The organism is Shewanella morhuae, from assembly GCF_003028295.1.
Lineage (GTDB): Bacteria > Pseudomonadota > Gammaproteobacteria > Enterobacterales > Shewanellaceae > Shewanella > Shewanella morhuae.
This window is the reverse complement of sequence record NZ_PYSG01000002.1, coordinates 1-57,671: the sequence shown is the minus strand read 5'-3', so window position 1 is coordinate 57,671 and position 57,671 is coordinate 1. Positions and strand designations below refer to the sequence as shown.

Sequence of the window (57,671 nt, the reverse complement as noted above, 5' to 3'; positions counted from 1 at the left end):
AGTAATAGCGTATCACCACGCTCGTTGGCGCAGATAAACCCTGTGATAACCAGTCGCTCATTTGGGTGCGTTGCCAATAACGCTTGTACTTTAGCACGGGATTCTTGCAGCCGAATTTGCGGTACTGCGGCTTCATCGGCAATTAAAATGGAACAGGCATCCACATGGCTTGCGGCCACACCAGATTCGCGCAGCAGCGCCGCCATCAAACGAGCCGACCAACGCTCGCCAAAACTGACCACGTAATTCACTTGGTATTCGTTATGCTGTTCAAGTGATAACAAAGTCACTAATTGCGATCTATCGGTACTTAAACGCTCGCGTAAATCGCGGGCCTGCTCACTGGATAACAGTTGTTCAATCAAACCTTGTTGGTAGCTAATTAAGACCTGTAATTCTTCTTGCCATAATTGCCCAGCATCACGCAGCGATAGTAATTTATACAGGAAATTGGTGCTTTTACCCGCAGCAGATACCACCACTAAATCATCACTATGACCGTGGGTTAATAGAATATGGGCGACTCGGCGATAACAATCGGCATCCGCTAAACTGGAGCCACCAAATTTGTGTAAGTGACAACGTGCCATCTAGTATTCCTCTACTGACAAGCCGCAGCTGCGGCAAGTCCTGCTTGAATATCTGCAACTAAATCGGCGGCATCTTCAATCCCCACCGACAGACGCAATAGGGTCTCTTTTATGCCCGCTTCAAAACGCGCCTGCGGCTCCATTGCTCTATGGGTCATAGTTGCAGGCACTGCCACTAAACTTTCAACGCCACCTAGGCTTTCTGCCACGCTAAATAACCTGAGCGCACCTAAAAAAGCTACGACTTCGGCCTCGCCGCCCTTGAGCTCAAAACTCAGCATAGCGCCAAAGCCTTTTTGCTGCTTAGCGGCAACGGCATGACCGGGATGATCCGCAAGACCAGGATAATAGACTTTGCTCACCACAGGGCTTTGGGTTAACACGGCTACAATACGCTGGGCATTGGCTTGATGCTCACGAATACGTACCGCTAAAGTACGCAGACCGCGCAGGGTTAAGTAACTGTCAAAAGCCGACCCAGTTAAGCCTAGCGTGTTCGACCACCAATGTAAGTTTTCGCCGATTTGTGCATCTTTGGCGATCACAGCGCCACCAACCACATCACTGTGACCATTGATATATTTAGTGGTGGAGTGGATAACAATATCCGCGCCTAACAATAGGGGTTGTTGCAATATCGGCGATAAAAAAGTGTTATCGACCACCACCAGCGCACCAATCTCATGGCTCACTTTAGCAATGGCCTCAATATCGACCACGCGCAATAATGGGTTCGATGGGGTTTCGAGCCACACCATTTTTGGTTTTTGTGCTATCGCAATCGCTAACGCTTGGCTGTCGGTTTGGTCAACCACAATTAGCTTAAATTGGCCTTTCTTTGCTAAGTTGATAAATAAACGGTAAGAGCCGCCGTAGCAATCGTGGGGCACAACTAATAAGTCATCAGGCCCAAGTAAGGTAGTGACTAAAGTGATGGCCGCCATGCCCGTGCAAGTCACTATGCCAGTGGCCCCCTTTTCTAATTGCGCTAACGCATCGCCTAAAATGCAGCGAGTAGGATTGCCTGAACGACTGTAATCAAATTCGCGGGGATTTTTATGACCATCAAAGGCGTAATTAGTCGACAAATAAATCGGTGGCACTACTGCGCCATATTGGGTATCAGTTTCGATACCCTGACGCACTGCCAGTGTGGCTAATTGATGCTCTGCCATGGATGGGCTCCTAAATTCGGTAGACAGATAGAGATGTCTGGACGTCTAAATGTACCTAAGCCCAGCGCTATCGTCAATAGGAGTTAAGACGTTTAGACGTCTAAACATAAAGAAATCTATTTGCATCATAAAGAAATAGTCGCAATAATTTGACTGTTGTTGGTAAGAGTTTAAAATCTGCCCCGAATTTAGCGTTATAACAGGTGAGTCAATGACTGAATGGAATGGGGAATACATCAGCCCCTATGCTGAACATGGCAAGAAGAATGAACAAGTAAAAAAAATTACTGTGTCTATTCCGCTCAAAGTGCTTAAGGTCCTTACGGACGAACGAACTCGTCGTCAGGTCAATAATTTGCGTCACGCCACCAACAGCGAGTTGTTGTGTGAAGCATTTTTGCACGCCTATACTGGCCAGCCATTGCCGAATGATGAAGATCTGTCAAAAGACAGTCCTGATAGTATTCCTTCTGAAGCCAAGTTGTTGATGGATCAAATGGGAATCGAGTGGGAAGATATGGAATAGCGATTCATCGCATCAAATATCACAGTGCTCATCAATAGGGATCGTTAACGATCCCTTTTTGTTTATATCCAAATACCCTCAACACACAATGCACATTTTGAGATTGTTTGAGTATTAGGAATACTTATGTTTTCAATGATTGACCCGCAAACACTCGCCTTAGCCTCGCTAGCTGTGTTTCTTGGTGCTTTAACTCAGAGCCTGATTGGATTTGGTCTTGCGGTTGTCGCCAGTCCACTACTGTATATTATCAATCCACAGCTTGTACCTGGTCCCGTGATTGCAATGGGGTTCACAATCTCCCTACTGACCTTAATGCGCGAGCGTGGCCACTTAGAATTCAATGGCTTGCAATATGCTCTTATCGGCCGAGTGCCTGGTGGTTTTATCGGCGCAAGCCTGTTGTTGTTTGCGCCACAATCCATATTAGGTTTATCTATCGCTGCCATTGTGGCCGTAGCGGTTATTCTTAGCCTGTACAAATTTAGCCTACCAGTGAATAAAAAAACGCTTTTCGGTGCGGGGATCGTCTCAGGGATTTTCGGTAATATCGCCGCCATCGGTGGCCCACCGATGGCGATACTGTTAGCAGGTAAAGATGCCTCACAGTTTCGTGCTGCACTATCTGCCTTTTTTATTTTTAGCTCTGCCATTGCCATGGGGATTCTGGCGATTACTGGCTTATTAGAAATAAAGCACCTGTGGTTGTCGTTAATGTTGCTACCTTCGGTGATTTTAGGTTATTTAGTCGCGGGGCGATTAGTGGGCCGAGTCGATAAAGATAAGACTAAAATGGCGACTTTGATTCTTTGCAGTATCAGTGCCTTAGTATTAACGGTGAAATCCGTTATTGAGCTATTAGCCTAATAAGTTGTCCTTTACGGGTAAAATACCTTTGCATTCTGGTAATAGAAAAGCACTGATATTATCAGTGCTTTTCTTTATCTATCAATATCTAAAGCCAGTTCACGCTCAACTTAAATAGCTTTGTCCTGCATATACAATAAAATGTCTTAAGGCGAGCACGCCCGTTAAGCTAGCACACGCCACCATAATCATTGCCCCCTTAGTGTGACGCGTCGCAGCTGGTAACAGCATAAACAGCAGCGGAATACCAAAGCCAATTCCAACAACCCCTACCCAGAACACGCTAGCCCATAAACCAGAACTTAACGATGCCAACGCCGCAGCCGCCGCGCCACCTTTAAAGTACAAGGCGCAAAACAACATGAACAGTAGCAGGATTTCAATCGCCATTACGGGCAACTCTAAACCGTGCATCTTCACTAAGGTTTTATCGTGGCTATCGGTTTTAAACATCACTAACGCCAATAACGCATTGGCCGCCGCTCCCGCCGATAAACCTGATACTAAAAATAGCGCCGGTAATACCGCTGTATTGAGCATTGGATAAGCATTCATCGCCGATATTAAGAAACCAGTGTAAGCGCCAACGCCAATGGCGAGGACAAACAGCAGCACTTCAATCAGTTTTCTAAATGGCATAAGTAACTTAGCGACAGGAGTGAGGAAACCCAAACCCCATTTGGGTAAGTCATCCCGCAGCACTAACACCGCATAGGCGAACGCTAAGGGCGAATAAGCCAGTAGCGCGAGTACACCAATAGCCATCACAGATTGGAAGTTATAGTGAATTAAAATCAGCCAGAAATGGAATGGTTTAGTTAAATCAAACACTAAGCAAGCCAAACCTAAGCTAATTGCTACTGGTCCAATAATGGCAGCCGCTTTGAGAATACCGCTTTCAGCACCAGTGCTGAGTTCATTATTCGCCCAGCGTAAACTAATGCCAATCAATAAACTGCCGGCGGATAACCCCGCCATAAATAAGTAGACGGCAATGACCCAGTGCCAAGTGACGGGATCATATTGCGCCATATCGCCCCAAGTATTGTTCATAATCCAATCCCCCCTCTTTTGGTAGGAACGCGATATACCCTAGGCTTAGTGCCTAAGTGGGTTTTATCTTGATAGGTTATTTTAGTGTTGAGCATGATGGCGACTTCACTGTGTGGATCATTAGCATCGCCAAACACTAAGGCATCGGTTGGACATACCGTTACGCAGGCGGGTTCTTCGCCACGCGCTAAGCGGGTGTCTTTACAGAAGTTGCACTTATCTGCCGCTTTGGTTTCTGGGTTCATAAAGCGTACTTTATAAGGACACGCAGCCACGCAGTACATACAGCCGACACACTTATCGGTGTGGATAGAAATAATACCGTCTTCACCCACATAAGCCGCGCCCGTTGGGCACACCTTTACGCAAGGTGCATCTTCACATTGCTGGCAAGATACTCTGTGGTATTTAAAATGCAGATTAGGCATTTCTCCAAACGGCCCTTCAACACGCACCTGTAGACGGGTTACGCCTTCGGGTACACCATTTTCACTGCGGCACGCCACGTTACAAGCTTGGCAGCCAATGCACTTATTCTCGTCGTGCACCATTACATATCGTTTATTCATTTAAGCCTCCGATTAGCGCTTTGCCAGCGTGACGCCCGTGGTGTGCACTGTCATACCGCACACGGGAGCTGTAACATGGGGAAGTAAATTACCGCAGTGGATACCTTTGCCTGTCGCTCTAACCAACTCTTTGTTTTTAGAACCAAAGCCCATATAAGCAAACACGGTATCTTGGCGAATACCCGGTGTGACTAAGGCATGACCTTCTTCAGTGCCCACACTACTGGTAAGCCGGATTGGGTCGCCATTGCTGATCCCTAACTTGCCCGCTGTAACAGGGTGAACCCATACGGCATTATCCGACATCAAGCTTGCCAACATAGGCACATTGTGGGTTGCGCCATTGGTATGCACCGCCACTTTGCCTTGGATAAAGTACAACTCATCTGCTTTTTTGAGTGTCACTTCGCGAAACTTAATCACCCCGCGCCCCGGCGCCATCGCTTCAACTTTGGCAGAACTCAGTTCAATTTTACCGCTGGGCGTTTTAAAGCTGAGTACGCTGGCGTAAGTACCATCATCGTCCATCGGCCGCGCGCTTGGATAAGCCTTAGTAAAATCAGCCACCATTTTGGCATCGCGTAGCATTAGCGGTTTACCAAAGCTCACAAAACCTTCGTCTTTAATGCGTCGCAGTAGATCTGTATCGCGGTTAACCTGCAGCATTTGCAGTGTCTCCATGTTTTCCCATGGATAAAACTCGCCAAGACCCATCGCCACGCCAATATCCTTAAAAATCTGCCAAGATGGCTTAGTGTCACCTAAGGTTTCAACAACCCGTTGACGCACATAATAAGCAGGGTTTTTACCGGATTTATCGGCAATTTCTTCGTCACGTTCAAGATAGGTCGATTCGGGTAAAATCACGTCGGCATAAGCGGCGGTTTCACTAATATACACATCGCACACCGCCACAAAGTCGAGCTTTTTCAAGGTTTCAACCACCCGAGCTCTGTCGGTCAGCGTCTGCATTGGGTTAGTGCGTGACATCACCCAGCCGTGCAATTGATAAGGCACAGCGCTTAATGTCGCATCGAGAATGGTTTGATACACGCCGCCTGAGGTCCACATCATGGCGTATTGCTCTTCCACCTGATCGATACGCTTAGCTTGGGGTTTAGGCATATCTTTTATGCCGGGTTTACCAAGTACGGGGGCTACATCTTCGCCAGCGAGTTTGTTGTAATCCGCCGGTTTTTGGCCGATATAAATCCCGCCTTTACATTCAAGATTACCAATCAAGACGTTAGCGGCGTACAAAGCGCGGCGCATCTCAAACTCTTCAGTGGTAAAGGTGGCTCTATGGCCAAAATCCACCACGGCATGGGGCGCCTTAGCGGCATATTCGTGGGCAATGCGGCGAATATCTTTAGCTGGCACATCAGAAATCGTTTCAGCCCATTCAGGCGTATAGGCTTTAACCTCAACAGCAAAGGCTTCAAAGCCTTCAACATAGCGTTCAACAAACGCCTTGTTATAAAGGTTATCTTCAATTAATACATGGCATAACGCCAAGGCAACGGCCACATCAGTACCGGGACGAATGGCGTACCACTCATCAGCCTTATCAGCCACAATTGAGAATCTTGGTTCAAACACCACCAGCTTGGCACCTTTGTCCATTTGCGCCGCCATCATGCCGCGGGTTTCGGACATATTGATGCCTTCGTACAGGTTATGGCCGAAGTTAATGATGTATTTTGAATTACTTAAATCGCGCTTAACTTTAGTACCAAAGATGGCCTTAGCGGCAATTTCATAACCACCGGGGCAAGTCGAGGCATGGGTAAAAGTATTGGGGCTACCAAAAGCGGTCGCGAGGTGAAACAAATGCTTTTCTTGTGAGCCAGATTTAGACGAGAACGCCACAGCCTCTGGGCCATGTTGTTTTTTGATTTTATTTAAATTATCCGCAATTAAACGGTAGGCTTCATCCCAACTAATCTCGGCCCATTTACCTTCGCCACGCTCGCCAACCCGTTTTAACGGTTTAACAATACGCTGCGGATCGTACAATAAACTATGGCCTGCGCCGCCACGGGCACACACTTTACCGCCAAAAGCTTTAGCGGCTTTATTACCACTAATAAAAACATTTTTACCCTCAATCACCCGCGCCGAAATCGGGCAACGGGTCGAACACATTTCACAGATACTGGTAATATCTTTGCCCATACCCTTTAGCTGCTTATTCTCTAATGCGGCTAAGCTACCGGGCAGCAAACTGGCTAACGCGCACGTTGCACCGCTTGCCCCCGCTCCCTTTAAAAAGGTCCGCCTATTAAGTCCAATCATAGTTACCTCCATCACACTCATTCCACTCGTATCGCAGATTAGCGATGACGCAATACGCTTCGCTGGCTGATTTTTTACTTTTTTATTTCAATATTTTTATATCTTTGATATTACAAATTTAATCCACTGCGGATTTTCACAGTTATTGTTATTCCAAAAGAGGTAGGCGGATATTGTGGTAAACCACATCAACAAGTTGACTGTGATCTGTCGCAACTAAAATTAAAAAAAAGGCTAAAAATACGTGAATAGGATCAACGGCAGGAAACACAGACTTTCGGGTGGTGACAGAGGAATATTATTAATATCAATAAATTGCTTTATTTTAGATATATTTGAATAAGTAAAACATATTAAAATACATCAAAAAATAACTTAAAAGAGTACAGCTAAGTCGTTAATCGCCTATAGCGCTTTAAGCCAGCACTAGCCAAAAAAAATAAAGCAACAACGACTCAGATAAGGAAAAAACAAGCAAAAAAATACCACCTAGTAAAACTAGGCGGTATTACAAAATCAAACGGCCATTGAAATACATTAACAATACAACGACGAACAGTAGATTAATCCATTAACTCGATATCGAGGCAATTAAGTAGGCGAATCGCTTCGTCGCGGCTAAATTTCGCGCCCTTAATTTTATTGTTAAAAATATCGATATCGTAATGGGAAGCCTCACTAAAATCGGCTTCAAGTAATTGGCTACGACCGAACAGACTATGACTAAAATCCGTGTAGGTGAAATTAGCTTGGTTGAAACTGCCCTCGCGAAAATCCACATCATGGGCCTTGCATTCTTCAATGATGATTTCATCTAATGACAAACCTAAAAAGGAGCAGTCATTCAAGATGCATTGTTTAAAAGAAAATGGCGCAGCAAAGGCTAAACGCGACCATGCGGCGCGGGTCCAATCTATACCAACTAATTTACACTCTTCAAACTCTACCCCACTAAACTGACACTGAGGCACTTTAACTAAACTCAAGTTACAGCGCACAAAGCGGCAATCGATAAACTTACACTTACGAAAAATACTCTCGCTAAAATGACAATCTTGAAAGCAGCAATCTTCAAACTCTATTCCTTGCCACTCCTGTGCTATTTCGGACAAACCATTAAAGTGTTTTGATAAAAAATCATTTCCCTTAAAAGCCGTATTGGGCTCTACAACTGGCGCCATACCAACCTATCCTATTGATATTATTTATTTTAGAGATTAAATCTACAATGGCTTTAAGTGTGACTATCTGCGCGCCAACATACAACTGCTTTATACTATTAAGTCACTTTACCCAATGGAATGTTTAACGATATAGCCTAATTCTCTTGTAAAACGCACACATCCACATAAATAGCCGTGGCAAATTTGGTCAAAAAAGGTAAAATGCTGCCACTTTTTAGCGGCAGTCTAAAACAAGGTTATCTCGGATTAATGGTGAGCATTTTCGAGCAAAATACTACGGCAATCGCCCCCTGCGAACCACGCTCAATGTGGTGCCAACCTTGCTTTGCGTTTATTCTTCCTCAAGCATTATCTCCTGCAGATACCATTCAAATGCCGCTCACTAATAAGATTATTACTGCTGAAAATTTAACATCAAATCCCGCAAACTGGCTGAGCGCTTTACGCCCTAAGCCAAGCGCGAATAATAAAGCGGTTGCAATGAATCAGGCTGTTGCTAACGCCACTGCCCATCTGCAAACCGATACTTATAAAAACCTAATCCCTACACTCTCTACCCTAAGGAATACTCGTCATGAGTCTTGCTGATTCCGTATTAGCCATCAATAACGATTTGCCTATCCGCACCGACAGCCCAGTCCACAGCGGCAAGGTTCGTAGCGTTTACTGGCTCACCGATGCTGACAGTCGCCGCTTAATTACTACTAAGGGTTACAACGTCCCTGAAGATACTCCGCTCGCCATCATGGTGATCAGCGACCGTATCTCGGCCTTCGACTGTATCTTCCACGGTGAAGGCGGCCTCAAAGGTATTCCCGGTAAAGGCGCGGCATTAAACGCGATTTCTAATCATTGGTTTAAACTGTTCGCCGAAAACGGCCTAGCCGACAGCCATATTTTGGATATCCCACACCCGTTCGTATGGATAGTACAAAAAGCCCGTCCAATTAAAGTTGAAGCCATTTGTCGCCAGTACATCACCGGCTCAATGTGGCGCGCTTATTCAAAAGGTGAGCGAGTATTCTGTGGCATTACACTGCCAGAAGGCTTAGAGAAAGATCAAAAGCTACCAGAGCTGTTAATCACCCCATCGACTAAGGGCATTTTAACCGGCATCCCAGGCGTGCCCGCCCAAGATGACGTGAACATCAGCCGAGCCGACATCGAAGCCAATTACCAAGCCTTTGGCTTTGAAAAGCTTGCTGATATTGACCTGTACGAGAAGCTGTTAAAAGACGGCTTTAAGGTAATATCTAAAGCGCTGGCCGACATTGATCAAGTGTTTGTCGACACTAAATTTGAGTTCGGCTATGTCACCGACAAAGACGGTAATTCAAAACTTATCTATATGGATGAAGTCGGTACTCCAGACTCATCACGCATTTGGGACGGCGCCGCCTACCGCGATGGCAAGATTTTAGAAAACTCTAAAGAGGGGTTCCGCCAGTTCCTGCTGAATCATTTCCCCGATCCTGATGTATTGCTAAATAAAGACAGAATGCCAGAGCGTGAAGCCCTCGCTCGTGATAATGACCTGCCATTAGAGGCCATGATGCAAGTGTCACGCACTTACACCGGCGTTGCCGAGAAAGTGACTGGCGCCCCAATCCCACTGCCAGCGAATCCAAAGGCAGATATCATTAAGATACTCAAAGATGAGTATGATCTGATTGTTTAATAGAGAGTTGTAATCAAATCTGAGGTTTTGGGTGGTTTACCCATAGCTGAATAGTAGAAAAGGCGCTTAGGCGCCTTTTTATTTAATTTATTCATTAACTTAACCAATACATCGCTGATAATTAAGCACTGTCATTCCAGTGACACGCCATAAACTCATCCATGAGGGCTCGACGACGGCATCCATGCCGTCAACGGTCACTTCCATGCCAATGCTTAATCCCGCCAACCCATCTAGCAATCTGTATGCCTTTTCACAAGCATACACTTTGTAAATTTAACAATGTGTGGCTCGTTAAACACCAAAGAACTAAATTTAAGACCCAAAAATAGAATATAAGTTTCTTTATTACTTTTCACTACTAATTGTTAGTTGTAATTTCATAATTGTTTCTTTTAGATTTTCATTCTCTGAAGTAAGGATTTCAGCCTCTGTCTTGAGTCTGCGAATTGTTATATCCTTTTTATCAACCCCACCTTTTATGTCCAGTAAGACTTCAAGTTCATCTTTATATGGCATGATAGGTTGATATAATTGATAAAAAGCTCTTCCTAAAGCTCCTCTAAATAATTCAAGCTTAGGAGGGTGAGCACCACACAAAATAATATGAGGAGTTGCAATCCCTGGATATGGGTCTATAAATACAACTTTAGAAATTCCTAATTGATAAGCTTTCTTAGCACAGAGCTCACATGGGCTAGCAGTTGTAAATAAAATACCTCCTTTAACTCCTTGCCCGCCATTCTTAGATATCTGTAAAAAAGCATTTTCTTCCGCATGCAAAGAACGTGTGTGTACTTGATTTTTCTTCTGTTCAACTTGATTCTGAAGGTCTTTAAAACAAAAAGATAGATTACGTCCATCGAGATGACTATATCTACGAATTAAGTTAAATTTTTCATGAAGAACATCTCTAAATTCAATATTATTCTTTTCATATTTACTATAAGCGGCCTCATCGAATCCATTTAATAAATCCTCAGCACTTCTCAATAAGCATGGAACCTGACCTTCTGCCGTATTATTCCACCCAACGGCTTTAACTGAATATCTTTCATCGGTAACAACAGCACCAACTTGACGAGAAATACATCCCGAGTTCTGCTTGACACTATATGCTATCTGCATACAGCTTTCTGTTGATGTTGGCATGACTAAACCAGGATGTAGCATTAAAGCCACATACCAAGCCAACTGAGCCCTTAACTCACTATGCCCAAATTGGTTTTCACGAGGATTATTTATGTGTATATCCGCAAGCTCAATACACTTTTGAATATTCTGAGAAATATATTTATTGTAACCAGACAACTTTTCAGGATACTCTTTACTGTCCAACTCTTTAATTTGACTTGATGTAAACTTATGACTTTCCATTAAATATTTCAAACGATTATCGTTATCAGTATTTACTGACATAAGATAAAATCCAGAATACCTATCTCTAAGATAAACGGCTTCATATGGATTACGAATAGCGTCAACTACTATATTACATGGTTTAGCATTCATACTACATACATATCGAGCTGATTTTATTATCCTATTTATCATAGTTGGGAAAGAAAATATGAAGTTTTGATTAAACTCCTTAATGTTAGCTGCTCCTGAAGACCTAATATTATCTCCTACGACTTGATATATTTTAGTATACCCACCAGATTGTATCCCTAACAATCTGGATTTCAATTCATTCGAAAAGCCTGGCAACCATTTAAAAAACATATCATAACATTCTAACTTACCTGCATTTAAGTTCTCAACTGTATTTACATCCTTCTTAAAATACGAATTAACTCTATCACTAGACTTGATGTATTCACTTTTGAAGTCAGCAAGATGCTCAGAAACCAAACTTAATTCAACACTTAAAATATCACTAACCAACATGCAGAATGACGAGAAATTCAACCTTAATATATAACTCGTTATAATTGTTCTAACTTGAAGCCATTCAAATGGCTTTCTGTTCTTTTCAATATATTTCTTTACAATCCTATATTTCCTCTGCTCATTACCGACAAAATGAGACTGTCCAGGATCGGGTAGATCTAAGCTTTCAGCAGATAGAATTTTGGCAGAAGTTGAACAACCTGAACCAGTTCTGCCAGTCAAACCAATAATGAGAAAGTCACTAATTTCCTCAAAAATTTTATCTATTGCTAATGACTCTTTTTTTCTTGTCATATTTATCCCATATTCAATTTATTAAAAACATTTTTAATAACTGGCTGAAATTAACTTATCAAGAACATTAGAGACTACTGATTAGTTTTTCATCCCTGAATGGTGCACTCTAATTTTGATTCATTCTAGTACACCAAGCATTTCCTAAGTGCTTATACATTATCTTATGCTGAATAGAGCATTCAATATACTATGTCGCATTTTCAACCAAAAAAGTAAAAATAAAATTTAAGCGGCAAAGATGGGACATGCATAACGGTCTTGGAATCACGGCCAACACCGCGGTGTCAGAAGTTCGCCTCCCCTCGGAGTTGCCGCAGGGCATTTGCGTTCGTTGCGTGATCGAGGCATGGTAGTTCTCGAGCCTCCATGCACTTCACGATATTCAGGCATTCTGCCTATCAGATGCCGAGATAGCGTCAGTCGAATCAGGGACGAGCGTCTGATGCGATAGCATAAGAGCGCGCTAATTGCCGAAGGGGCTTTCAACTCCGTTGGGGCGTCATGGCTGATTGTTTATAAATAGGAAGGAGGATAGGACGAGCAGTCCTATCCTCCTTGGTCGACTCTTTATTAAAAATCAGGGGTGAAACCCCACGACTTTGATTCACCTCGGCCGTAAGGCCGTAATGACAGACAAAGAAGAACATCCATAGCTCTCATGGGATTGCGGCCAACACCGCGACGACAGAAGTTCACCTCCCTCGGAGTTGCCGCCAGGGGCTGATATTTATGAAGCGAACCTTCTGGAGGAGAAGCATGGTGTTTAGTACAAAGTGGTACAGTGAGATTTTGTTGGTATGTTGCAACTAAAAGACATTAACTGAATTTAGAGGTATTTTCATGGAAAAAATGTTATTGCTAATTTTATTGATAATATCTGGTTGTTCACATCATAATGTTACAGATGATGAAGTTATAAAACATTATTACGATAATTCAGTTCTGTATAATGAGCTAGCAAAGCAATCGTGTTCTCAATTTGAGGATCTTGCTAGTGGAGAAATCGTAGAGATTACCAGCAACGATAAGAAATACCCAATTATAGCTAATAATTTAAAACAACTAGAAAGAGATTCTATTTATATTGACCGGAGAGATGGGGAATGTAGTTTACAACTCATTTATTTTGGTGAGGGTGCTTTTAATGCAGTCAACGTATTTTATTTAAATTTCAACCTAAAAAACCCCAAGTTATATGATGATAAAACTGATAAAGCTAGCGTGAGAGATAAGATGGAACGCTATTATTTTGATATGCCACTGTCAAATGGTTGGTACTTCTCCTATGAAACTTACTAATTAATCTACTCTAAATCCCTTAGATGTAATTAATTTAAGCATCTAGTATTAAAATCAGTTGACTCTTAGTTCCACCTAAAACGCCTGATGAATCTCATTGGGCATTTTGTATTTTAAAATAAGCGAAATCAACTAAAATTTACAATAAAATAAAATAAAATAAAATAAAAAAGGCGTGACACTTTAAGTGTCACGCCTTAATAATTAGCACTTGAACTATAAATATTACAAACTACTAATTAGAAACGATATTCAACACCGATACTGGCTTGATTAAAGTCGGTATCTGTTTTTCCGCCATTGGCGACATTATCAACATTAATATCTGCATCATACCAAGTGTACTCAGCATTAATTAAAAATCGATCTGTGACTTTAAATGCCACACCGGCACCGGCGAATACACCTTCGCCATCGTCATTACCAGAAAAACCGACGACGTCATAATCTGTCGAATACCATAACTGACCACCTTTAGCATATAGCTCTACTCGGTCAGCAATCGGAAGCATAACTTTAATAGCTGCCGTATAACCATCGGTTTCGGCATTTGCTACACCATTACCATAGTCACCAAAGTTAATGTAACTACCTTCAAGGGCAAGATATTTATTAAACTTATAACCAACAAGCCCCTGCATTACATCACTATTATCATCAAAATCATCATCGCCATCGACTTTTAAATAACCGTAGTTAGCGCCGACATAGATTCCGTTTTCTGCGGCATCACTGTTGCTCATGTTATCAGCATGAGAATATGCACTAAAAGAGGCTAAAGAAATCACAGCTGCTAAAGTTAAAATGTTATTTTTCATAAAGAACTCCTAGTTAATTATTTAAATACGCTAGATACAATACAAGAGTAATGCCAAACTTAATTAACTAATGTTTACAAACAAGAACAGTCAAACAAAAAACATTTTAAACCAACCAATTAGAGTAAAAAATATCTAATGTAAATTAAATAGGAAACACTTACCAAGACCTATGTTAGTCTCATATTCATATAACTCTATCGCGACTAAACGCTGTCTAAATGTATTTATTGCCTATGTATTTGTAACTATTTCCGAGGAAAAATAAAAACACAACAAATAAGCTACATTTAACGATATTATTTATCATTTATATTAATAAAATGAAATAATATAAATGATAAATAGGCATAACTCTTTATTTAACTGACGAGCAAGCTATGTCCAGTTGTCAAACCTTCAACAAAAGATTAAATCTTCACGCAAACAAACAATGCATTACCGGATACACAATCCCACGGCACAATTTTTTCATAATCATGTTCAAAAATATGTACGTCAAAATAAGGGGCTAACAATTGCTGTAACTCAGTAAAACTGGTGGCGACCATGGTATGTTGATCTTGCCATAGTTCTATCTCTTGCAAACCTGCATCTGGTGTATCAAATAGTGGTAAAGCGTCTGCTAGACTAGCCATAAACGGTTGGCGACTTTTGGCAATATTCAATTTTAAAAGCTGTTGCTCGCCTTCACCGCCATAATGCCAGCCTGACTCAAAAGCAAAGTGATGAGCTTCAAACTCGGTAAAATGCTTAACCGAAGTGGTGTTATCGATTTTGTGTTTATCAACGCTGTTAAAACAGAATAAACCACCGTCGTTGAGCGCACTGTGTACACTGGCAATACAACTTTTAAGGCGCTCAATACTTTGGCTGTAATGGATAGAATATAAAAAACAGGTAATCAGGTCGACGCGCTGTTCAAGGTGAAAAGCGGTCATATCGTGGAGGTTAAACTGTGCTTCAGGACAACGGCGCATCGCCATATCAAGCATAGGCTGATTGATATCTAAACCACTACATTGGTAACCAAAGTCGATAAAATTTCGTACATGCGGACCCGTGCCACAGGCTAAATCAAGGTGCTGAAGACCATTATTACCTAAGAATTGTTGTAAACGATGAATGCTAGCACTTTGCTGTTGATAGTTGATATCACTGCACATTAAATCGTAATAAGCGGATAAATCGGTATAGAGCGCGTTAGAAGACATAGTAGCGGAACATTCACGGGGCAATTTTAGGTGGCGCATGATATATCAGTTCGACCACATCAGAAACAACCAATTGCCCATCTACGGTTACTGCACAAGTCACGGTGATAGAATAAATCTTAACTTAAGCGCCCCGCTACAGTAGAGCTAACGCATTTTACGTTAGCGCATGAAAGTTGAGTTCAGCAAAAGTACTCAGATGCTCAAGTTGCGGTTTAGCAAAGTAGTAACCTTGAAAATATTCAATCCCTATGGCAGCGAGATAATTAAGTTCAGCTTCAATCTCAATGCCTTCAGCTAATACTGTGGTGTTCTGCTCAAGGCACATGCGTAAAATATCATCGACGACTAGCTGTTTAGCGGGTTCTAAATGAATGTCGCGGATCAAATTCATATCCAATTTTAATACGTGCGGACGTAAGGCTTCCAGCCAACTGATATCTGCATAACCACTGCCAAAATCATCAATAGCCGTAATAAACCCACGCTTGGCATAACTTTCAAAAATACGGATTAATTTATTAAGGTCAACGATTTGCTCGCCTTCAATCACTTCAAACATTATTTTTCGGATATCAAAGCCATAGATATCAGCAGCTTCAATGGTCGCGCGGATACAAGTTTCAGGGTTATAGACCGCATTGGGCAAAAAATTGATACTGAGCATCTTATCGAGCCCCAGCCTTGAAGCCGTTTCTATCGCTTTAACGCGGCAAGCCTGATCAAAATAATATTTATTTTCGTCATTAATTCGTTCAAATACCCATGCAGCACCCTGCCCATCAGGGCCTCTAACAAGGGCTTCATAGCCACTAATCTGCTGACTCGGCCAATGAATAATTGGCTGGAATGCCATTCTAATTTCAAATCCTAGCGACTGGCCACTTAAGCAATCCATGCAAGTTTGTTGTTTTATACGTGCGGGAAAATCCATAAACGGTCTCCTGAATATGGCAGCTAGAGTTAGTGGAGATAAATTGTTAATTTTGCCAATCCTATACTCCACTATTGCAATATAACTGATGCAATATAACTGACAAATAAAAACATCTACAAATCAAGCTTGAAAACTAAGTCAATAAGATAGGGCAAAACCTACGTGGTTCGCCCATATCAATAACTGCTATTTATTTGTTATTTCAGCTTATAAATCACTTCAACTCTATCTTCAATGCTCACTTGACCGTATTGATAACTCTCAGTCGTCCCCATGGCTTCAGCTTTAGCATTCATACGCAACATGACAGGTTGCACAGGACGTTGATCGTAATAACGGATCTGCCAAATTTTACCAAGACTTTCCCCAAAGCCTTTAGCCAAAGACTCAGCTTTTTGTTTAGCATCAACAATCGCAGCTTGGCGAGCCTTGGCAACATATTCAGCTTCTTTACTCGACTTTAGAGCAATATTATTTACCCGATTCATACCCTCTTCTAAGGCCGAGTCTAAAATAGTATTCAGTCGACTTAAATCTGTTATTGTCACGGTAATTTGGCGACTGGCAGTGTAACCCGACAGTTCAGGCGCTTTATCCTGCACATATACGTATTGTGGTTGTAGATTTAAGTTGGCACTTTGAATTTGATCTTTAGTCACACCCGCTGCAGTAAGCCGAGCGATAAACTTCGCCACGGCGGCATCAGAATTATCTTTAGCGGCTTTAGCGGTTTTTTCAGTAACCGCCACTTCTACCGTCAAATCGGCCATATCGGGTTCGACTTGTATTTGACTGACGCCCAGCGTTTCAATATGTGGGAAATCAACCTCAGCCGCCAGTACAGCGGGAGCTATCAGCATGCTAGAAAATAAACTACCGGCCACGAATATTGCTAAAAAGGATTGTTTCATCACTGACTCCAAAAATAATATCTAAAATCCCAGCGTTAACATGGGATAGCGAAAACAAGAAACCGGATACCAACCTTCACCGTTAATCCTGATACTTCCCTATAAACGCAGGGCAAAATCAAAAGGGTTAATGTTTATAACAAATATTGATAAAAAACATTTATATTTTTTAGTGCGCCCCAACGCTGCGATGCTGCACTAGCGCTTATTCTTATATCCATAAACAAAATAGGGCTAAAGACGACTTCATATACTCGCCTTTCAACTGTACACTTTTCAGCCAAATTTACTGTACCTTTTAATCACTTCAGGTATAATCCGCCAACTTTTTTAAGGTTGCTTTAAACCTCAGCGAGAAACCATGACAGTTCAAACTTTTAAACCCAAGCAAACAACCACGCTTGATATCCCAGTAAAAACATTAGAAGCTGCCAGCACTAATGCTGTTGCTACTGGAAATCGCATTGGTTTCATATCTTTGGGTTGCCCAAAAAACCTCGTGGATTCTGAGCGAATTCTGACTCAATTACGCATCGACGGCTACGAAGTGACTAATACTTATGACAATGCCGATCTGGTTATCGTCAATACCTGCGGCTTTATTGATGCTGCGGTTGAAGAGTCCCTTGATGCGATACGTGAAGCCCTAGAAGAAAACGGCAAAGTGATTGTAACTGGCTGTCTTGGCGCTAAAGAAAACCAAATCCGTGAAGTGCATCCAGATGTATTAGAAATCACTGGACCACACAGCTACGAAGCCGTGTTAAAGCATGTTCATAAGTATGTGCCTAAGCCAGAACACAATCCTTTCACCTCATTAATCCCACAAACAGGGGTTAAGTTAACGCCTAAGCATTACGCTTATTTGAAGATTTCAGAAGGTTGCGACAACCGTTGCACTTTCTGCATTATTCCTTCACTGCGTGGTGACTTAGATAGCCGCCCAGCGGGCAGCATCTTAGATGAAGCCAAACGTTTAGTGGAATCTGGCGTACAAGAAATTCTCGTTGTGAGCCAAGACACTTCGGCCTACGGCAAAGACAAAGGTGGTCGTACCGATTTTTGGAACGGTATGCCCGTTAAACAAGACATTACTAGCCTAGCTCGCCACCTTGGAAAAATGGGCGCTTGGGTGCGTTTGCATTATATCTATCCATACCCTTGGGTTGACGATTTGATCCCGCTGATGGCGGAAGGTTTAATCCTGCCGTATTTGGATATTCCAATGCAGCATGCAAGCCCACGTATCCTGAAGATGATGAAGCGTCCAGGCCGTGTTGACCGTCAGTTAGAAGCGATTCAACGCTGGCGCGAAATCTGCCCAGACTTAGTGATCCGCTCAACGTTCATTGTTGGCTTTCCAGGTGAAACTGAAGAAGATTTCCAAATCCTACTCGATTTCTTAAAAGAAGCACGTCTGGATCGCGTTGGTTGCTTTAAGTATTCAGAAGTCGATGGCGCTGTCGCAAACACCATCGCCGAGCTTATCAGCGAAGAAGTGAAAGAAGACAGATACCACAGATTTATGGAAGTCCAAGCTGAAATCAGCGCCGAGCGTTTAGCCCGTTTCATTGGCCGTACCTTAGACATTCTGATTGACGATGTAGACGAAGAAGGCGCCATTGGTCGCAGCTTTGCCGACGCACCAGAAATCGACGGCATGGTGTTTATCAATGGTGAAACTGAGCTTGAGGCCGGCATGTTAGTGCGTGCGCGCATTACTCACTCAGATGAGCACGATCTGTGGGCTGAAGTAGTAGACGCTGATACCCAAGACTAAACCAGTCTTAATATAAGACATGCGATTACTAAAAAAGCGAACCACAGGTTCGCTTTTTGTTTTTTATCATTCAATACAGTTTACGCACTAGCGTTACGGATGCCTTTAATCAGTTTCTAGATCTGCATTTATATCAGCGCCTAATCCTCTGATTTGAACCCTATGATTTGATTCCTTAGACTTGAAGTATTAGACATCAAGCATCTGGCCCTAGCATTTTATTCGCATCGACCCAAAGCATGAACTCTTCTGCGGTCACCAACTCAAGCTCTAATGCCGCTTGGCGCAATGTTTTGTGCTCAACATGGGCTTTTTTGGCTATCTTAGCGGCTTTTTCATAACCAATGTGTTGATTGAGCGCCGTAACTAACATCAGCGAATTTTCCACATGCTGAGCAATCTGCGGCTCATTCGCCACTATGCCGACCACGCAATGTTCGTTAAATGACTGGCAGGCATCGCCCAATAAGCGCCCCGATTGCAGCACATTAGCAATAATCATCGGCTTAAACACGTTGAGCTCAAACTGACCATTACTGCCGCCAATACCGACGGCAACGTCGTTACCCATAATTTGCGCGCACACCATAGTCATGGCCTCGACCTGAGTCGGGTTGACTTTGCCCGGCATAATGGATGAACCCGGTTCATTTTCAGGCAGTAATAACTCACCGATGCCGCAGCGCGGGCCAGAACCTAACATCCTAATATCATTTGCAATCTTCATTAAGCTGACCGCCGCCACTTTATAGGCCGCCGACAGCGCAACTAATTCATCGTGGGCGGCAAGCGCGGCAAACTTATTTGGCGCAGTCGCTAACGGTAAACCTGTGAGTTTTGCGATATTGCCAGCCACCTTAACCGCGTAATCCTTATGCGTGTTAAGCCCAGTACCCACAGCAGTCGCGCCTAAGGCTAACTCGGCTACGCGCTTAAGACTGTGCTTAATAGCTTCGATAGCATGACTTAACTGCGCCGCGTAACCCGAAAACTCTTGGCCTAAAGTTAACGGTGTTGCATCCATAAAATGTGTACGGCCGATTTTAACGATAGATGCAAACTCATCAGCCTTATCCTGCAAGCTCTGCTGCAATAACGTCATGCAAGGCAAAACAAGTTCAACGGCTTGGCGATAAGCTGCAATATGCATAGCAGTAGGAAAAGTATCATTAGAGGATTGTGAGCGGTTAACATCGTCATTGGGGTGTAAGTATTTGACCGCATCGCTGAGTTGCCCGCCGCTGAGCACATGACCGCGATAGGCAATCACTTCATTGACGTTCATATTGGTTTGCGTGCCGGAGCCCGTTTGCCAAATCACTAAGGGAAATTGTGTATCCAGCTCACCAGCAATTAACTCATCACACACTTTAGCAATTAATTGCGCTTTATCCGCAGTTAAGGTGCCCAACTGTTGATTAGTGATAGCGGCGGCTTTTTTCAAGTAACCAAACGCATGGATTACTTCAATCGGCATAGATGCGCTAGCACCAATACGAAAATGCTGCCGTGAACGCTCGGTCTGCGCCCCCCAGTAGCAATCTGCAGGGACTTTTACCTCGCCCATAGTGTCGTGCTCGATTCGATATTGCGCTGACATGCATCTCTCCTTTACGAAAAACCTCTGTGATTAACCATACTCGCTCAAGGCAAAAGTACCAGTTCATTCCAAACTAATGAGCCCGAAGAAAGACGACTATCAAGCATAAGGCTGATTTAAGTGTAAAGACGGAAGTTGAGATTGGCGAAATAGCATAAACGGGCAGAATTAGCGGGGTATAGAACAATGAGTTAAACCGATAAAAAAACAGACTAACAAAAACTCAAACCTAGAAAGTCAAAAGGGGCATCGCCCTTGTGCTGATGCCCCTTTCGGTTACTCATTTTAAATGCCTTGTCTTTACGGTTGTATGACCCTTTGCCCTTTTTCGCTCTCTCGGTTCGAGTCCGAAACAGAGGGCTAGTCACCAATGCTTTTAAGGCATTGTCGGCAATTTTGCCTCGTCCACTATCGTGTTCTATGGTCACGACCACCGTATTTTGCTTGTTCATTGCACCTCCAAAGATGACGTAGAACGGTTGAAATAATAAGCCACTTGGTTAACTAGGCCACTATAGCCCAATATGGGGATATGTATAGAGCCCCAACCCCCAACCTAAAAATATCGTACGCGACTTAACATTCCCGCCATCGTTCTCCTTGATGCTATCTCTGCGACAATATGTCGCACCTACAATCCTAAGGGGTTGATTATAATGCCGTACAATGAATCCTAATCAATGAAAGGTCATCACATGGCTGTATATTTCTCGCGTTTATCCCATCCCTTTAAAACGTCAATACTGTATTCATCTGTCGCGATGGCGATGGGGTTAGTATCTATGCCGCACGCGATGGCTGACGCTAGCGAATTAGCTAATATTGAACGCTTAACAGTCCATGGCCAAACGATCGCAAACCGTAATGCACTCGGTTCAGCTGAAAATTTACTCAAAGGGCAAGGGGTAGATTTCTCTGAAGCGGGAGGTGTATCAGCCTTGCCTATTCTCAATGGCATGATGGGCGATCGTATCAAAGTGCTCGTTGATGGCGCAGACATCACCGCTTCTTGTGCAAACCAAATGAATCCACCGCTTTCTTATATCTCAGCCAATCAAATCACCATAGCGGAAGTGATTGCGGGCGTATCACCCGTTAGTGCCGGTGGCGACAATATTGCAGGCGTGATTAAGGTTAGTAGCCTGAATCCTAAGTTTGGTGAAAGCGAGACGATTAAGTGGAATAGCGGCGATATTTCAACAGGATATCGCAGCGTGAGTGACGCCTTGTTACTCGGTGCCCAAGCGACAGTGGCCAGCAAAAATGTCAGCCTTAGTTACCAAGGCGCCTATGAAGATGCCAACAGTTATAAAGATGGCAATGGCGACAAAGTGTTAGACACGCTGTACCGCGCCCAAAACCATGCGCTGACCGCAGCATGGCGTGATGATACGCAAGAGTTAGCCATCAAACTGACACACCAATATATTCCATTTCAAGGTTTTCCTAACCAATACATGGATATGACAGATAATAAGAGTTACGGTGCCCTCGCCCGCTATCAACTCAAACTCGACGATGACGGTGAGTTCAGTGCCCAACTCAACTGGCATGGTGTGAAGCACGAAATGGGCTTTTTCACCCCAGAAAAAATCGGCAAAATGCCAATGAACACTGAGGGTGACGACTACAGCTATCAATTGCACTGGCGCTTGCCAATGGGTGATAACAGCACGTTATTAGTCGGCCAAGAATTCTATCTTTATCAACTGAATGATGTTTGGCCTGCGGTGCCGGGCACTATGATGGCACCTAATGACTATATCAATATCAACGATGGTGAACGCCGCCGCGCTGCTATTTATGGCGAATGGCAGCAAGATATGAGTACAAACTGGTGGTTATCGGCGGGCATTCGCTACGAGTATGTCACCACCAACACCGGAGAGGTCCAAGCCTATAGCCAAACGCCGATGATGGGCATGCCTAATATGGATGCCGCAGCGGCGCAGGCCTTTAATGCGATGGACAGAAAACGTGATGACAATCTTATTGATGCCACCTTGCTGGCCCGCTACCAATTATCGACTAATCAACAACTCGAGTTCGGCTTAGCTCGTAAAAATCGTACACCCAATTTGTACGAACGCTACAGTTGGGGTCTTGGTGCTATGGCGACCAAGATGATCGGTTGGTATGGCGATGGTAATGGTTATGTGGGTAATGCAGATCTTAAGCCTGAAACAGCCCATACACTAAGCGCGGCCTATAAATATAATGGCGATCGTTGGCAAGCCTCTACCACGGCTTGGTATACCACCGTCACCGATTATGTTGATGCAGAAGTGATCGGCAGCTTTAATAGCAATACACCAACAGATAAACGTAATCTGCTTAAGTTTACCAACCTCGATGCCAATCTTTATGGCGCTAAGTTCAACGCACTTTATCTATTTGCTGAAACGAGCGGCGGCAAATGGCAAGTTGCAGGCAACGTAAATGTGACCCGCGGTGAACGAGATAAAGGCAATGAGCCTTTATACCAAATAAAACCCTTGCAAACTGAGCTGGCACTGCAACATCAGTTAGGTCAATGGGAAAATCGCCTTTCATGGCAATGGGTGGCGAATAAAGATCGTATCGATGACCGCCGCCTCGAAAATGAAACTGACAGCTACTCATTGATCAATTTGAACAGCAGTATGAAATGGCAAGATTTTAGCGTCAGCTTCGCGGTCAATAACCTGCTCAACAGCGACTATGAGTTACCACTGGGCGGTATCAGTATTGCCGAGTTTAAGGTAGATAACAGCAATGGCTTTAACCAAATTGCAGGGGCTGGCCGCTCATTCGAGCTCAGCGCAAGCTATGCGTTTTAAGCTAACTGATTAATCCTTAAGCCACAAAAAAGGGCAAGCAGATGAAATAACTCATCGCTTGCCCTTTTTTATGCGCTAAACGCATTCACAATCAGTCGCTAAAATTAGCTAAACGCTATCTAAAACAATACCCATTAGTTACCCGCGATTTTCATCTCAGATAACAAAATACCACCGGTACGAATCGATGAGCGCAGATCAAAATCCTTACTCACGGCTTGCACACCGCGGAACATCTCTTTCAAGTTGCCCGCTATGGTGATCTCTTCAACTGGATATTGGATCTCACCATTTTCGACGTAAAAACCTGCAGCGCCGCGAGAATAATCGCCCGTCACCATATTAACGCCTTGGCCCATAACTTCGGTCACAATCAAGCCTGTGCCCATGTTTTTTACCAATTCGTCAAAGGTTTGGCCCGTATGGGCGAGTGTCCAGTTATAGATCCCACCCGCATGGCCTGTATTAGTTAAACCTAACTTACGCGCCGAATAGCTAGTCAGCAAATAGGTTTCTAACATACCACGGTCGATAATACGTCTGTCTTGAGTCGCCACGCCTTCGCTATCGTAGTTCGCACTCGCTAGGGCGCCGAGTAAATGCGGCTGTTCTTCGATATTAAACCAATCGGGGAATATTTGAGTATTGATAGAGTCCAGTAAGAAACTGGATTTACGATAAATACTGCCGCCACTGATCGCGCCGATAAAGTGGCCGATTAAGCCTGTTGCAATATCTGGGGCTAATAAAATCGGTAAGCGAGTTGTGGCGATTTTACGGGCGCCAAGACGACTGACGGTTTTCTCGGCGGTTTTTAAGCCTACGGTTTCAGGTGCAAGCATCTCGCTGAATTTACGGGCGATAGTGTAATCGTAATCCCGTTGCATATTGCCGTCACTGTCTTCACCAATAACGCTACAGCTCAAACTATAACGCGAGCTGCAATAGCCGTTCAAAAAACCATGGCTATTACCGTACACTTTAACCGACGTATGGGCATTGGCGCTGGCGCCGTCAGAATTATTGATACGCGGATCGGCATCAAGCGCCGCAGTTTCGGCGCGAATAGCCAGTTGCGCTAACTCATCAGGGGAAATATCTTCTGGATAATATAGTTGCAGATCGCGGATCTTCGTTGCCATTAATGCTTTGTCGGCAAGACCACTGAAAGGATCGGGCGAAGTATAACGGGCAATATCATCGGCCGCTTTTACCGCTAAGGCAATCGCCTCAGGGCTCAAATCTGATGTCGATGAGCTGCCTTTGCAACCATCGCGGTAAACCGTAATCCCTAATGCACCATCTTTATTAAATTCAACGGTTTCGATTTCTTTTAAACGGGTAGAAACCGACAAACCTTGCTGTTTACTGATCGCCACTTCGGCAGCGCTCGTTCCTAATTTATTGGCATATTCCAGCGCCACGGCCACCGCATCTTTCAGCGCGCCTAATTCACTATCGATTCGATTTAAAGACACAAAGCTACTCTTTCGTTGTCGGCAATGGTCGTAGCATAACAAACACAAATCCCATTCACATTAATTATTCGTGCTAACCCGCAGCCAATAAGGTGGCTGCACTGAAAATAGCTGAAAACGTAGTGTCTAACAGAAAACGGGCAGCAATCTCGGAATCAGCACATTCACCTAGGCGATTTTTAGCTGGGGATGTTATTATTAGCCAGTATATTACTTGAGGTTTTATCTATATGAAGATTGTTGGTGATTCAGAACATTTTAAACAGCCCTACGACATCGATGAAGATTATGTCAGCAGCAAAACAACGGACAAGCGTGATAGCGAAGCCGTGCAAAAAGTCGGTATGGAGCTTGTTTCACTGAGCAAGACTCAGCTAGATAAAATCGAGCTGGATGAGTTTTTGTACGACGCTATTCTGCAAACGCGTAAAATCAAGGTCAATACTGAGGCTTATCGTCGCCACATGCAGTATATCGGCAAGTTGATGCGTAATTTTGATATCGAACCAATTAAAGCGTCACTCGCTATCGTGTTGAATAAAAACAACAACGAGACAGCTAAGTTACAAATGTTCGAAAAAATGCGTGAACGCTTACTGACCCAAGGTGACGAAGAAATTCAAACCGTAGTCGAGCATTATCCGCAATTAGATAGACAAAAACTGCGTACTTTGGTGCGTCAAGCCACCAAGGAACTCGCTAAAGGTACCGATTCAAAATCATCTAAAGAGCTGTTTAAATACCTACGCAGCGAAATTCAAGACTAATCAACTTCAGCTCACAAGGATGTTGCTTATGCGACTTAGCAAAACGTTATGTAGCCTAGCTTTGCTTTTTATTGGACTATTTGGACTTGGGGCCTGTAATGGCCCTGCGGACGAAGATAACGGTGGCACAGATGCCACTGACGGTATCTATAAACTGTCTATCGACTTTACAACCTTATCAGGTTCTGAATGCGCTAGTTTTACGTCACGCCAAAGCTTTCCTAAAGAGACAAAGTTTTGTGCCGTCGCGAAGTTAAAAAAAGGCTCCGCCACCGTCAGTAATCAGAAAGTCGACTTTACGACAGACCTTGGTGTATTAACACCGAGTAGCAAACTAACCGATAATAACGGTGAAGCCATTATTATCATTAGTAATCCTGATTTACTTGTCAATGCAGGGACAATTACTGCAACGACAACCCCAAATGATTCCACAACGGCGCTAACAGCTACACGTAATTTTGAGTTTTTAACTACTGTTGATGGCACCTCTCCAATTCCAGCAACACCTAAACTCAGCGCCAGTATTTTAAACAACTCAGCTTTAGTGACTCGTTTTAAAGTCGACGAGTCAGTGCAACTGCAAGCCATATTGCTCGATAGCGCAAGTAACGGCATCGACGGCGTTAAAGTCACGTTTACTGCAGGTTCAGCAGCGCTTAATCCAGCAAGTACATTGACCGACACCCAAGGCATTGCGCAGGTGACCTACACGCCAAGTGCGACTGAATTAGGGGCAAACACCTTAACGGTAACCGCTGACTATCAAGGTCAATCGCTGCAAACCAGCAGTTTGTATGAAGTATTGAGTAAAGATGCGGTCAATCAAGAAGGTACGCTGAAACTCGGCTCGTTCAATGGCACAGTATTCAATGAAAACACCTTGGCAAGCACCTTAACAGCCGATACTAATGGCACTTACAAGGTCAGCGCCGGAGGCAGTTTTGGCGTGAACGCAAGTTTAGTGTTAGTGGCTAATGATGGCACCATTACGCGAGTGCAATCCCCTTCTTCAATCAGCTTTAGCTCTGATTGCACCAGCAACAATAGTGCGACCCTTGATACGCCAGTGACCACCTTATCGGGTAATGCCAGTTCAACTTTCCAAGACACTAAATGTAGTGGTAATAGTGAACGTAGCGACCAGATTATTGCCACAACAGTGGTAGGCAATCAAACACTCACGGCGAGTTTCCCGTTTACCTTGCAACGCCAAACGCTTGCTAGCTTAAGTTTTGAATCAGCTGAGCCTAAGCAAATTCGTATCAAAGGTGCGGGCGGCACAGGTTCAAACGAATCCTCTTTAGTCAGCTTTAAAGTCACCAGTGCTAATGGACAACCTGCAGCGCAACAAAAGGTGAGTTTTGAACTTGATACCGTTGTTGGCGGCTTAAGTTTTGCTAATGGCACCGCTAATGCTCAAGGCCAAACTAACTCCCAAGGCATCACAAGTGTGCGCGTGTTATCGGGCACTGTGCCCACACCTGTACGCGTGGTTGCCACAGCCGTTGATGCCGATACTAAAGAGGTTATTACTAGTCAATCGGAGCAACTGACAATCAATACTGGCTTACCGCAACAGCTTGGATTTAGCCTATCGAGCAGTAATCCCAATCCTGAGACTGCTAGTATTGACGGAGAAAAGGTCACAGTTACAGCCAGACTTTCAGATAGTTTCGGTAACCCAGCACCAAATGATACCACCGTCAACTTCACTACTGAAGGTGGCCAAATAGAGCCTAGCTGCTTAACCCTAGATGGTGCCTGTAGCGTAAATTGGACATCATCTAACCCTCGAGTCACAGATCACCGCATAACTGTTTTAGCCTATGCTCTAGGTCACGAAACCTTCTTCGATACTAACGGTAACAACCAATTTGATGCCGCCGATGGCACTGCCGTCATAAAGGCGTGTTTACAAGATGGCACACCAGTTAGCTGTAGCGGCAACGGCTTAGATATTGAGACATTCCACAGTTCCGGCTTTAGCGATTTACCAACCGCTTTTCGGGATGATAACGAAAACTTTGCCTACGACTCAGGTGAACCTTATTTTGATAATCTTGCTGCCGTCACTTATTCCGGCGCCGATGGTCTTTTTAATGGCCCCCAATGTGTCAAAAATTTATGTGGTTTAAATCAAGCCAATAAAACCTATGTACGCAAAGCGGTAGTCATGGTCATGTCGGGCTCAAAGGCATACTTCACTCTCTGGCAAGATGGCGTGAAAGTATATGAAGACCGTAAAGGGCAAAATATTCTGGATAATCTCAGCGCAATCAAACCTATTAACGCAGGGATAAGTGGTAAATTCACCGTTCAATTTTATGATGATGCCGATCAAATTATGCCATCAGCAACCACCCTTGGCGTAACAGTAACGGAAGGTAAGCTCGTCTATAACCCATTTACTGTGAGCAAAACCAATAAAGCCGATGCAGCTACCACGAGTTTCTCTCTTGAAAAAAATGCACTGTCAATGAATAGCCAAGTATTGATCACGGTTAAAACACCTAGTGGTAACACATCAGAGTTAAAATTTGACGTCAGCTTGCTATAGCAAGCTGCTTTTTCTCTTAAAAAAATACCCGCTCAAGCGGGTATTTTTTTGGAAAATGAGTTCAGCCTGTTGATCAATACTCTTATCAGCCTGCTGAACTAGTGCGATATGAATTAGGCGTTATGAATTAGTGCGCTAGAAAGCCGCGACCAAGTGAGCAGAGGTTGAGTCGATATCAATAGATATACTGCGTGTTACTGGCAAGATAGTGCTTATCAATGGCTCCAAAACACTAACCCACTTGCGCTTGTAATAACCTAACTCTGCGTTTAACCCCCAAAATAGCTAAACCAAAAAAGACGACAAACAAGCCCCAGAGTTGTAGCCATTTTGGCATCACACTCGCCCAAGTTGCGCCCATTTGATTGAGTTCTAGCATGCCCATAATTGCGGGTACTGCAGGGATAAACTGCGAACCTAACACTAAAGGTTCAGGGATCAATGCCAGCGGCCAAACAAAACCAGATACAAATAGGATCGGCATAGAAATCAACAACAATACTTGGGTCGGTAAATCGCGACGAGTAAATAAGCTGCTCATCGCGATACCTGCAGCGGCGGTCGCCAGTAAAAAAGGCAATAGCCACAGCGCAACTAAACCAAGACTGGCTTGAATACTCACGTTATACCAGTGGTAACAGTAACCGACATAAAAGCTAGTAAAACATATATAAATCAACATAAAGGCGAGTATTCGACCACATATCAACTGTACAGGTGATACCTGCTGCCAATAGCCCTTTTGGCGCCATTGTCCTGCCCCTAAAATACCTGTGCCTATCAGTAAGGTTTGATGCAAAATCAGCAAAAACAGCCCAGGTACTACATAGGGCGTATAACCTAAACTAGGATTAAAGGCGGGCACACTATTAAGGTGAATCGAATTTAAGCTTTGCTGTGCTTGCTTAGGATTTTGCCCCTGAGCCAACATCCCAATTAACTGTACTTGCTTGCCCGCGTCCATCCCCGCACTGACTAAGCCTTCGGCAACCGCAGAATAAATCAAGAAGTAGCTAGCATCGCCACCATAACTTAAGGTTACGCCTTTACCCAGCAGTAAGTCGCGGCGAAACCCTTCTGGGATCACCAATAAACCATGGGCTTTACCTGTCTCAATATAATGCTTTGCTGCGGCGATTGAACCAACTTTCCCTATCACTTGGATTTTTGCGCTGGCATCGGCATGGCGGATCAACTGACGACTTAAAGAAGAATGGTCTAAATCCACCACGATCAGTTGTTGTTCGGTCGGTACTTGGTGCAAATAAGGTAACGGATATAACACCGAATAAAACAGTACGCCGCCAAATAAGGTTACCGCAATAGCTTTATCGCTAATGATGGCTCTAAGTTCAGTCAACATCAGTTGCCACATATTCATCCTATTGCCCCTTTGCTGGCTGAGTTGCATCAGAGTCATATACGGTTACCACGCTAGTCGCGTTAGCTGTAATAGGCAGTAATTTACGTGATAGAAAATAAATCACCGGCAACAGGCAGAGAAAGCCCCAATAGCTGCTGAGCTGGCTCGCCACATTCGGTAATGCAGCGCCATAACTGACAACGCTCACATGGGACTCAATATAATGACTCGATGGCATGATAAGTCGCCACCACTGGGCCAATTGTGGCATTTCATGGGTGGGAAACGTGATCCCCATAAAGGCAAAGGCGGGGGCGAATAAGGCCGTGCAAAAGCTAATCACTCGCGCACTATCGCGCATCACCACAAATACCAATAGCACTAAGCTCCATACCGCCAGTAACATCACTGATTGCGCTAACAGTAGTGAGGCTAAACTGCCTGCAACTGGTAATCCGAGATACAGGTACAGCCACACTAGGATAAAGCCGCCTTGCAGCATTAATATCGGCGTAAATAACACCATTTTCGCCAGCACTTTAGGCCAAAAAGCCACGGTCAGCACATTTGATACGCCATGATAAGTATCAGAATCGACATTCATTGGGTTTAAGTGCAACTCTCGATTTAAGCTGTTAGCCATCACTAACATCGATAATAGCTGCCACAGCGCCACCAGCACTGGCGGCACTAAAAAGCCAATGTAATTATTATTTCGGTTAAACAGCGCCGTAGTTTGACTTTTGACTGGACTTAAATTGACCGCCACTTGGGATTTTGGCGTCCCGCTAGCCAACTGCTTTAAGCCCGCAACATGCAATAAGCCTTCGCCAAGGCTCAGCTGAATTTGGCTTGAGAGTAACTTACCCACCAGTAAAAACTGACTGTTATAGCGCACATCTATCGTAGGTTTATGACCCGTGAGTAAATCTTTTTTCATATCATAGGGAAAAACCACAATCGCGTAGACTTTTGCCTGCTGCATGGCCGTTACAGCCGCAGTGAGATCGATAAAGTTTTGTGGCTCAGTCACAGGATTAGCCTTCAACTGACGGGTCAGCATACGGCTCAGTTGACTATGATCTTGATCGACAATCGCCACCGGCAGCTGCCTTGGCAAACCAGCACTGAATAACCACCACAGGCAAAAAATCCCTAACAGCGGAATATAACTGACTAAAGCTAATTGCCAAGGGTCGTGCCACAGGGCGCGCAGCTCACGGCGCACCAACGCGATAAAACTAATGCGCGATGGTGACTGCTTACTATTGTCCACCGTATTGGTGTCTGGCGTGCGTTCAGTCACAGCCCTTACTCACCACGCAGTAAAACAGACATACCGACACGTAGGTCGCTAATTGGCTGGCTTGGACGCAATTCAACCTCGAAGGTACGCATATCAAAATCGTGGCCACTTTCGGTCGAGCGCCATGTGGCAAACTCACCCATGACGCTAATATGCGACACTGTAAATTCAATATCCTGCTCGAGCGCCGGAATGTTCAGCTGAATTTTTTGACCTTTTTTAAAGCCTTTAAGCTGATCTTCTCGCACTTGGAACACCGCCCACGCATCTTGCATATCAATCAGGCTCACGATGGGAAAACCACTTGGTGCCAATTCACCCGCTTGCAAGAGTACATCGCTGATTTCGCCCGTTTTTGGGGCGCGCATTTGGCTATCTTGCATAATCGCGCTAACCTCTTTCACCGCGCCCTCAGCCATACGCGCATTACCCGCCGCTGCGGCTTTAAGTTCAACGCGCGCGCCTTCCTGCGCCATTTGATACATGGCTAGCGCCGCTTGTTCTGTATATTTTGCTGCCTGCCATTGGGTAAAGGCTTCATCGCGTTTTTGTCTTGCTGCCACGCCTTCATTGAACAAGTTTTCCACCCGGTTATAGGTCGTTTTAGCGAGCGTTGCCGCCGCTTGGGCTTTAAGCCATTGTTCTTTAGCCGCCATGATCTCTTGGCGACGAGCGCCGTTGTCGGCTTCCGATTGTTTCGCTTTGGCGGCGTCGCGGCCACCTTCGGCCTGCATTAACTTAGCGTCTAATTCTGGGCTGTGGATAGCGAATAATAAATCACCTTCAGCCACACGATCGCCGCGGCGAACGAGCACTTGCTCAACGCGGCCAGGAACCTTAGAAGAGACGTTATATTCGCGCGCTTCAATCTGCCCCTGCAATAAGCTCGGCTGCGGGCTGTAAGCCAACTTAAGGCCGTAGGCTAAAATAAGGCCTAATGCGACCAACCCCACCAAGGCAAGTATTCTGTTAGCGCGCATTGTTTGTCTCCTGCGACAGTGTGCGGTCAGCGGTGCGACCAATAAATTCATCTAGTTGACCACTAATGGCCATTAATCGAGCATAGGCTTGCACATAACGATAACGGGCAGCCAGCTGTTGAGTGTTAACGGCGCTCAGTTTCAGCTCAGCATCGACTCTGTCAATAGACGTAGAAAGCCCTTGATTAAACGCTATTTCTCGCAGGCGCAGATTTTCAGTGGCCAGTTCAAATGAAGTATCGAGCGCTTTTACTTCTTCTTCAGCTTGTAATAATTGGCGATAACTTTGATCCACTAACAGACTTAAATCCTGCCGCGTTTGTGCCTTAGTGTAACGGGCTTGCAATAAGGCGCTTTTCGCCGCTTCAACCTTACCGCTACGACCATCACGGCTCAGTATTGGCACTTTAACGCCAACGCCGACCATCCAATCAGGTTCTACCTGAGAAAATAGGCTGTCATCTTCGTAAAGCGTGTAATTACCAAACAGGAATACACTGGGGTGATACTTGCCCTGCTCTAATGAAACCAAGCCATTGGCTTGTGTCTCTTTTGCTTCGAGTAATTTTAGCGCCGGATGTTGGCTCAGGGTCACTTGAGTAAGCTGATCTAAGGACGGCGCATGCGGCAAAACAAATAAAGGTGACTGCGTGCCAACATCGCTTTGCTGCAACATGCGTGACAGAGCGATGACTGCCATTTCGTGCTGGCGGCGAGCACTGCCTAAATTAACTTTGGCATTGTCTAAGGCAACTTGTGCATTTAGTCGTTCAACCTTAGCGATTTGCCCTTCTCGCTCTAACGCTAACGCATGGTCAACATGCTTAGTTAGCGAGCTTACTAGCTCAGTTTGCGTGCTCACTAACGCCTGAGTGACATCAACGGCGTAGTATCTGTCTACCAGTAAAGTAAATAAATCGCGCGTGACTAATTGCAACTCTTGCTGTTTCTCGGCCACCATAGCGGCCTGTATACCTTGAGCGGCAGTGATCTGCCCACCGGTATAAATTGGCCACATGGCTTGCAAGCTAGCTCGGAAGATATCTTGCTCGGTAAAAGGCGTGACAAACATTGACCCCGGAATACCTGCTAGTGCTCCGCCAAGAGCTGGCGGTAACGTCGCAGGATCAAGTGAGGCTAGAGGATTGAGATCACGAAGATCGAGTTCGATGGGTTTTTCAAGGTGGGTATAGCTACCATTAATGCTCAACGAGGGCAGATTTAAGCTCTCGCCAGCCTCTTGCTCACCCTTAGCACGGTTAACTTCCTGCGATTGCGCCTGTAGCTTATCGCTCACTTTTAGCATTTGTTGCCAAGCGTCGGTAAAGCTAATCGGCTGTGCATGACTCGCCAAAGGCAATGATAGAAGGCATAACCAAGCCACTTTTGATAGTTTCATTAACACCTCTAGAGTAGTTACTCTATTTACATTTGCGAATGATAACATCCATCATAGTAAGCAGCTATATACCCAAGCTACCTGAAGATTGGCACTGTAGCCTCTTCAGGTTGTTTGGGTATAAAGACAATGACGAAACTGAACTATGCCGTACCGCCCACAGTTAAACGATCTAACTTCAAGGTCGGTTGACCAACGCCCACGGGTACGCTTTGTCCATCTTTACCACAAACGCCAACGCCTTGATCTAACGCCATGTCGTTACCGACCATCGAAATTTGGCTCATCGCCTCTGGACCATTGCCGATTAAGGTTGCGCCCTTAATTGCTTGAGTCACTTCACCATTTTCAATCAAATAGGCTTCAGATGCGGAGAATACAAACTTACCCGAGGTAATATCCACTTGGCCGCCACCAAAGTTAGGGGCGTAAATGCCCTTTTTGACCGATTTAATGATCTCACTTGGATCTGACTCACCCGCCGTCATATAGGTATTGGTCATACGCGGCATAGGCAAATGTGCGTAAGATTCGCGGCGACCGTTACCCGTTGGTGCCACACCCATCAAGCGTGCATTGAGTTTGTCTTGGATATAACCCTTTAAAATACCGTCTTCAATTAATACGGTTCTTTGGGTCGGAACACCTTCATCGTCAATGCTAAGTGAACCGCGACGATTAAGTAAAGTACCATCATCAACCACAGTCACTAATTTAGAGGCAACGAGTTGCCCCATTTTACCGCTGAAAGCACTGCTGCCCTTACGGTTAAAGTCGCCCTCTAAACCATGACCCACGGCTTCATGAAGCAATACGCCCGGCCAGCCATTGCCTAACACCACTGGCATTTCGCCCGCTGGCGCATCGATAGCATTGAGGTTGACCTGCGCTTGACGCACCGCTTCGCGAGCAAAGGCAAAACACATAGGTAAACCAGTATCGTCGCTGGCCATTAATACGCCGTAGTCATGGCGACCACCGCCACCTGCACCGCCACGCTCACGTTTACCGTTTTCTTCTAGAATCACGCTGCAATTAAAGCGCACTAAAGGGCGAATATCGGCCGCTAGCGTACCGTCACTTGCGGCAATTAAAATTTCTTCGTGCACACCCGCCAAGCTAACAACCACTTGGATAATGCGGCTATCTAAACTGCGAATAAAAGCATCGGCTTCTTTTAGCAGATTAATCTTTTTGACTTCTTCCATCGCGGCAATGGGATCTAAACTGTCGTACAAGGCTAATGCCTTACGGCGCTTAAATGCGCGAACTTGAGTTTGCTCGCCTGCGCTAGCAATACCACGCGCGGCCTCTGCTGCGGCGCTTAAGGCGGCTGGTGTAATATCGTCGGCATAAGCAAAGCCGGTTTTTTCACCGCTAATAGCACGCACACCCACACCGCGTTCAATGTGGAAACTACCGTCTTTAATGATGCCGTCTTCCAGCACCCAAGACTCATGGCGACTACCTTGAAAATAGAGATCGGAATAATCGATTTTGTGTTGATGTATAGTGTTGAGATAACCCTGTAGGCCATCTAACGCTAACCCATTCTTCAATAAACTTTGCTCTACTTGTGCTAAAAATGGCATCGATGCTCTCTTTGATCCCAAGGGATCTTAATATTCTGAGTGTAAATTCGTTGTACTAATTCTGTATGTCAATCGCGGTCTAATTGGATATTGCCGCTCGCCAGTGCGGACGGTTATTTCAAGCTTGGCTCAAGAAAACGATTATGCTGCATAACGGGCATTTTACGGCGAATATCGTGCAGTTCGGTTAAGTCAACTTCAGCCTGTACCCAACCCGTACCGGTTTTACGCTGGGCCAAAATGTTGCCCCAAGGACCGACGATCATGCTCTGCCCCCAGGTTTCACGGCTACCTTCGTTATGCTGTCCCCACTGAGCCGCTGCAAGAATAACGCATTGCGTTTCAATGGCTCTTGCCTGCAACAACACCTGCCAATGAGCTTCGCCGGTCACTTTGGTAAAAGCCGATGGCAAGGTAATGATCTCAGCCCCAGCAAGACGCATCGCCCTAAATAAGTCGGCAAAGCGTAAATCATAACAGATGGCTAGGCCAATTTTGCCAAAAGGTGTATCGATAACGCTAATGTGATCCCCTGGGCAGAAGGTTTCGCTCTCGCGATATTGCTTTGTACCATCGGCAATATCCACATCAAAGAGATGTAGTTTATCGTAATGCCCTAACGTATCACCTTTATCATCAAACAGATAACTGCGGCTATAGACACGGCCATCGTCTGCTAATACTGGGATAGTACCTGCAACCATAAAGACCTGATACTTAGCTGCAAGTGCACTTAACGCCGATTTGAGCGGACTGTTGTGGGTATCGCCCGCATAAGCCAGTTGCTGACTTTCGTGGCCGCCAAACAATAAACAACATTCAGGTAATACCACTAAATGAGGTGTATGGAGATTGTCTTTATTAAGGGCTTCCCGCGAGAGTGCCTTAAGCTGCGATTCGATAAACAGCAGATTGGCGCTGACGTCGCGACTGCTCTGGCATTGCAACAGGCTGATGTGCATTCTTACCTCCCTGAATTTGTTTAATCGGCTCTACTACTTGGCTTTTTTCGGGTAGGACAGACGCAGGCGCCTGTACCGGTGATGTAGGCTCTTCAACCTGTTCTGTAGGCTTAACCTCTTGACTTTGCGCCTCTGGTGTCTCGGTCGCTTCAGTTTTCTTAGCTGCGGGTTGAGTTTGACTCGCGGCGCCGACCGGTACTGCTGGGCGCTCAACACCCACTATGGGTAGGATAGACTCGGGAATTTCAATCTCTTTACTCTTACGCTCCAATTCTTCAACCACAGGTTCGGCCATAGTGCCAGTCACTCGAAAACGAATTTCTGAAATGATTTCAATCACAGGCTCAAGCACCTTTGTCAGTGCAAATGCACCTATCCCTAGTGTCCAAGCACTGGTGCTAAGTAATACCACTGTAGGCACACTTGAGGCTAACTGCGGTACAAAGCGAATATCGTAATTTAAACTCTCAGTCGTGAGATTAGTGAAACCACGCACCTTCATATTACCTGCAATGGCATCCATTTCGGTATCCGTGGTTTTTACCACGCCATTGTCAATTTGGAGATTGCCGTTGAAGGAGTTGAAATACATGCCTTGACCAAAAACATCGGTAAAATCCAATGACAGTTTACGCACAAGGGAATCTAAGCTAAACAGAGAGAAGATGCGCGCGCCCTTATCACTCACCTCAGATAAGTGACCTTTACCGAGGTCAAACTTCACTTTACCGTTTAAGGTTTCGAGGGAAAACGCATAGGGAGCCCCTTGCCAAGACACGTCGGCATTTATTTTCAGCGGCGCCTCTTTTACTCCAGGATCGATACCTAAGAGCGCCGATAAATGATCAAATTGTTTCGCCTTTAACTCAACATTAAGTTCAGTTCGATTCTGGTCAGCTTGCTGCCAAATACCACTGCCTTGCAAGCTCACGTTAGGGGTTGTTAACGACAGAGTTTGAATTTTATAACCGTCAGGTTGCGGCGTCGCCTGAAACACTAACTTACCTAGTTGCTTATCATGAAAACGAAAATCTTCCACGTTAATAGCAACGGGCGGCAAGTTAGTGAACACTTGATCACGACTAAAACCAGACTCGGCAGCCGAGGCTATTTCTGGGGATAAATACAGTTTATTCGCCACGACTTTAAGGCCCTGAGTGCGCCAATTGGGATAAAAATCAACACTGCCATCAAATTCATTAGCAAGGATATTAAAGCGCCAACCGGTTTCATTAGGTTTAGCATTTAAGGTAAGTTCGGTAAGCGGTTGTCCAGCAAGATCGAAATGGCCGATATGTGCATCAATTGCACTCACGTTAGGAAATAGACTCCCATGGGACGATTCATCAACTAAAATACCCGTTTTCGGCGCAGTTTCTTTATTAACGAAAGCGTCTATCACCGGCTGCCAATCCGCTAATGTTGCCTGACCGAGATCCGCTTGAATATGACCTTGGTCGGTATTTCTGGCTTCGTCTTCATCAAATAATCGACCTAATAGTAAGTCAAAATAACTCAGGTTCACGCCCTTACTTGCCTCAAAGCCACCGATAAACTCAGCATGATTGGCAACTTTGATATTGAGCGAGGTGCTATCTTGATTACCCGCAAATTCCGCAACCAAAGGCCGAGGCTCATCTGCGGGTTTAGCAAAGTATCCTGGGAGCAACAGTTGCGTGCCGATAAGATCTGAGGTGACGTTAGCTTGTATATCATAACCTTGCTCAGTAAATAGCATAGTCAAGCCACCATCAAAATTGACTTTTCCTTGATAAAAATCACTCAAAGGAGAATGTAACTCTGCGGGTAGTCGGCTGAGATCCCAGCGGCTTTTAAGCTTAAGATTAAGACCAAAGTCCTTGCCTTTAGGCTCGGTATTAAAAGTTAAATTAAGCGGCTGTTCAAACACACGCGCATTAATCCCTTTGCCCGTAACGATTTGGTTAGCAAAATCGACGGTGCCAGTCACGTCCTTAAGTTGCACCCCTGGCTGCGCAATATATACCAGCGTATTATTAAAATTAATTTGACCGCGAATCTCTTCGTTAGCACCATCATACAGCGGAATACTGAGATCTAAACGGCCAGTCACAGCGCCTTGTACTTGCACAACCTCTAAGGTTTTCCCCACAGAACTGGCTAAAGGCGAAGCCTGCAACACTTTGGTTGCATCGTTGCCTTGGACGGCAAGATCAGCTTCAATCCTCAGCAGCGTTTGCTCGCCAATGGCAGGGATATAAACATGCGCGCCGCTAGCATCCACCGACATCAGCTTGCCGTGGTTTACCCATAAATCCATACCGGCATTTTCAAATAAGGCATTAAGGGATAAATCGGTGACAGCGGGCCAATCGGGTTGAAACTGAAACTTAGCATCGGTGAGCGTAAATGCCGCCTGAAATACGCCACTATTATCATCAAAGGGGAAACCATTTAATGGACCATTCCAAACCACTTGCGCATCTTGGGTTTGGCCTGCTTTAAGTCCAGTATCCAAATATTCGGCCAGCGACTCGCCCATCGCCTTCTTGGGGAAATATTTGTCGGCATTAGCGACATCGTTGATATGAACATTCGCGCTCAGCGCCATATGGATTGCGTGACTGAAATCTAACATCAGTGCAGAGTCGACACTAACGTCATCATTATTGAGCTGCAATTGCGGCACGCTTAAGGTTAGGGTTTCGCTATCGAATCGCCCCGTCATCGGCGCGCCATTAAACACTAGCGGCGCAGAAAACTCATCACCGAAATCAACTTGATAGGTCTGTTCAGGCAGTGACAGCAGGAGACTTTTATCTTGCCAGCGTAAGTTAATATCCAAGGGGTTTGTGCTAGGAATACCGCCGACTTTTTGCCAATGTAACTGCGTTATATTTGTGCTGGCAAGTAAAGGCTGGTCAGCTTGTTGGTATAATCGAATAGGCCCAATACTGGCCTTGGGAGATAGCGCAGTCCATTGGTGCAATACCTCGTTATCAACACCCGGAAATAACGGTAACAAAGGCAGTAAATTTTGAACGTTGAGTTGATTTACATAAGCAAAAAATTGATCAGTCTCGCTTTTAGCAGCCAAGGTTAACGTCGGCCAATGCTCACCATTAGTGATAAAATCAAGCCCCGTACTTTGTACTTTCCAGCCCGTTGCTGTGGGCTGCCAAATGATATCACCCGCCTGAATTTCAAATTTTTGTGCCGATTGCTGTAATGTCCATTGCAACCAACTAGGCTCAAAATGCACCATCGCTGAGCTAATACTGCGATTAGCAAACGTCAGCCAAGCCTGTAGATTCACCACGCCCTCTAAGGGTAACTTTTGGTTTGATTCATATTGGCTTGAATCATGATAGTTGCTCTGGCGTGAAGCCCACTCGCCTAAATCTAACGATGTCGCAGCCAGATACATTTGCCCACTTAAGCTATCGGGTTTTGCCCCATCACCATTAATATCTAACTGTAATGCCAGCGATTCATGCTCAGTGGCATTATTATCCAGATACAACTCCCCTGCACCGCGGTGACGTTCGCCATTATTGCGCCAGTTTAAGTGGCGAATATTAATAGGTCGAAATTCTTGGCGTAAACTGAGTAATTGCACGGTGGCGTCGGTAAGGGAGAACCTATCGAGTTGCTTGAGCAATAAGGCATAAAGCCAATCAATTTGGGGAGGAGTCTCCGCTGCGTTCGCCTTGTTATCAGCTAACTTATCTATATTTAGCGCGACATGTACGCCATCAAAATTGACATCTTCAATACGTGGAGTCAGCGTGAGCAATGATTGCCAAAAATCGAGTTTTACTTGCACGTTTTTGATTATCACTGTCACCGGCAGGGCATCCTGCGGCGGAATAACTAAGTGATTTATATTAATAGCGGGGCCAAATGCTTGCCAATGGGCGGATAACTCTCCCACTTGTACATCGATTTTATATTCGTTTTTTACGTAATTAGCCAGTTGCTGACGCACCTCATCAACTTGAGGTAACAAACCGCGGATTAAACTGACTGCAAGCGCAAACACCACTAAAACCAGCGCCAAAAGTTGCCAACAAAAACGGCTTATTTTTTTTGCAGTCAAAGGCGCAGCCACTACATCATTACCACATCATATTTGTACTGCGAGTACATGGGCTCATTCTGTAAACGGATACGCTTACCAATGTATACCTCAAGCTCGGCAATCTGATGGTTTTCATCGGTATGCAAACTTTGGTACACCGCAGGCGCGCAATACAATAAAAACTCATCGGCATCGTAGGCGCGATTCAAGCGAATAATCTCGCGAAACACCTCGTAGGAAACCGTTTCAACCGTTTTCATACTGCCTGTGCCATGACACGCAGGGCATTCTCCGCACACTACATGCTCTAAACTTTCACGGGTACGCTTGCGAGTCATTTCAACTAAACCTAAGCCTGAAAAACCACTCACATTGGTTTTAACTCTGTCCTTAGACAAAGCGCTGATTAAGCTACTGAGTACCCGAGCCTTATGATCCGCGGTCATCATGTCGATAAAATCAATAATAATGATGCCACCGAGATTACGCAGACGTAACTGTCTCGCGATGGCTTGGGTTGCTTCAAGATTAGTATTGAAGATGGTTTCTTCAAGATTGCGGTGCCCAACAAAAGCGCCAGTATTAATATCGACAGTGGTCATAGCTTCGGTCTGATCGATAATCAGATAACCGCCAGACTTAAGTTCGACCTTACGACCCAGCGCTCGCTGAATTTCGTTCTCCACATCGTAGAGATCAAAAATAGGCGCAGGGCCCGAATAATGTTCAATCTTCTGCGCAATCTCAGGCATAAACTCTTGAGCAAAAGACTGTAACTCAGCAAAAGTACCGCGAGAATCTACTTGAATTTGGTCAAGCTCAGTGCCAACAAAATCACGCACAATCCGCACCGGCAATGCTAAATCTTGGTATAACAGAGACACGCCACTGCGCTTACGACGTTCGCTGACTTTGGACCAAACACGGCGCAAGAATGCTGCATCTTGGGATAATTCATCTTCACCCACCCCTTCAGCGGCGGTGCGAATAATAAAACCACCGTCATCATCCACATAGGGCAGAGTGATTTGTTTAAGGCGATTACGCTCTTCTTCTAGCTCAATACGTTGTGAAACGCCCACATGGCTAGAACCTGGCATAAATACTAAATAACGCGAAGGCAGAGTGATATCGGTAGTTAGACGGGCGCCCTTAGTACCGAGCGGATCTTTAACTACTTGCACCATAATATCTTGCCCTTGACGGACTAATTCGGCGATATCACGAACAACGAAATGACCTTTCTCAACATCAGCGACACACTCAGTGTGCGGCACTATGTCAGAAGCGTGTAAAAATGCCGCCTTTTCTAAGCCAATATCAACAAAAGCCGCTTGCATGCCGGGTAACACACGGCTGATTTTACCTTTATAAATATTGCCGACTAAACCCCGTTTCATTCGGCGTTCAATATGCACTTCTTGCAGCACACCATGCTCAACTAAGGCAACGCGCGCCTCAGATGGCGTTACATTGATCAGTAATTCTGAACCCATCTTGCGCTGTATTTTATTTGGATTTAAGCGACTGGTATTCACGATTCACCCCATTCGGGAAACTAGATTAATTAATCGAAGTTACATATTTTCTAAGCATGAAAACCGAATAAAGCATCAACGGTAAAAAGTCACTTCGACGGCTCGATTAACAGCCGACCACCTCGGTCAACTTCATTCTAACCTCAAGTCAAAAGCGTAATACGGTAACACTAAGTCAGATGATCCCAACCTCGGCTAACAATTCGCGGGTTTCGACTAAAGGTAAGCCCACTACGCCAGAATAGCTGCCGTCAATTGCCGCAACAAAGCAGCCACCCATACCTTGTATACCGTAACTACCCGCTTTATCCATCGGCTCTGCTGAGGCAACATAAGCTTCAATTTCTGCTTTGGATAAAGTGCAAAAACGCACTTGTGTTTGCACTAATCGTACTAAAGTTTTTGCTGTTAAGGATGACTCATCCTTACGATACACCAATGCTATCGCCGTCATCACGGTATGCAGTTGACCAGATAACTCACTGAGCATTCGCTTAGCATCGGCGGCATCGGTAGGTTTCCCTAGTATTTGGTTTTCAAACACTACGATAGTATCAGAACCTAATACAGCAGGTTGTGACATACCAGCACATAATGCGAGTCCTGCATGGGCCTTTTCAGCCGCTAAACGCTGCACGTAATCTATTGGCGTTTCACGTAATTGTGGCGTTTCATCAATATCTGGAGCCACTTGCGTAAAACTAAATTCGGGGCGACCCAATCCAATTTGTGCCAATAACTCTTTGCGGCGCGGTGAAGTCGAAGCGAGCACTAAATTCATAATTAGCGAACCTTATAATGACGTCGTACGCGACGTAAAATCCAAAATATCCACGGCCAGATGATTAATCCTGAAATGGCGGGCAAAAATAAATCCGTATGGAAAACCGCTTCTTGCATCACAAATTCCACCCAGTAAATGACTAAGTGATAAATACAGAGCAGTAGCATGATCACCAACGATTGCTGCCATTTAGGGAAATTACGCAAACGTTGGCAATGTAAAATAGCGATATAAATGACCAACGACATGGCCAAAGAACGCACACCTAAGGTAGCGCCCAATAAAATATCTAAAATAAGCCCTAAAACCCATGCGGTTAAAATATTGTATCTATGGGGTAACGCAATAGACCAATACATAATAATCATCAATAACCAGTCTGGTCGCCACGCATCAACCGCACTTGGTAAGGGCATAATCTGGCTGATAATCCCCACAAATAATGTCACCCAAACGATGAGGCGCCCGTTGGCGGCTTGGAAACTCATTGATTTACCTCAGTGGCAGGACGAACGGTTTCCGCTGACGGATTAACAGTAGCTGGCGTAGATGCTACTGGTTTAGCCGCATTAGTGTCGGGCGTGGTTAGCTTAACCTGAGGAGTCACTGTCTTAACTGCAGGAATGGTTGTATCGGTATTAGACCCATCGGTGACAGCAGGATGATCAGCCGCTGGCGCAACCAATTGATTGGGTAAAGTCACACCAGAATCACTCGCGGGCCAAATGAGCAGTAAATATCGAATACGATCTAAAGCCGCTAACGGTTGCGCAGTAACGCGAGCATAGCTTTGGCCATCTTCAGTCAACACTTCCATCACCCGTGCAACAGGGTAACCTTCAGGGAAACGATTACCTAAACCGGATGTCACCAGTAAATCACCAACACGAATATCGGTACTTTTAGCTACATGGCGCAGCTCTATCTCATCCAACTCGCCTGTACCATTGGCGACAAGGCGCACATCATTACGGGTGATACGTACGGGTAAGCCATGTGATACATCAGAGAGCAATAGTACCCGACTGGTCATCTCACTGACTTGTACCACTTGACCCACAACCCCTTGTGCATCAACTACCGGTTGGCCGACAAATACTCCACTACGTGAACCGTGATTAAGGACAACATATTGATGAAACGGATCGCTGGCGACCTCTAATACCTCAGCCACCATTCTACGCGAGTCAAGATAGGCAGGAGAGCCTAAAAGTGCCCGCAGGCGTTCATTCTCTTGGCGCAAGTGTTCAAAACGCTGTAAGCGCTCACTCATCAGCAGTTGTTGTCGCAGCAGCTCTTTATTTTGCAACGCCAGCATATTGCGGGTGGCAAAACTTTCAGAAGACCAGTCAAGCACAACGCCGGGCGCACTCGCCAAATACTGTAATGGGCTAAAAACAGAGGCCAGAGATTGCCGAACGGGATCGAGGCGATGATTAGCCACGAGCAAAAACACCGACAATATAATTGCCAGTGTCAGACGGAATTGGTTTGAGATACCACGAACAAAAATTGGCTTCATAGGAGAGCTAAGGCGGTGATTAGCCGCCCCATACCGAAGTTAAATTAGGTTTCTTCGGAGAACAGATCGCCGCCGTGCATATCAATCATTTCGAGGGCTTTACCACCACCGCGCGCTACGCAGGTTAATGGATCATCCGCTACCATTACGGGTATTCCGGTTTCTTGCATTAATAAACGGTCTAAATCACGCAGTAATGCGCCGCCGCCAGTTAATACCATACCGCGCTCAGAAATATCAGAAGCTAGTTCTGGTGGAGATTGTTCTAAGGCCACCATAACAGCACTAACAATGCCAGATAATGGCTCTTGCAGCGCTTCTAAAATTTCGTTGCTGTTCAGTGTAAAGCTACGCGGTACACCTTCAGCCAAATTACGACCGCGGACTTCGATTTCGAGTACTTCATCGCCAGGATAAGCGGTGCCGATAGTATGCTTGATACGCTCAGCCGTAGCTTCACCAATCAAACTGCCGTAATTACGACGAACATAGTTGATAATCGCATCATCAAACTTATCACCACCGATACGCACTGAAGATGAGTACACTACGCCATTGAGTGAAATAATGGCGACTTCAGTAGTACCACCACCAATATCGACGACCATAGAACCCGTCGCTTCAGATACCGGTAAACCCGCACCGATTGCAGCAGCCATTGGCTCTTCAATCAAATAAACTTCACGAGCACCGGCGCCCATGGCCGATTCGCGGATTGCACGGCGTTCAACCTGCGTTGCGCCAACAGGCACACACACTAACACCCGTGGACTTGGACGAAAAAAGCTATTGTTATGCACTTGCTTAATAAAGTGCTGTAGCATTTTTTCTGTCACATAAAAATCAGCAATAACACCGTCTTTCATTGGACGGATAGCTTGGATATTGCCAGGTGTTCGCCCTAGCATTTGTTTAGCTTCTGTGCCGACTGCAGCAACAGATTTCTGACCTGAGCCACCGCGCTCACCACGTATAGCAACAACGGAAGGCTCATCTAGAACTATGCCTTCACCACGCACATAAATTAATGTGTTCGCTGTACCCAAATCGATCGATAGATCATTAGAAAAAATGCCACGTAGCTTCTTAAACATGTAACTAGCCTGTATTCTGTGGAGCCAGAAGAAAAGAAAAATCAGCTAACTTTATCAATGCCACCCTGATTCTACAAGACCGATGGGGCCAACAATCGCTAATGAAGTGATTTTTTTTCAAATCTACACCGAAAATACAATATTTAAGCGCATATCACAGTTTAATGGCGTAAAAAAATACAGTAAAAACCCGGGCGCACACAACACCGCAACAATTTAACCACTAAAAACATCCATTTTACGATTAAGATTTATCGCGCCAAGCCCAATAAATCTCCAATAACGGATTAAGCATTGCGTTTTTTACTTGTCAGTTTTTAGCCAATAAATGACTTAAACTAATCCACCTCACGCCAGTAAATAATTCGATCATGACCTCGATAACGGCCAAAATATGCACTCGCTCGAGGTTCGACCGTGATTGTTGGCGTAATATCATTCCAATTCCAGTACCATTCAAGCCAACTCGGCACATGTAAAGGCGCGGTAACTTGCCCACGATATAGCGCGCCACTGGTTGTAATTGCCCGCCAAAGCAAATCAAATTGACCTGCCTGAAATTTTGGCATGCTGCCAGAACGCTCGATACTTTGCCCTGCGACTAAATCAGGCTCAAAACTATAGCCAAGGTTAATATCATCGGTTTGTGACGCCAAACTAGCGTTAACGACTGTACAACTATCATCACTATTCAAGACCCAGCTACTGCCATTCCAATACTCAGCCCGCGTCGGCATACGTAGTATTTCAGTCTCTGGGCCATAGGTGTTATCCATTACCACTCGCCCGTGGCGAAGTTTTTGGGTGGTGATTTTTTTTGCAGTACAGTTCGCACAATTTCCTGTCGTTGCGGCATCCATATCCGGTGAGGCTACATACGAGTTAATCCCATTAGGATGTGGATCGTTATCTAATACTTGCACACCAATATCAAGCAACTCGAAGGGGCCATCCTGATACAAATTGGTCAATACATTAGGTGTCACTCGGCTGAAGTTCGCGCGATAACTGTTATCTAAGCTTGCTTCACCTTTTATCCAACTGGTTGACATTATGGGTAAAGTGCTTAATCGGCTTTGTAAATCGATACCATTATTGATGTTTTCGCCCACAAGCTTGGCTGTGGCAAAAGAAAACGGTGCAAAGTAGTTTTTCGTTATATCGCCGGCGATATTTAGTGCGCTTAATGTCATCGACATTGGGAATGATTGATCCATATAGCTAAAGCTATCGCAGGCTGGAGACACGAATGCCTCGCTCACCAAAAATCTATCGGGGACAAAGCGGCCAATATTGGCTGAGTAGCCAAGCGGAATATTCAAACTACTGGCAGCACCGAGGTAATTACTGCTTGCTTTGGCAGTAAGCTGGAACACGCCAACCTCACTAATCGTTTGATTAAGAATAGTATTAATATTAGTGCTATTTGCTATATGACTATAGGATGCAACACCTAATGCGCCATCTCGGCCACCAATAGCTATAGCAGGAGCCACCACTTTGCTCGCAAGTGTCATAGTCTTATCACTGAAGTTGGGGGTAGATAAATTGCCAGTACAAAAGTCTGTGTCTGAATCCCTCTCCCACGCCATGGCTTGCACTGTCATACCAAAGGATTGGCCAGCCTTACGATAAACATTACACGCCATACTCGCGCTTGCGCAGCTAGCATTGGCATCTACGGGTTTGATACATAACCCAGCCGGTACACTGACAAATGGATCTGCACCCGTCATCACTAAACCTTGCTCATCCCCCGTACCCGTATACTTAGCATCTAACTGTAACTTGCCGGCATCAGGATAATTTACCGAAATTGTTGCTTCACCTTTTGTGTCAAAAGTTAGGCTAAAAGGTGTTGGAGCCGAACTAATACCACTAATAGAAGCGCCATTAACTGTGATTGCTTTTGATAAGATGGGAGCGCTCGGTTCCACATAGTCACTCCAAAAACTGAGACTCTTCGTCTTATCTTGGAAGCTCGGAATACATTGCTGAGTTACATCTGATTTTTTCACCGCTTTAACTAATACGTCTACTGGCTTATTTGCTAGCTTATCAGGGACATCAAAAATAAAACCACTGTCAGCAAAAGCCAGCGAACAATTACTGCCACTTAATTCTCCTGATCCAATCCGACAAAGAGTCTTACTCAATGGCTTAGTCGTAGGATTTGAACCCTTTACGCCTAACGTGACCACTCCGGGCGTATTCCGCCGTAGTTGTAATTGTGTTGTTCCACCGTTAAAACTCACTTGATTACCACCAACCCACACACCATCATTTATCGAATCAGGTAACAACGTGGCACTAAGAGGCTCAGTAAAAAGTTGGCTACAATTTGCATTAGCACAAGCTCGAATCGTTACCGTTTGGGTATTACAAGTGAGCCCTTGACCCGTATGGTCAAATTCAAAATGATCAATTTGAGCGCCTATAGGATTTGATTTTAAAGCACAAATTTGCACATTATCAATTTCGTGATTGTTATTTGAACCACCTGTAGAGCCCGTTAAAGACAATAAAAAATCACTGGGGACAGCCGCTTGTCCAGATTCAGCCACCGCGTTGAACGCTGGGATTAAGGTCACAAATCCCGAACCTGTATTACGTTCAATTTTGACCACTGACTGGCTAGATAACTGCGAGTCGATAGTGATTTTATATCTGTGCGCTGGCGACACATTATTACCATCCACCGCTGGCGATAAACAGTTACTTCCCGTATTCGTCGTACCGTTACTGCAAGTGCCACGTAAATAACGATACCCACTCGTTCCTACACCCGAGCCGCGCACCGCAACTGACTGTCGGCGCTGCCCGATATTAGTGCTACCACCTTCACCGGAGAAATTGCCGTACTCGTCAATTCCAACACCAAGCCAACCACCAGCAAACCCACTAATACCAGGTTTATAACCGTAACCTAAAGGCCCACCAAAAGCGCCCGGCTGCGGCGTTATGGCAGCATCAGATAGCACTACACTCATACCGTCAGCGCCATTACCACCGTATGCATAGTGGTCAAACTGAATTTCGACTAGGTTATTGGCTGCAGGAAATAATCGTTGATAAGTCGATGCCGTCGATTGGTTGGATTTAGCTTCTGTTAAGCGTAAACGATTACCTACAATCGATGGTGTGAAAGTACCACTGCTTGTCGATACCACCCAATCACTACTTAAAGGGCTTTGGGAGAATTGATCATTAAAGCATTGTAAAATGGGGGCTGCTTTCTCGAAAGCAACAAAACCGTAATTTTCAGATGCATGAGAACGATCATTACTTTGGTAGGTATCTTCGTCATTGACCATACTGACCTGAGTTGCACTTAGATTACAGCGTCTTAACCAGCCACCGTCGCTACCATTATGAGAGTTTTTGCCTGCAACTAACGTTGGCGGATTAGCAAATCCAATCAACCCAGTGTTATAGGCACATTGATCGGCTAACGTTTTGGTACTGCTACCCCCTGAATGGGTCATTGCTGTACCGAATTGATAACGAACATCCGCACCATTTAAATTAATAATGCCTTTAGCAACGGGCAAAGCTAAATAAGCAACAGACTCATTTACCAAATCCTTTATATTTGCAGGCTGGCATTGTGGGCTATTTGATTTTTTGTACACTTGAGAAACATCCATATTAATCTTTAACCCTCCGGATGCAGGCTCAATAACACTTGTCAACCAACAATTATTATTATTGGTCTGAATCTGATTAAGTACCACGGAATAGTTATTATCTAAGCTAACATTTGTCCAACCATTATTATTCATGCCAAAGGCGCTATTGATATTAATACTTCCAGCTCGCAAAGGGGTACCATCTGATAACGTATAATTCCCAGGCGTAACGGCTATCCAGTGCACTTCTTGCATATTTGATGCAGGATTATTTGTTCCAGAAGGCTGGGCCTGACGCCAAGTAAAGCCTGTGGATGATATTGACGTGATGAAAGTAGAAGATGGAACATCATTATTAGTATTGGCAGTAGATATTGTCGGCATTAAAAAGACTAAAGGTTTTACACCAGTAGGAAAAGCGCGTTCGAAGGTGACGGAAGCGGTAGTCGCCTTACCGTAATTAAGTTGAAGGCTTACCCCGTTAACTATTTCCGTATCTTCATTAATCGTTAGTTTACGTGATGTAATACGCCCGATTATGGTATTTCGCCCATTAACAATGACGTCTGCATCGCTATAGATATAACCATTAATTACAATGTTTGAAGTATTTAAAGCAATATTACTGTAACCAAAAAATAATAACTCACCGGCACGATTAGGATTAAATTTCAGTGCACCAGATATGTTAATTGGGTTTTTAACGAAAAAACGTACATTGCCAGCGGTATTGATAACTGGTGTGCCACCTGTAATCGTGAAGTTTTCAACCCAATAATCTCCAGCAGATAAATTAAGCACTGTAGATGCATCTAAAATTAAATTCTTTATTTTATAAGTTTGGTGCGAAGATGAAAATGTCAAATTACAGCTATTTTTATCTAAGACTACCGAGCCAAATTCAGTGGTATTATCTGCACCAAGTATTGCGTTGGCTTGGCATTCTCCATAGCTGATGCCTGTAGTGCCACTACTTGTTTGGAATAAATTTGTGGCTGCCGTTAAATCTAATCCAGCAATATCTTGACCAGTAATATCACAATAACGAGTACCACCAGCACCATCATCACAGACATTATTACTCATACTATTACTGCTTTTATTACTGGAACAGTAAGCAAGATTTTGCCCATTGGTTCCATCGATAAAGCCTTTATAAATTGTTAAATTGGATGCGGGATTTGCGCAGCCATTAGCTGTGCCATGATGGCCTTGAACCACTGCGGGGAAATATTTGCCATAGTCTATATTCTCAAAGGCTTGAATCGAGCAGCTAAATAGCAGAATACAACATACTGTTATAAATCTAACCACGGGCTTCTACCTCTACTTGTCGGCTAACACGAGTCTCGCCGCTTTCACATATTGCTTTACTGTTGATCCGATATTGAGTCACTGCGTCTACCGCATATGCTGTACAAGTCAACGTCACACTACAGGCATGAAAACCGGTTACATTAGGGGGATTCCAAGTGCTGGTTGCTAGGCAAATGCCAACGGAACCATTCAATGGAAATAACTGAGCTAATGCCGCATCGGCGCCACTATTGGCAGCGGCAAAGGCTCGAGTGCCCCATACTTCTTGGGTGAGTGCGGTATCGCTGTCCTGCACAATATTAATGAGAGCAGAAGCTAATAAAAACATCACTGTAATTACAAACACACCGATGATAAGCGCACTACCTCGTTGCTGCGCAGGTAATGACGCTCTTGGTAGCGATGATCTGGATGATGAGCGTTTATATGCCGTTTTACGACCAGAGTTAGGGAACATTAATCACCTGCACTTGATGTCTGTATTGAAACGTCTCACCATTAACATTAAATCTAGGTTGTAAGTGCACCATGGCATTATTTACCAAGGTTGATGGCGTCAATGTCAGAGGCTGATCGGTATTATTTGTTAAACTGTTTGCCACACTTTGCGCCATCAACACGCCAGCTCCCATCATATTAGGTTTAGGCTGAATAGTGCTGAAGTTATAGCTGGTATAACGCTGTAGTTGTAATTCATTACTCGCAGCGACTTTTTCAAAACAGTAACTTACCGGATTAGTTCCAAAATAAACTCGCTGCCGCGGTGAGCCTTCAGCAAAACGTAAGGCCGCAGTAAACGTTAGTGTGACTTGATTGCCCACTGTCGCGATAGCTTTAATCTGAGCACGCTTCTGCCTTGTACTGCTGGAGGTATTAGCATAGACATCGGTATCAAGTAACGGATAAATCCAAACGAATTGATTAACGCTAATTGCGCTCGGGACATTGTCTAGAATCACAGTGCCAGAGCTCGCTATCGCAGCAGGACTTATAGGCATAGACAAGTAAGTCGTACTGGCTTTAATAGGCACAAATTCAATGCATTGATAGGTTAACGAGTCGGTATTGACTCGCAGGCTATTGGGCAAAGCACTGCGTAATTCACGGGTCATACGCTCCACAGCAAAACGGCTTTGACTGAGCACTTGGTCAACAGAACTCGATTCAACAAAAATTCGGGTGCCAAAAAGTATAAAACTACTCACGCCAACCACAAGAATACCCAGAATCAAGATAACTGTGACCATCTCGACTAAGGTAAAGCCTCGCGTGGATGTTTGCATGCGCTTTGCTGATAAAGAGTTCATCAGTAATTACTCCTCACCATATTGTAAGTAATCACTTCGCTGTCGGGCGTCGTCACATTAATGGTGACTAGCTTAGTATTTGCCACACTTCCATAAACCACGCTGACACTTAAACGATAGTTAGGATAAGCATCAACATAGGTTTGAGTCGAATTCAACATAGTTGTAGTTTCATTTAAGCCGTTGTAATCATCCACATCATTAAAGTTGTTACGACTCTCTAAGACTCCAGAAATGTTATCTTTGCCTAACTCAGTCGCCAAGGTACAAGTTTTACCCGTAGGACTACCACACGCAGGCACACCACCATTGACATTGGTGTTTTGGTCATAGCGTTTACCCCAGATTTCATTCATCAGTGAATGGGCGAGTTCAGCACTGCGTACTCTCTGTAAGGTTTTTGCAGCGCGATCAGCCTGTGGGAATAACATGCTGGTGAGCATCACTATCGCAATGCCAATCACTAACATGCCTACCACCAATTCAATTAAGGTGAAGCCCTTACTCGATGATTGTTTGTGAAGAAATAAGCGAGAATTAGTTGGCATAAATATATCCCTCAGAGGATACATTAATCAGCACAGTATCATTGGCGGTCACGCTAATGCAGCTACCATCACACACGGGAAAGAGTCGGCCGCGACTGTCAAAATCGAGAGTGAAGTTAGTGCTATTCGTGCTCACCAGCACTAATTGAGCTCCACCTTGAAAAGCTTGGCTATAAAGCGGATTGGGTGATAATGCAGTCCCCGTACAAACCGCTTCCGCGCGAGTGGGGAATTGACTCACTTGATAACCAGTATTAGAAACCACTACACGAAAACATCTATCGGTATTATTGAGCGCCTTTTGCTGCACTTGACGCAGCTCACTTATAAACTCATTACGTAGGCTATAGGCGCTGTAGGAAGATTGGGTAAATAGACGTGGTAATACCACCACAGCCAGAATTGAAATCAGGATGATAGTCGTCACTAACTCTACTAAGGTAAATCCAGCCTGTTTTGACATAGGAAATTTAAGCATTGCTCGGGTTAATTGCTGATTTCATGTACTAGGTTCAGTTTCTGCCAACGATATGATTAACGCAAATAAATGTCGGTAAATTCTTGGTAGACTCATTTATTTAAAATCATGTAAGAACCGTATTTTATCTAAAAAAAAGGCCTGCTAGGCAGGCCTTTTCATAAATGCATATTAACAATCAGAAGCATCAGGAATTGCAGAGAAAACAGGAGCAACTGTCGCACTTTCTGCTTGTTTATAAGTAAAACGACATTCTGCTGGAGCACCTTTTTGCCACATGGTCACAATACCCGTACCTTCAAATATAATCCAATCTGCACCGGTGTCAGTAGCAACTGTTGGATCTGTAGCACTGGTTCCTTCATCAAAGCTCACTTCTATAGCATTCTCCAACTCAATTTCTGTGGCTTGAAGATAGCCAAATTGCGTAACTGCGTTAGTACCTGTGCCAATATCAACAGAAGGAGGAGGAGTTGCTGTTGCAGCTTTTTTCTCTTCTCCAGCCAAGGCCGCTTTAGAATAAACCAAGCTATTTGCACCTTGGATTGAGGCTTTTAGGCCATTCAAAGCAGAAACACGCGCATCACCTTGCAGGTTAATAAACTTAGGTGCCGCTGTGACAGCAAGAATACCTAAGATAATGATCACTACAACTAATTCGATTAAGGTAAAACCTTGTTGTCTTTTCATATAAAACTACCTTTCTTTATAAATGATAACTCATGTGAGTACTAATTAAATTAAACCACTTTTAAGCTAATTCGCTTAAAACTAAAATTATTTCAAACTAACTTATTTCAAATCAAGCTATTTAAAACATATACAAAATAAAACTATAGATTACAGCTTAAGGTGTAAATGGCGTTTGGGTAAAGCTTAGCACTTTGCCTGTACCAGGGTTATAAACGACCCCTTTAACACCTGCTGTTGATAAATTGGGCGCTGGGTTTGGCACACCGGTGGTTTGGTTTAGCACAAGTGAGGCCACTTGGTGATAAACGCATAAATCTAAACCCGTAACGGTAGTACCTGTAATTGCATTAGCACTGCCACCGGCACCATTGATAACACGTACAGTGTAACGTTGATTGCGAGCATCTTGGGTGTAGAGCACATTACGCGGTGCGCTCTGCAACACAGTATTAAACACTTCTTGGCAGCTAGCATCCGTCATGGCAGTGGCATCTGTCGTTGCGATACCCGTCGGATAACCAAAGCGCGGGTCGAGAGACACTGCTGTGCCGTCAAGAATAACACTGTTATTTTGGCGTCCGTCAACTTCCCACTGTGAACGAACAAAACTCACTGCGGTAGATAAACCGCCTGCCACACCGTCAACACTGGCATCTTCAGCACTATCGGTGACATTTAGAAACCGAGGGATAGCGGTTGCAGCAAGTAACCCCAAAATAACGATGACAATGACAAGCTCAATGAGTGAGAATCCTGTTTGTTTCGTTTTCACAGTTTTCATATATGCCCCTCTGCTTAATTATTTTATTCTAACAGTTAAATTAATTTTAAAAAGCTCTCGTGATAACAATATTTTATGGCTGTGCCGAAAATATAACGCTGCCAGAATCCAGTTGATAATCGATGCTATTACCATTGGGCGACAGATAGTGGCAGCGATTATCTTTAGCTGAATAATCAGCAACCAAGTCCGCATTATCAAGCTCCGTTCCCATTAACTGCCACCATAAATCTTGACAACCTTGAGCAGTAAATAACTTAGGCTGTGGCCAACCGAGATCATTCATATTAACGACACTGGATTCGGCTTTGTTAGATATATTGTCCAACGCTTCCCAATTCAACTGCATCTGCTGCGGCTTACCTAAGGATAGCCACTGTGAGCGCACCATAACCAGCACATTCACAAAGCGATTATGCTCGACCTCTAATCCACGCGTCGCAATTTGCGGTAACGTCAAAAAATACTTAGCGCCGACAATGGCCACAATGACTAACACTAGCCCTACAACGATCATACGCCCATAGATATTTAATAGATCTTTATCGGCCTTTTGCTGGCTCTGCATTAGGGCTACTTTCCACCTTTAACAACATTGAGCATATCCCACATTGGCAGATATATTCCTAGTGCTAATATTAAGACAATCACGGCGACAAAACCGATTAAAATAGGTTCTAATTTAGCAGTGAGATTCTTTAGATCATAATCCACTTCACCTTCATAAAAATCAGCAGCATCATTAAGCAATTGATCTATTTGGCCGGTTTCTTCACCTACTGCCACCATTTGCAGTACTAAAGGCGTAAATAACTTACTCTGATTAGACACTCTAAGCACCGAATCACCAGACTCAATTCCACGGCGCATACCGACTATTTTGTCGTGCATATAGGCATTGTCTACGGCATCAGCCACTAAGCTTAACGCCTGTGTCATCGGCACCCCAGCACTGAGCATCATAGAGAAGCTACGGCAATAACGCGCTAACGTTGAGCGTTCAATAATCGACCCTACGGCAGGAATATGTAATTTCCATTTATCCCACTGTTTCTCGCCCTTTTCGGTATGGTGCCAATAGCGAATACCGATAATCGAACCAATAAGCGCCACCAGCATTAGCCCCCAATAATTCACAAATAGATTCGATGTACCAATCAGCACTTTTGTCGCCCAAGGTAAGTCGGCGCCAAAACGTGAGAACATCTCGGCAAATTTAGGGATCACCATAATGTTTAGGATCACCATCGCAATCGCGATCGCAATCAATACGAACATGGGGTAACGCATGGCCGCTTTAATACGTCGCCGCGTTTCTTGCTCACGTTCGATATAGCCCGAAAGCTGAATAAATGCGTCTTCTAACTTGCCGGTGTTCTCCCCCACATGCACCATAGAAACAAACAAAGAATCAAAAACATCAGGATGTTGATTCATTGATGATGATAATGGTCGGCCAGCCGTTAACTGCTCAGAGATATTATTTAACGCATCTTTCATCCGCTGAGAATGTGCCGTTTCAGATAAGCCCGCAATCGCCCGTAAAATAGGGATGCCAGAGCGCGTCAGCGAGTACATTTGCCGAGTAAAAATCTGTAATTCTTCTAGCGCGACTTTACTGCCAAACAGCTGAGCCAATGAGAAGGGTTTAGTCACTTTGGCCACGTTGACCTCAAGGGGAATAATACCCCGCGACAGCAATATATCAGCGGCAGCACTTTCCGATGCTGCATCTAATTGCCCCGTCACGGGTTGACCTTGACCACTGCGTCCACGGTATTGATAAATTGGCATAATTACGCCTCAATGCCTTGTTGACTAACAATATCCCTAGATAAGGGAATATGTGATTCGCTCACGTCCTCAACCAATTTAGCCACCTCTTCAATCGTCGTCATGCCTTCACTCAAATATTGTAGCGCTGACTCGGCAAGCGGGGTAAAGTTCGGGCTATTTAATGCCGCTCTGGCAAATTCCTGCGGATTACTGGTACGCATGGCATCAACCATCTTATCGTCCAGCTCAAGAATCTCAAAAATACCAATACGGCCGCGATAACCACTGCCGTTGCAACTCTGACAACCGGTACCTATTTTAAAGTTCGCATGGGTGAAATCTTTACGACTCACACTACTTAGCCACGCCTTTTCCTGCGCGGTCGGTTGATAGTCAACCCCACAGTTATGACATACCCGTCGCACTAAACGCTGGGCAATAATGACTCTTAGGGCACTGGCCACTAAATAACTGCCGCGCCCATGTCCAGTAAACGCAGCGCACTGGTGACCGCATCGTTAGTGTGCAAAGTCGATAACACAAAGTGACCGGTTAATGCGCCTCTAAGACCAATCTCAACGGTTTCTTGGTCACGCATCTCACCAACCATGATAATGTCGGGTCTTGGCGTAACGTGGTACGTAAAACGTTCGCAAAATCTAAACCTATCTTATGGTTAACTTGTACTTGGTTTATTCGTGGCAATTGATATTCGATAGGATCTTCTACGGTAATAATCTTACGATCGGCGGTATTAAGCTCGCTCAGAATGCCATATAAAGTGGTGGTTTTACCGCTACCAGTCGGCCCCGTCACCAATAGCATGCCGTGAGGACGTTTAATTTGTTTACGAATACGCGCCAAAATAGCCGGTGGCATACCTGTTTCGTTCAAGGTTAATAAACCCGCCGATTGATCCAGTAAACGCATTACTACTGATTCACCGTGATAAATCGGCATGGTCGACATCCGCACATCAATATGATGCCCTTTAATGTCCATTTGAAAGCGACCGTCCTGCGGTAAGCGTTTTTCAGAAATATCGAGTCCGGCCATTAACTTAAGCCGCAACACTAATGCGGCAGCAATGTTAACTTCATTCAGAATCGTTTCGTGTAACTGACCATCGATACGCTGACGAATACGCAAGGCTTTATCACCGGGCTCAATATGAATATCCGAAGCACGCATTTGCACCGCATCCTCAAAAATCGACTGTAGTAACTTAACGACTGTGGTTTCATTATCACTGTCGCCAGAGGTGAGGCTGGCTAAATCGAACATCTGATCGGCAGCGTATTCCTCTTCAAGCTTACCGGCGATCTGAGCAATTTGGTCGGTACGACGATATAAGTTATCAAAGGCTTGCAGCAATTGCTGCTCGGGCGCCACGGCTAACTTTAAACGTTTCGGGGCAATAAGGGCTTCAAGGTTATCAAGTGCCTGCAAATCAGCCGGATCGCTCATCGCCACGAGCACACTGTCGCCTCTATCTTCAATCGCTAAAGCTCGAAAACGTCGTGCCTGCACTTCAGGAATTAAGTGCACCACCTCTGCAGAAATTGGCAGTTTGCTGATATCAAGAAAGGGCACATTTAACTGCTGGGATAAAAATGCAGTAATTGATGCTCTGTAATCGATTGTAGATCGATCAAAGTACGGCCTAAACTTTTTGCCGGTATTACGCTGTTCAGCCAACGCTTGTTGCAACTGCGTTTCAGTAATAATCGATTCTTGAACTAACAGATCGCCCAAACGCATTTTTAATCTGGGTTTCATTGGCTATCTCCTAGCTGAGTTAAACGTTGTTCAATAAAGGCACTCGCCTGCGTTGATAAGCCTCTATGGCCTAGTGCTGTGCGATAAGCTTGGCGTGCTGGGTAAATTGTTGCTGCGAATCAAGCGCATAAGCCAATCCCATCCACCATTTAGCCTGTAGAGGTTCTTGTTGTAATAACTGCCTATAAGCTTGTTCTGCCAACGGAAACTGCCTGATTTTTGTGCGATATCCGACTGCGCCATCCACTTTTGTCTCGCCAGCGGGTGCGTATCAGGTATGTGCGTTAACGTCACCAGTGCCAAACTAGGCTGTTCAGAAGCTTGCTGAACCCTTGCGAGGAGCAGCGCAAAGTCGACTTCTTGCGGATATAAGATAAGGCCTTGTTGTAGCAGATCGCTGGCTTGAGCTAATTGATTCTGTCCATAATGCAGCGCAGCCAATTGCTTACGCGC

General features: G+C 44.6%; 45 protein-coding genes and 2 pseudogenes (1 of these 47 running past the window's edge). 9 read left to right on the top strand and 38 right to left on the bottom strand.

Annotated elements, in window-relative coordinates:
• Both C9I43_RS00820 and metB read right to left on the bottom strand, forming a co-directional pair.
• A protein-coding gene (locus C9I43_RS00820) for a bifunctional aspartate kinase/homoserine dehydrogenase II (RefSeq protein WP_107881495.1) crosses the window boundary here: on the bottom strand, positions 1-590 show its beginning. Its footprint begins 1,804 nt before the window's first position; only the first 590 of its 2,394 coding nucleotides appear in the window; it begins with the start codon at positions 588-590; the stop codon falls past the left edge of the window.
• A gap of 11 nt (positions 591-601) precedes the next feature.
• Positions 602-1,765, bottom strand: coding sequence for a cystathionine gamma-synthase (gene metB, locus C9I43_RS00815; protein ID WP_107881493.1), 1,164 nt, complete (start codon positions 1,763-1,765; stop codon positions 602-604).
• Positions 1,766-1,976: 211 nt separating this feature from the next.
• Between metB and metJ the strand changes: the two genes are divergently transcribed.
• Both metJ and C9I43_RS00805 read left to right on the top strand, forming a co-directional pair.
• A complete protein-coding gene (gene metJ / locus C9I43_RS00810) occupies positions 1,977-2,291 on the top strand; it encodes a met regulon transcriptional regulator MetJ (protein WP_076499165.1) in 315 nt (104 codons plus the stop codon).
• Between the two features lie 126 nt (positions 2,292-2,417).
• Complete coding sequence (locus C9I43_RS00805) at positions 2,418-3,158, top strand: sulfite exporter TauE/SafE family protein (protein WP_107881491.1); 741 nt, start codon at positions 2,418-2,420, stop codon at positions 3,156-3,158.
• Between the two features lie 105 nt (positions 3,159-3,263).
• Here the strand turns inward: C9I43_RS00805 and nrfD are convergent, their stop codons facing one another.
• From nrfD to C9I43_RS00785, 4 genes are all read right to left on the bottom strand, one after another.
• Positions 3,264-4,211 (bottom strand): NrfD/PsrC family molybdoenzyme membrane anchor subunit, encoded by a 948-nt coding sequence (gene nrfD, locus C9I43_RS00800; RefSeq protein ID WP_107881489.1) that lies wholly within the window; start codon positions 4,209-4,211, stop codon positions 3,264-3,266.
• The gene (locus tag C9I43_RS00795) at positions 4,208-4,780 is read right to left on the bottom strand and encodes a 4Fe-4S dicluster domain-containing protein (protein WP_076499170.1); all 573 of its coding nucleotides are present in this window, start codon (positions 4,778-4,780) and stop codon (positions 4,208-4,210) included. The genes nrfD and C9I43_RS00795 overlap by 4 nt, the downstream gene beginning before the upstream one ends.
• A 12-nt stretch (positions 4,781-4,792) precedes the next feature.
• Complete coding sequence (gene phsA / locus C9I43_RS00790) at positions 4,793-7,075, bottom strand: thiosulfate reductase PhsA (protein WP_107881487.1); 2,283 nt, start codon at positions 7,073-7,075, stop codon at positions 4,793-4,795.
• A 563-nt stretch (positions 7,076-7,638) separates the two neighbouring features.
• The gene (locus C9I43_RS00785; protein ID WP_076499176.1) at positions 7,639-8,256 is read right to left on the bottom strand and encodes a pentapeptide repeat-containing protein; all 618 of its coding nucleotides are present in this window, start codon (positions 8,254-8,256) and stop codon (positions 7,639-7,641) included.
• 204 nt (positions 8,257-8,460) lie between these two features.
• Between C9I43_RS00785 and C9I43_RS00780 the strand changes: the two genes are divergently transcribed.
• Both C9I43_RS00780 and C9I43_RS00775 read left to right on the top strand, forming a co-directional pair.
• Positions 8,461-8,847 carry a hypothetical protein gene (locus C9I43_RS00780; RefSeq protein ID WP_107881485.1) on the top strand — a complete coding sequence of 129 codons (387 nt, stop codon included), beginning with the start codon at positions 8,461-8,463 and terminating at the stop codon, positions 8,845-8,847.
• Complete coding sequence (locus tag C9I43_RS00775; RefSeq protein ID WP_076499181.1) at positions 8,834-9,937, top strand: phosphoribosylaminoimidazolesuccinocarboxamide synthase; 1,104 nt, start codon at positions 8,834-8,836, stop codon at positions 9,935-9,937. Before C9I43_RS00780 ends, C9I43_RS00775 begins: the two co-directional genes overlap by 14 nt.
• A gap of 99 nt (positions 9,938-10,036) precedes the next feature.
• On the opposite strand, the gene C9I43_RS18855 is transcribed toward C9I43_RS00775, so the two are convergent.
• A complete protein-coding gene (locus C9I43_RS18855; protein ID WP_159436983.1) occupies positions 10,037-10,177 on the bottom strand; it encodes a hypothetical protein in 141 nt (46 codons plus the stop codon).
• 108 nt (positions 10,178-10,285) lie between these two features.
• Entirely contained in the window at positions 10,286-12,124 is a 1,839-nt protein-coding gene (locus C9I43_RS00770; RefSeq protein WP_107881483.1) for a cytidine/deoxycytidylate deaminase family protein, read from the bottom strand.
• Positions 12,125-12,967: 843 nt separating this feature from the next.
• Here C9I43_RS00770 and C9I43_RS00760 point away from each other — a divergent pair.
• Positions 12,968-13,426 (top strand): hypothetical protein, encoded by a 459-nt coding sequence (locus tag C9I43_RS00760; RefSeq protein WP_107881481.1) that lies wholly within the window; start codon positions 12,968-12,970, stop codon positions 13,424-13,426.
• Between the two features lie 239 nt (positions 13,427-13,665).
• Here the strand turns inward: C9I43_RS00760 and C9I43_RS00755 are convergent, their stop codons facing one another.
• From C9I43_RS00755 to C9I43_RS00740, 4 genes are all read right to left on the bottom strand, one after another.
• On the bottom strand, positions 13,666-14,244 hold the full coding sequence (locus C9I43_RS00755) for a porin family protein (protein ID WP_076499187.1): 579 nt from the start codon (positions 14,242-14,244) through the stop codon (positions 13,666-13,668).
• A gap of 410 nt (positions 14,245-14,654) precedes the next feature.
• Positions 14,655-15,458: a class I SAM-dependent DNA methyltransferase gene (locus tag C9I43_RS00750; RefSeq protein WP_107881479.1), complete on the bottom strand. Its 804-nt coding sequence runs from the start codon at positions 15,456-15,458 to the stop codon at positions 14,655-14,657.
• Positions 15,459-15,615: 157 nt separating this feature from the next.
• A complete protein-coding gene (locus C9I43_RS00745) occupies positions 15,616-16,392 on the bottom strand; it encodes an EAL domain-containing protein (RefSeq protein ID WP_107881477.1) in 777 nt (258 codons plus the stop codon).
• Positions 16,393-16,592: 200 nt separating this feature from the next.
• A complete protein-coding gene (locus tag C9I43_RS00740) occupies positions 16,593-17,306 on the bottom strand; it encodes an oxidative stress defense protein (RefSeq protein ID WP_107881475.1) in 714 nt (237 codons plus the stop codon).
• A gap of 361 nt (positions 17,307-17,667) precedes the next feature.
• Between C9I43_RS00740 and rimO the strand changes: the two genes are divergently transcribed.
• Complete coding sequence (gene rimO / locus C9I43_RS00735) at positions 17,668-19,086, top strand: 30S ribosomal protein S12 methylthiotransferase RimO (RefSeq protein ID WP_076499195.1); 1,419 nt, start codon at positions 17,668-17,670, stop codon at positions 19,084-19,086.
• Between the two features lie 196 nt (positions 19,087-19,282).
• Here the strand turns inward: rimO and fumC are convergent, their stop codons facing one another.
• Positions 19,283-20,686 (bottom strand): class II fumarate hydratase, encoded by a 1,404-nt coding sequence (fumC, locus tag C9I43_RS00730; RefSeq protein ID WP_107881473.1) that lies wholly within the window; start codon positions 20,684-20,686, stop codon positions 19,283-19,285.
• Positions 20,687-20,898: 212 nt separating this feature from the next.
• Positions 20,899-21,138: a ribosome alternative rescue factor ArfA gene (locus tag C9I43_RS00725; protein ID WP_107881471.1), complete on the bottom strand. Its 240-nt coding sequence runs from the start codon at positions 21,136-21,138 to the stop codon at positions 20,899-20,901.
• A 243-nt stretch (positions 21,139-21,381) separates the two neighbouring features.
• On the opposite strand from C9I43_RS00725, the gene C9I43_RS00720 reads away from it, so the two are divergent.
• Complete coding sequence (locus tag C9I43_RS00720; RefSeq protein ID WP_107883982.1) at positions 21,382-23,505, top strand: TonB-dependent receptor; 2,124 nt, start codon at positions 21,382-21,384, stop codon at positions 23,503-23,505.
• Positions 23,506-23,639: 134 nt separating this feature from the next.
• On the opposite strand, the gene pmbA is transcribed toward C9I43_RS00720, so the two are convergent.
• Positions 23,640-24,983, bottom strand: a complete 1,344-nt coding sequence (pmbA, locus tag C9I43_RS00715) for a metalloprotease PmbA (protein WP_107881469.1) — start codon at positions 24,981-24,983, stop codon at positions 23,640-23,642.
• Positions 24,984-25,213: 230 nt separating this feature from the next.
• On the opposite strand from pmbA, the gene yjgA reads away from it, so the two are divergent.
• Together yjgA and C9I43_RS00705 are read left to right on the top strand one after the other, a co-directional pair.
• Positions 25,214-25,750, top strand: coding sequence for a ribosome biogenesis factor YjgA (yjgA, locus tag C9I43_RS00710; protein WP_107881467.1), 537 nt, complete (start codon positions 25,214-25,216; stop codon positions 25,748-25,750).
• 28 nt (positions 25,751-25,778) lie between these two features.
• On the top strand, positions 25,779-28,310 hold the full coding sequence (locus C9I43_RS00705) for an Ig-like domain-containing protein (protein WP_107881465.1): 2,532 nt from the start codon (positions 25,779-25,781) through the stop codon (positions 28,308-28,310).
• A gap of 232 nt (positions 28,311-28,542) precedes the next feature.
• On the opposite strand, the gene C9I43_RS00700 is transcribed toward C9I43_RS00705, so the two are convergent.
• The 23 genes and pseudogenes from C9I43_RS00700 to C9I43_RS00590 all read right to left on the bottom strand — a co-directional run.
• Positions 28,543-29,691 (bottom strand): ABC transporter permease, encoded by a 1,149-nt coding sequence (locus tag C9I43_RS00700; protein WP_107881463.1) that lies wholly within the window; start codon positions 29,689-29,691, stop codon positions 28,543-28,545.
• 1 nt (position 29,692) lies between these two features.
• The gene (locus C9I43_RS00695; protein ID WP_258191981.1) at positions 29,693-30,919 is read right to left on the bottom strand and encodes an ABC transporter permease; all 1,227 of its coding nucleotides are present in this window, start codon (positions 30,917-30,919) and stop codon (positions 29,693-29,695) included.
• A 65-nt stretch (positions 30,920-30,984) separates the two neighbouring features.
• On the bottom strand, positions 30,985-31,959 hold the full coding sequence (locus C9I43_RS00690) for an HlyD family secretion protein (protein ID WP_107881461.1): 975 nt from the start codon (positions 31,957-31,959) through the stop codon (positions 30,985-30,987).
• Positions 31,949-33,358 carry a TolC family protein gene (locus C9I43_RS00685; RefSeq protein ID WP_107881460.1) on the bottom strand — a complete coding sequence of 470 codons (1,410 nt, stop codon included), beginning with the start codon at positions 33,356-33,358 and terminating at the stop codon, positions 31,949-31,951. Before C9I43_RS00685 ends, C9I43_RS00690 begins: the two co-directional genes overlap by 11 nt.
• Before the next feature lie 143 nt (positions 33,359-33,501).
• Positions 33,502-34,950, bottom strand: coding sequence for a metalloprotease TldD (gene tldD / locus C9I43_RS00680; protein WP_107881459.1), 1,449 nt, complete (start codon positions 34,948-34,950; stop codon positions 33,502-33,504).
• Positions 34,951-35,063: 113 nt separating this feature from the next.
• Positions 35,064-35,912, bottom strand: a complete 849-nt coding sequence (locus C9I43_RS00675; protein WP_107881458.1) for a carbon-nitrogen hydrolase family protein — start codon at positions 35,910-35,912, stop codon at positions 35,064-35,066.
• A complete protein-coding gene (locus C9I43_RS00670; RefSeq protein ID WP_107881457.1) occupies positions 35,836-40,002 on the bottom strand; it encodes a YhdP family protein in 4,167 nt (1,388 codons plus the stop codon). The genes C9I43_RS00675 and C9I43_RS00670 overlap by 77 nt, the downstream gene beginning before the upstream one ends.
• A complete protein-coding gene (rng, locus tag C9I43_RS00665; RefSeq protein ID WP_076499464.1) occupies positions 40,002-41,468 on the bottom strand; it encodes a ribonuclease G in 1,467 nt (488 codons plus the stop codon). The genes C9I43_RS00670 and rng overlap by 1 nt, the downstream gene beginning before the upstream one ends.
• A gap of 217 nt (positions 41,469-41,685) precedes the next feature.
• Positions 41,686-42,291 carry a Maf family protein gene (locus C9I43_RS00660; RefSeq protein WP_076499243.1) on the bottom strand — a complete coding sequence of 202 codons (606 nt, stop codon included), beginning with the start codon at positions 42,289-42,291 and terminating at the stop codon, positions 41,686-41,688.
• A 2-nt stretch (positions 42,292-42,293) separates the two neighbouring features.
• Entirely contained in the window at positions 42,294-42,782 is a 489-nt protein-coding gene (gene mreD, locus C9I43_RS00655) for a rod shape-determining protein MreD (protein WP_076499245.1), read from the bottom strand.
• Positions 42,779-43,816, bottom strand: coding sequence for a rod shape-determining protein MreC (gene mreC, locus C9I43_RS00650; RefSeq protein WP_107881453.1), 1,038 nt, complete (start codon positions 43,814-43,816; stop codon positions 42,779-42,781). The genes mreD and mreC overlap by 4 nt, the downstream gene beginning before the upstream one ends.
• A 44-nt stretch (positions 43,817-43,860) precedes the next feature.
• A complete protein-coding gene (locus tag C9I43_RS00645; protein ID WP_076499255.1) occupies positions 43,861-44,910 on the bottom strand; it encodes a rod shape-determining protein in 1,050 nt (349 codons plus the stop codon).
• 338 nt (positions 44,911-45,248) lie between these two features.
• Positions 45,249-49,853, bottom strand: a complete 4,605-nt coding sequence (locus C9I43_RS00640) for a DUF6701 domain-containing protein (RefSeq protein WP_181317834.1) — start codon at positions 49,851-49,853, stop codon at positions 45,249-45,251.
• Complete coding sequence (locus C9I43_RS00635; RefSeq protein ID WP_107881451.1) at positions 49,846-50,313, bottom strand: MSHA biogenesis protein MshP; 468 nt, start codon at positions 50,311-50,313, stop codon at positions 49,846-49,848. The genes C9I43_RS00640 and C9I43_RS00635 overlap by 8 nt, the downstream gene beginning before the upstream one ends.
• Positions 50,303-51,163 (bottom strand): PilW family protein, encoded by an 861-nt coding sequence (locus tag C9I43_RS00630; RefSeq protein WP_107881449.1) that lies wholly within the window; start codon positions 51,161-51,163, stop codon positions 50,303-50,305. Before C9I43_RS00630 ends, C9I43_RS00635 begins: the two co-directional genes overlap by 11 nt.
• A complete protein-coding gene (locus tag C9I43_RS00625; RefSeq protein WP_107881447.1) occupies positions 51,163-51,711 on the bottom strand; it encodes a type IV pilus modification PilV family protein in 549 nt (182 codons plus the stop codon). Before C9I43_RS00625 ends, C9I43_RS00630 begins: the two co-directional genes overlap by 1 nt.
• Complete coding sequence (locus C9I43_RS00620) at positions 51,701-52,189, bottom strand: type II secretion system protein (RefSeq protein WP_181317833.1); 489 nt, start codon at positions 52,187-52,189, stop codon at positions 51,701-51,703. The genes C9I43_RS00625 and C9I43_RS00620 overlap by 11 nt, the downstream gene beginning before the upstream one ends.
• 171 nt (positions 52,190-52,360) lie before the next feature.
• Entirely contained in the window at positions 52,361-52,879 is a 519-nt protein-coding gene (locus tag C9I43_RS00615) for a prepilin-type N-terminal cleavage/methylation domain-containing protein (RefSeq protein ID WP_107881443.1), read from the bottom strand.
• A gap of 157 nt (positions 52,880-53,036) precedes the next feature.
• Complete coding sequence (locus tag C9I43_RS00610; RefSeq protein WP_107883978.1) at positions 53,037-53,654, bottom strand: pilus assembly FimT family protein; 618 nt, start codon at positions 53,652-53,654, stop codon at positions 53,037-53,039.
• A gap of 82 nt (positions 53,655-53,736) precedes the next feature.
• The gene (locus C9I43_RS00605; RefSeq protein ID WP_107881441.1) at positions 53,737-54,231 is read right to left on the bottom strand and encodes an MSHA biogenesis protein MshF; all 495 of its coding nucleotides are present in this window, start codon (positions 54,229-54,231) and stop codon (positions 53,737-53,739) included.
• 5 nt (positions 54,232-54,236) lie between these two features.
• Positions 54,237-55,457: a type II secretion system F family protein gene (locus C9I43_RS00600; protein ID WP_107881439.1), complete on the bottom strand. Its 1,221-nt coding sequence runs from the start codon at positions 55,455-55,457 to the stop codon at positions 54,237-54,239.
• A gap of 2 nt (positions 55,458-55,459) precedes the next feature.
• Positions 55,460-57,218 (bottom strand): annotated as a pseudogene (locus tag C9I43_RS00595) (GspE/PulE family protein).
• Positions 57,215-57,671: pseudogene (locus C9I43_RS00590) on the bottom strand (tetratricopeptide repeat protein); the annotation flags it as partial. The pseudogenes C9I43_RS00595 and C9I43_RS00590, both read right to left, overlap by 4 nt.

Bases quoted from the DNA above. Each gene is read 5' to 3' on its own strand.
- metJ (WP_076499165.1), top strand. From the start codon at position 1,977: ATGACTGAATGGAATGGGGAATACATCAGCCCCTATGCTGAACATGGC.
- C9I43_RS00625 (WP_107881447.1), bottom strand. From the start codon at position 51,711: ATGCCAACTAATTCTCGCTTATTTCTTCACAAACAATCATCGAGTAAG.
- C9I43_RS00675 (WP_107881458.1), bottom strand. From the start codon at position 35,912: ATGCACATCAGCCTGTTGCAATGCCAGAGCAGTCGCGACGTCAGCGCC.
- C9I43_RS00690 (WP_107881461.1), bottom strand. From the start codon at position 31,959: ATGCGCGCTAACAGAATACTTGCCTTGGTGGGGTTGGTCGCATTAGGC.
- C9I43_RS00660 (WP_076499243.1), bottom strand. From the start codon at position 42,291: ATGAATTTAGTGCTCGCTTCGACTTCACCGCGCCGCAAAGAGTTATTG.
- mreC (WP_107881453.1), bottom strand. From the start codon at position 43,816: ATGAAGCCAATTTTTGTTCGTGGTATCTCAAACCAATTCCGTCTGACA.
- C9I43_RS00620 (WP_181317833.1), bottom strand. From the start codon at position 52,189: ATGCTTAAATTTCCTATGTCAAAACAGGCTGGATTTACCTTAGTAGAG.
- C9I43_RS00700 (WP_107881463.1), bottom strand. From the start codon at position 29,691: ATGAATATGTGGCAACTGATGTTGACTGAACTTAGAGCCATCATTAGC.
- C9I43_RS00805 (WP_107881491.1), top strand. From the start codon at position 2,418: ATGTTTTCAATGATTGACCCGCAAACACTCGCCTTAGCCTCGCTAGCT.
- C9I43_RS00795 (WP_076499170.1), bottom strand. From the start codon at position 4,780: ATGAATAAACGATATGTAATGGTGCACGACGAGAATAAGTGCATTGGC.
- C9I43_RS00630 (WP_107881449.1), bottom strand. From the start codon at position 51,163: ATGAACTCTTTATCAGCAAAGCGCATGCAAACATCCACGCGAGGCTTT.
- C9I43_RS00745 (WP_107881477.1), bottom strand. From the start codon at position 16,392: ATGGATTTTCCCGCACGTATAAAACAACAAACTTGCATGGATTGCTTA.
- C9I43_RS00740 (WP_107881475.1), bottom strand. From the start codon at position 17,306: ATGAAACAATCCTTTTTAGCAATATTCGTGGCCGGTAGTTTATTTTCT.
- metB (WP_107881493.1), bottom strand. From the start codon at position 1,765: ATGGCAGAGCATCAATTAGCCACACTGGCAGTGCGTCAGGGTATCGAA.
- rimO (WP_076499195.1), top strand. From the start codon at position 17,668: ATGACAGTTCAAACTTTTAAACCCAAGCAAACAACCACGCTTGATATC.
- C9I43_RS00770 (WP_107881483.1), bottom strand. From the start codon at position 12,124: ATGACAAGAAAAAAAGAGTCATTAGCAATAGATAAAATTTTTGAGGAA.
- nrfD (WP_107881489.1), bottom strand. From the start codon at position 4,211: ATGAACAATACTTGGGGCGATATGGCGCAATATGATCCCGTCACTTGG.
- fumC (WP_107881473.1), bottom strand. From the start codon at position 20,686: ATGTCAGCGCAATATCGAATCGAGCACGACACTATGGGCGAGGTAAAA.
- C9I43_RS00775 (WP_076499181.1), top strand. From the start codon at position 8,834: ATGAGTCTTGCTGATTCCGTATTAGCCATCAATAACGATTTGCCTATC.
- C9I43_RS00785 (WP_076499176.1), bottom strand. From the start codon at position 8,256: ATGGCGCCAGTTGTAGAGCCCAATACGGCTTTTAAGGGAAATGATTTT.
- tldD (WP_107881459.1), bottom strand. From the start codon at position 34,950: ATGCCATTTTTAGCACAAGTAGAGCAAAGTTTATTGAAGAATGGGTTA.
- C9I43_RS00645 (WP_076499255.1), bottom strand. From the start codon at position 44,910: ATGTTTAAGAAGCTACGTGGCATTTTTTCTAATGATCTATCGATCGAT.
- C9I43_RS00615 (WP_107881443.1), bottom strand. From the start codon at position 52,879: ATGAAAAGACAACAAGGTTTTACCTTAATCGAATTAGTTGTAGTGATC.
- C9I43_RS00705 (WP_107881465.1), top strand. From the start codon at position 25,779: ATGCGACTTAGCAAAACGTTATGTAGCCTAGCTTTGCTTTTTATTGGA.
- C9I43_RS00720 (WP_107883982.1), top strand. From the start codon at position 21,382: ATGGCTGTATATTTCTCGCGTTTATCCCATCCCTTTAAAACGTCAATA.
- yjgA (WP_107881467.1), top strand. From the start codon at position 25,214: ATGAAGATTGTTGGTGATTCAGAACATTTTAAACAGCCCTACGACATC.
- C9I43_RS00685 (WP_107881460.1), bottom strand. From the start codon at position 33,358: ATGAAACTATCAAAAGTGGCTTGGTTATGCCTTCTATCATTGCCTTTG.
- C9I43_RS00760 (WP_107881481.1), top strand. From the start codon at position 12,968: ATGGAAAAAATGTTATTGCTAATTTTATTGATAATATCTGGTTGTTCA.
- C9I43_RS00755 (WP_076499187.1), bottom strand. From the start codon at position 14,244: ATGAAAAATAACATTTTAACTTTAGCAGCTGTGATTTCTTTAGCCTCT.
- C9I43_RS00605 (WP_107881441.1), bottom strand. From the start codon at position 54,231: ATGCAGAGCCAGCAAAAGGCCGATAAAGATCTATTAAATATCTATGGG.
- C9I43_RS00750 (WP_107881479.1), bottom strand. From the start codon at position 15,458: ATGTCTTCTAACGCGCTCTATACCGATTTATCCGCTTATTACGATTTA.
- C9I43_RS00780 (WP_107881485.1), top strand. From the start codon at position 8,461: ATGCTGCCACTTTTTAGCGGCAGTCTAAAACAAGGTTATCTCGGATTA.
- C9I43_RS00635 (WP_107881451.1), bottom strand. From the start codon at position 50,313: ATGTTCCCTAACTCTGGTCGTAAAACGGCATATAAACGCTCATCATCC.
- C9I43_RS00725 (WP_107881471.1), bottom strand. From the start codon at position 21,138: ATGAACAAGCAAAATACGGTGGTCGTGACCATAGAACACGATAGTGGA.
- phsA (WP_107881487.1), bottom strand. From the start codon at position 7,075: ATGATTGGACTTAATAGGCGGACCTTTTTAAAGGGAGCGGGGGCAAGC.
- rng (WP_076499464.1), bottom strand. From the start codon at position 41,468: ATGGGTTCAGAATTACTGATCAATGTAACGCCATCTGAGGCGCGCGTT.
- mreD (WP_076499245.1), bottom strand. From the start codon at position 42,782: ATGAGTTTCCAAGCCGCCAACGGGCGCCTCATCGTTTGGGTGACATTA.
- C9I43_RS00600 (WP_107881439.1), bottom strand. From the start codon at position 55,457: ATGCCAATTTATCAATACCGTGGACGCAGTGGTCAAGGTCAACCCGTG.